The following is a 55,734-nucleotide window of genomic DNA, read 5'->3' as shown; positions in this document are numbered from 1 at the left end:
GCGATCCGGGTCGCCAGCCTGGCCAGGATGCGGTTGGCCAGGCCCACCACGGTCGTCTGCTCGTGCATGACCAGCGGGCGGCGGATCAGCTTGGCCGCCACGCCGATCGGCACCGCCACGTACCCGCCGGTGGACAGCACCACGTCGGGCAGGTAGCGGGCGGCGTGCCCCACCGCCTGGAACACCCCGACGGGGATGCGGAACACGTCGGCGATGTTGGTGCCGAGCTCCTTGAGGTTGGGACGGCGGCGCAGCTTGCCCGTGGTGATCGCCTTGAACGGGATGCCGTGCTCGGCCGTGATCCGGGCCTCCAGGCCGTTCTCCGTGCCCACCCACAGCACGTCGTGCGGCACCTGACGTCGCTGGACGGCCGACAGGGTCGTCAGGGCCGGATAGGTGTGACCGCCGGTGCCGCCGCCGGTGATCAGCAGTCGCAGGGTTCGTGACATGCGATCAGACTATGGCCGCGCGGCGGAAGCCCGTGTGCCCGGTCCGGCCGCCGGGCGTGTTCGACGCGCGCGCGGCAGCCCGGCGGCGGCCGGCCGGTTCCGCCCCGTTCGGCCGGGGCGGAGCCGGCTTCGCCGGAAAAGCCGCAGAACGGTAGCGTTTTCCCATGCGACTAGGCGTGCTGGACATCGGCTCGAACACCGTCCATTTACTCGTCGTCGACGCCCACCGGGGCGCGCGGCCCATGCCCGCCTACTCCCACAAGGAAGAGCTGCGCCTCACCCAGTACCTGGGTGCGGACAACAGGCTCGCGCCCGAGGGCATCGAACGGCTCGGCGCGTTCGTCGAGGAGGCGGTGCGCCTGGCCGAGGACAAGGGGGTGGAGGACCTGCTCGCCTTCGCCACCTCGGCCGTGCGCGAGTCGGCCAACGGCGAGCAGGTGCTCGCCGAGATCGACAAGCGCTGCGGCGTGCACATCGCGGTGCTGTCCGGGCGCGACGAGGCCCGGCTGACCTTCCTCGCGGTGCGGCGGTGGTTCGGGTGGTCGTCCGGGCGGCTGCTGGCCTTCGACATCGGCGGCGGCTCGCTGGAGATCGCCGCCGGGGTGGACGAGGAGCCCGACGTCGCGGTGTCGCTGCCGCTCGGCGCCGGGCGGCTGACGCGCGACTGGTTCACCGGCGACCCGCCGTCCGCCGAGGAGGTGCGCAAGCTGCGCAAGCACGTCCGTACGGAGATCGCCCGCACGGTCGGCGACGTGGCCAGGTACGGCGAGCCCGACCGCGCCGTGGCCACCTCCAAGACCTTCAAGCAGCTCGCCAGGATCGCCGGCGCGGCCGCCTCCAGCGAGGGCCCGTACGTCTCGCGCGCGCTCTCGCGGGCGGACATGGCGGCCTGGGCGGCCAGGCTGACCGGCATGAGCTCCGCCGAGCGGGCCGAGCTGTCCGGGGTGTCGGAGGGGCGGGCCGCGCAACTGGCGGCCGGGGCGCTGGTGGCCGACGCCGCCATGGACCTGTTCGAGGTCGAGCGACTGGAGGTGTGCCCGTGGGCGCTGCGCGAGGGCGTGATACTGCGCCGGCTCGACCTCCTGCCCGGACGGCTGGACCAGTCCACGGGGATTGCCGAGTAAGGCCGATCTATCCTAAAAAATTGGCATAATTCGCTGGTGAGCGGGCACTTTTCGCCCAATGTTGACAGTCCTCGGTACGATCGGCTCCCTGGTGATCGTCTTCGTCCTCATCGTCCTGGCCGTCCTGGTCATCGCGGTGGTCGCGGTGCTGGCGATGGGCGCGCTGGCCGGAACGATGGTGGACTGGCACACGTTGTGGCGGCGGCTGACCCGCCGAGGGGCACGGTTGCCGCTGAAACTCAGCGCCCCCGAGGCGCCCGCGCGGCTGCGGGCGAAGCTGAGCGGCGGCACGCCCCTGGTGAGCCGCCGTCTCCGGCTCGCGCCCGTGATCCGCGGGGGCGACCGGCGTCCCGACGTGAGCCGTCCCGGCCGGAGCGCCCGCGGGCGCAGGCCCTCCGGCCTCACCTCCACCGCCGTCTCCGGCAACGAACAGTGAGAAGGCCGGGCCGCCGCTGACGCGGCGGCCCGGCCCCCGGTGTGCGGGTCACCTGGCGATGAGATGCTGTCCAGCCGCCCCGGGGGCGAAGCGCAGCTTCTTCTCCAGGCAGACCATCGCCCCGTTCTCACGCACGTTGGTGAACCGGATGTCGTCGGCGAGCGCGCGCATGATCTGCAGACCCCGTCCGTGCTCGGCCCCCGGGCCGGGTTCGATCACCTTGTCCGGGTCGAAACCGCCCCCCGTGTCGATGACCTTGATGACGCACAGGTCGTCGCGCACGCAGGCGCTGACGGTGTAGTCGTCGCTGGGCGTGGCGTGCTTGATCACGTTCGCGCACGCCTCGGTCAGCATCAGCTCGATGTCGTCGCGAATCTGGGCCTCGACGCCGAGCGACCGCAGCGTGCCGTCCAGCATCTGCCTGATCAGCGGGACGCTCGCCGCATCCCTGGGCAGTCGGAGCGCTATCGTCGCCTCCACTGCGTCTCCTCCCGTCTGGATGCGTGCGAGCCTTCTGCCCCGGATCCGGCGCGCCAATCGTCCGTTCCGCCGTCAGAGGGCCACAGGGGCCGCTACTGCTCCACGAGCCGCAGCGCCACCTCCATGCACGCCTTGTCGATCTCCTCCTCGGTCAGCCCCTCGCCGGCCATCGACAGCCACTTGCCCGCGTGCAGCGCGAACAGCGCCAGCGAGCGGCTGATGCGCTCGGTGGGCGTGGCGCCGGCGTCGCTCATCTCGGCGGTGAGCTCCATCATCGTGTCGCGCATCTTGGCCAGCTGGGGATGGTTGCGCATCGCCGTCTGGTTGCTCTCCAGGAAGCGGGCGACGGCCAGATAGCGGGGCTGGCGCAGCCGTTCGGCGTAGCGCGCGAGCAGCTCGCGGCGGGTCTCGGGGGTCTTCGGCGCGTTCCTGGCCCACTCCAGCAGCTCCTGCAGCTCGGCCACCCGGAGGTCGACCAGGCTGCCGATGATGTCGTCCTTGGTCTTGAAGTGGTAGTACAGCGCGGCCTTGGTCACGCCCAGCTCTTCCGCGATCTCGCGGAGCGAGGTCGCCTCGTAACCCTGTTCCGTGAAGAGTTTCAGCGCGATCTCCTGGATCCGCGCCCGCGTGTCTTCCCGCACTTTGCACCTGTTTCGACTTGACGGTCGGCAAGTAAGTATCTAGCTTATTCTAAGCTTGCCGGTCGGCAAGTAAGCAAGATCAAATCTGGGGGTGTGCAGTGGCGGAGGCAGTCGGACGGCGCCGCGAGGTCATGGTCGTCCTGCCGGGCCTGATGCTGGCCATGGTGCTGGCCATGCTGGACAACATGATCGTGGGCACGGCCATGCCACGCATCGTGGGCGAGTTAGGGGGCCTGACCCATCTGTCGTGGGTGGTGACCGCCTACGTCCTGGGCGCGACCGTCTCGACCCCGATCTGGGGCAAGATCGGCGACCTGTACGGCCGCAAGAGCATCTTCATCACCTCGGTCGTCATCTTCATGATCGGCTCCGTGCTGTGCGGCATGGCCGGCTCCTCCATGCTCGGCGGCCCCGCCGACGGCATGACCGAGCTGATCGCCTTCCGCGCGATCCAGGGCCTCGGCGCCGGCGGCCTCATGGTCAACGTCATGGCCATCATCGGCGACCTGGTGCCGCCCCGCGAGCGCGGCCAGTACCAGGGCATCATGGCCGGCGTCATGTCGCTGGCGATGATCGCCGGCCCGCTGGTCGGCGGCTTCATCACCGACCACCTCGACTGGCGCTGGGCCTTCTACGTGAACCTGCCGGTCGGCGCGGTCGCGCTGGTCCTGCTCGCGCTCAACCTCCACCTGCCGCGGACGCACAACAAGGTGCGCATCGACTGGGCGGGCGCGGTCCTGCTGTCGGTCAGCATCACCGCGATGGTGCTCATCACCACCTGGGGCGGCAACGAGTACACCTGGGGCTCCTGGCAGATCCTCACCCTGATCGCGGTCGCCGTGGTCTTCCTGGCCGGATTCATCGTGGTCGAGCGCCGCGTGGCCGAGCCCATCATGCCGCTGCAGCTGTTCCGCAACCGCAACTTCACCCTGATCTCGGGCATCGGCTTCCTGCTCGGCTTCGCCATGTTCGGCGCGATCAACTTCCTGCCGCTGTTCCAGCAGACCGTCCAGGGCGCCACGGCCACGAACTCCGGCCTGCTGCTGCTGCCCATGATGGCCTCGGCCATGGTCGTGTCGCTGTTCGTCGGCAAGGCCATCACCAGCACCGGCAAGTACAAGATCTATCCGATCATCGGCGGCGTCGGCATGGCCGCCGGCATGTGGCTGCTGTCCACGATGGGGGTCGACACGGCCTCCTGGCAGACCGGCCTCTACATCGCCGTGCTCGGCCTCGGCATGGGCTTCCTCATGCAGACCACCATGCTCATCGCGCAGAACAGCGTCGAGCAGAAGGACCTCGGCGTCTCCAGCAGCGCCACCACGTTCTTCCGGTCGATCGGCGGCTCGTTCGGCGTCTCGCTGTTCGGCGCGATCTTCAACAACCACTACCTGTCGGAGCTGACCGGCCGCTTCGGCGCCCGGGCGGCCGAGCGCATGACCTCCGGCGGCGCCCGGATGGACCCCAAACAGCTCGAACGGGTCCCGCAGATGCGCACCGGGATCCTGGAGTCGCTGGCGATCTCGATCTCCGACGTGTTCTGGTGGGCCATCGCCTTCGCCGTCGTGGTGCCGCTGCTGGCGGCCTTCATCAAGGAGATCCCGCTGCGCGGCGGCGCGCCCGCGGAAGCGGCTCCGCAGGAGGCGGTCAGCCCGGCGGCAGGCTGAACAGCCGGTCGATCGCCGTCAGCTGGAACAGGCTGCGCAGATAGGGCGTCAGCGCCACCACCCGCACCACGGCGCCGGCGTCCGCGGCCCGCAGCTGGAGGCGGACGAGCCCGGCCAGGCCGGAGGAGTCGACGAAGGTCAGCCGGGACAGGTCGACGTCGATCGCGGTGCAGCCGGCGGGGACGGGGAATTCGCCCAGCCGGCTGACGGACTCGTAGTCGAGGTCGCCGCTGAGGGCGAGCGCGACGGTCGTCGCGTCGGGGGTGGCGACCTCGATGTGCAGCGGCTTCCTGTCGACCACCCGCCCAGCCTAGCCACCCCGGGAAAAATGGGAGGCGCCGGGGTGGGCGTAGTGTGCACAATCCTGTCCATGCACATCTTGCGCCGCCCCCGGGTCGACGACGCCGCGGCCATCCACGAGCTGGTCGCGGCCTACGACACCGAGGTCATCGGGTCGCCCGACATGACGCTCGACGACATCGCCGACGAGCTGGCCGAGCCGGGCTTCGACCTCGACAGGGACGGCTGGCTGGCCCACGACGAGACCGGCCGCCTGGCCGGTTGGGCCTGGGCCTGCCGGGTGGGCGACAGCGACCTGGTCAACATCGAGGTCATCACCCGCTCCGGCCTGGACGACCTGCGGCAGGAGCTGTGGCACACGGTCACCGCCCGCGCCCGCGAGCTCGGCGCCGAACGCGGCCACGACGGCGTCACCCTCGACATCGGCATCTACCGCGCCGACCAGGACAAGCAGTCCTACGCCAAGGAGCAGGGCTTCGAGCCCGGCACCAGCTTCCACCGCATGCGCGCCGACCACGCGTCCCCCGTCGAGGCGCCCACGCCGCCGCCCGGCCTCACCCTGCACACGGGCGAGGACGAGGAGACCCGCCGCGCCGCGCACGAGGTGCACCAGATCGGCTTCGCCGAGCACTTCGGCTTCGTCCCGGTCGACTACGACCACTGGTACGAGCGCCGCCAGGCCCAGAGCGTCACCGACTGGAGCCAGCTCACCCTGGCCAGGATCGACGGGGAGGCCGCCGGCGTGCTGATCGGCAGCAACCAGTTCGTCCCCGACGAAGACTGCGGCTACGTCGCCACGCTCGCCGTGCACCCGGGTTTCCGCGGCCGGGGCCTGGGCCGCTTCCTGCTCCGGCACGCCTTCGCCGCCGACGCCGCCAGAGGCCGCAAGGGCACGATCCTGCACGTGGACAGCAACAACACCACCCCCGCGCTGGGCCTGTACGAGTCGGCGGGCATGCGCCGCGTACTGGCCATCGACGTCTGGCGGCGCCGCCTCTGACGCCGTCCCGCCCTACCCGGTGGCGGGCCCGCCGCTAGACCCGGTGGCGGGCCAGGTGCTCCAGCACCGACTGGTTGGCCTCCCAGCCGTCGGGGAACTTCACCGGCACCCCGAGCTGCACCGGCTCGGCCGACGGGTGGGCGTCCAGCAGCTCGGCGATGCCCGCCCGCGCCACCATCACGCAGGCATGCCGGTGGCGCGAGGCCAGCACGCACAGCCGCCCCGACTCCAGGTGGAAGGCGGTGGCGTCGCGGCGGCCCGACAGCGGGTGCAGCACGATCGTCACGTCGTACTCGCGGCCCTGGAGGCGGTTGGCGGTGTCCACGGTGATCTCCGGCGGCAGCCCGGCGTTCCTGATCGCGGCCACCTGGTCGCGGTGGGCCGCGCCGACCGCGATCCGGTCGGCGGTCACCGGCCGCTCGCCCTGCTCCGAGGCGGCCACGGCCCCGCGCTGCAGCAGCCGCGCCGCCAGCAGCGCCACCGCCTGCACGGCCTCGCCGTCGGTACGCACGGTGTGCCGCTCGGGCAGCTCCAGCAGCGCCCACCCCGACCGGGCGGCCTCCTCCAGCGCGCGGTCGTGCACGGTGCCCATGCCGCCGGCGGTCAGCTCCAGCCGCCGGTCGCCCGCCGAGGTGCCCGACCGGAACCCGGTGAACGGGTAGAACGCCTTCGACACCACCGGCGCGGCCGAGGCCGGCAGCCGCCAGGACACCGGCAACCGGTGGACCGGCAGCTCCGGGTTGTGCCGCAGCAGCACCGCCACCGCGCTCTGCAGCGGGTCCCACGACAACCCCGACCAGCGGTCGCCGTCGACGATCGAGAACGGGTCGAGCTGTCCGGGGTCGCCGACGAACAGCGCCCGCTCGAACAGCCCCGCGATGCGCAACAGCTTGTCCGAGCGCATCTGGTACGCCTCGTCCACGATCGCCCACGGCCACACCCGGCCGGAGATCCACGCCCACTTGTCGGCCGTGGCGATGACGATGTCGGGGTCGCCGAGGTCCTGGATCCTGGTGCCGACGGTGACGCCGGGCAGCTCCAGCATGCGCGGGTGGGGCACGTACCCGCCGGCCGACAGCCGACCGACCTTCAGGTGCGGATGCTTGTCGGAGATGCGGGCCACCAGGTCGTCGACCTGCTCGTTCGTCTGGGCGACGATCATCAGCGGCTCGCCGGTGGCGGCGATGTGCGCGGCGGCGCGCACGACCAGCGTGGACTTCCCGGCGCCGGGCGGGGAGTCGACCACGACGCCGCGGTTCCTGGGCAGGTCGGCCAGGACGTTCGCGATCACCTGCTCCGGGCTCTCGCTCACGACCATTCCTCCTGGGCGTCCTCGTCGGCGGGGATGTACTCCTGCGGCGGCCCGCCGTGCGTCCACGGCGTGGCCTCGGCCTCGGGCAGCGCCGGCGAGCCCTGGAAGTCGTCGGTCAGCGAGGTGTAGCAGACCCGCTCGCCGATCTCCGGCACGGCGCCGGGGGCGGGAGTCTTCCCCCGGCCCATGCCCTTGGTGATCTTCAGGGTGATCAGCCCGCCGTGCGCCTCCACCAGCTCGGCGCCCTGGCCGCGGCGCTGCGGGGTGCCGAGCGAGGCGCCGGGCGGCAGGCGTACCGGGTCGTCGGTCTTGAGCACCACCAGCGGGCGCAGCTTGCGCGAACGGCCCTCGCCCTCGACGTTGTCGGGGACGGTCTCGACCACCTCGCCGGCGAACGCCTCGCCGGTCAGCCGGTACTCGGCCATCACCAGCGGGTCGTCGTAGGCGCGCTGCACGTCGTAGGCGGCCTGGGCACGTTCCATGCGGGCCAGCTTGGCCGCGGCGGCCACCGCGCCGTCGCGCCTGGCCTGCGGCGGCGCGCCCTCGGCGATGTGGGCGGCCATGGCGCTGAACGAGCCGCGGTCCTGCTCCCAGCGCTGCGCCACGCTCGCGCCCGGCTCCAGCCCGGCCAGCAGGTCGAGCGCCTGCCACATCAGCCGCCAGGTGGGTTCGAGCTGGGTGCGCAGCGCCTCGGCGACCCGTTCGGGCGACTCGCTCTCGATGGCCGGCGCGAGCACCTCGGCGTCGAAGCCGGGATCGGTCGCGGGCCCGGCGGGCGGCCAGATCAGCGGGTCCTCGGCGTCGTCGGAAGGCCCCTGGGTGATCCAGGACAGCAGCGCGGCCAGGTTGGCGTCCTCCAGCGCGCTCTGCCCGCTGGCCCAGTGGCGGCCCAGCTCCTCGGTCGCGGCCAGCGTCAGCGACGAGCCCGGGTAGGCGGCCCGCTCCGCGAAGTACGTCAGCCACCGCCCCAGCAGCGGCACCTCCGGCGGCACCGGGTAGGGCCCGTCGGGCCTGCGGAAGCGCGTGGAGCGGCCGAGCAGCCTGGCGAAGCCGACGCCCGCCTGGTTCGGCAGGACGAGCTGCGGCGCGTCGAGCGCCCGCTCGTAGGGGTCCGCGTTCTTGCGCTCCACCGTCTCGGTGTCGGCGGTGAACCCCTCGACGTACGGCAGCAGCACCCCGCCCAGCTCGGCGGCCCAGGCGAAGCGCAGGTCGCGGTTGCGCGGCTGGGTGACGACGAGCAGGCGCGGCCGGTCGCGGTCGGTGCCGAGCATGGCGGCCAGCGGCGCGGCGGCCTCGCCCGACAGCTTGAGCGGGATGAACACCATCGGCCGCGCGCCCACGTGGCAGTGGCGGACCGTGGCGACGGGCTGGGCGATGCCCTCCCGCAGGGCGCGCAGCCGGGCGAGCGAGGTGAGCAGGCTCAACTGAGGCACTCCCTGCGCAGGCGTTCGGCGTTGCGGAGCAGGCCGGCGATCTCCTCCTGGCCGTCGGCCGGGTCGCGCAGGCCGTCGGCCAGGCCCAGCGCCTCGGCCACCGAGGCGACCCCGCCCAGCTCGTCGCGCACCTGGCGGCCGAGCAGGTCGGAGGCGCCCTCCTGGCGGGCCTCGTCGCGGCAGAAGAAGCACAGGTCGCACGCGGACAGGCAGTCGGGCGCGTAGCGGGCGGTGGTCCTGCGCAGCGCGTCGGCCAGTTCGGCGACCGGGCGGGTGGGCCGGCCGTCCTCGCCGGGCCGCAGGTCGAAGCTGAGGTCGTCGGGCAGCGCCGCGAGCAGCCGGTCGAGGCCGGTCATCCGGGTGAGCTGGCGGCGCAGCACGGCGAGCTGCCTGCGCACGTCGACCAGGGTCGCCACCGGCCGGTTGGCGAAGTTCTCGGGACACACCAGCACCACGTCGTGGGAGACGGTGAGCGGGTCGTGCCCGAGCTCCGCCAGCATCGTGCGCAGCGCCAGCACGTAGACCGCGGCCTGGCGGGCGGCGGCGGCCACCGCGGCCGGCTCGGCCTGCCCGTCGACCACCGCGAACGACTTGATCTCCACCACGTGGAAGCGCCCGCCGAGCTGGAAGGCGACCACGTCGGGTTCGAGGAACGCGGTGTGGCCGGCGATCTCCAGGCTGAGCAGCGGGTGGTCGAACAGCGTGCCGGCGTCCTGGTCGCCGCGCGCCGCCCGGTCGAACAGGGCGCGGGTGTGGGTGTGGCGCAGGTGGGCGCCGACGTTCTCCACGTCGTGGTAGGCCACCTCGGCGACCGGCAGGTCCAGCACCTCGCGCAGCATGCGCAGCAACTCGGCGCAGCCGTCGGCCTTGACCAGCGCCTCGAACGCGTTCCCGCGGGTGATCGCGAACGGCGACTGGCCGAACGGCGCGGGGAAGCCCAGGTGGCGGGCGGCGGCGTCCTTGTCGACGCCGGCGCCGTCCATGAGGGCCCGGCGGGTGCAGCCGGGATTGGCGGCCAGGGCCGCGATCGCTCTGGCGTCGTGCGGCTTGGGCGGCGTCGTGCCGCGCAGCGCGTCGAGCCGGTGGGCCGGGCCGTCCTCGCGTCTCAAGCCGCTCACGTCGCTGTCTCCTCCTTGATCGTGCCCAGCGTAGCGGCGCCGAAGAGCCTGGCCACGTCACCGAGCTGGGATGTGGCGCGTCGTGCCAGCTCGGCGCGGTCGCGCGTGTCGCGTTCTGCGTGCACCGCCAGCTCGGCCCTGGCCGCCTCGGCGATCCGCCGGCGGTCGGGCGGGCCGAGGTCGGCGACCGTGGCGCCGGGCACGTTCCTGGCCATCCGCGCCAGTAAGCGCAGGGCCCCTTCGTCCGCGCAGTCGTGCGAGGCCACCGCGATGGCGCAGGTCAGGAAGTCGACGCGGGGGCTTAGCGGGCCGACCACCCGCCGCTCCAGCGGCCAGGTGCTGAGCGTCAGCAGGCCGCGGGCGGGGGAGAGGCGGTCGGTCAGCGCCGCGCACAGGTAGTACGGCCTGCCGTGCGGCGTGGACCGGAACGAGCGCTCCTCGTCGCGGCGCAGGCTGGTGAGCTGGGCGCTGCGGATGGTGCCGGCGAAGAACGCGCCGCTGACCGCCACCACCAGGCGCGGCTGCGCGGCGGCCCCGAGCAGCGCGAGCGCCTGGTGCACCTGCTCGCGGACGGTGACCAGCCGGGGCCCCTGCGCCTTGGCGGGCGGCTGCTCGCCGCTCACCAGGGCGTCCCAGGCGCGCTCGGCGGCGCGCAGCTCGGCGCGCAGGACGCGGGCCGTCGCGCCGTCCCTGACGCGCATGGCCTTGCGCACGCCGGCCCGGAGCCCGTCGATCCGCCGCTCCAGCTCGTCCAGCGGGTCACTCATGGCGCGAGGGTATCAACAGTTCCAGTATTTCCCAGTATTTACACCGAAATCTACTTTGTAAAGGGCCGGGCCAGGAACCACATGCGGTCCTCGGTGAGGAACCGCTCCAGCCGCAGCCCTTCGACGGCCAGGGCGGCGGCCAGGTCGTCGTCCGTCATGCGGCGCGAGGTGAACGACTGCGTCCAGACCCGGTCGCCGTGCTCGTAGCGCATGGTCGCCGCGAACACGCCGGGGGAGATCTCCTCGACCTCCGCCAGGGTGATCGTGACGTCGCCGTCCGTCCGGCCCGAGCCGGGCCGCCAGGTGTCGTGCCGCTCGGCCGTCATCCACTGGACGAGCACCGCCCCGCCCGGCTTGACGTGCCGCGCGCACGCCGCCAGGAAGGCCCGCCTGACCTCCTCGTCGACGACGTTGACGAGCTGGGAGGCCAGCGTGACGGTGTCGAAGCGCCGGTCGAGCCGCAGGTCCTGGAGCCGCGCGTGCACGGTCTCGGCTCCGCGCACGTGGGCCAGCATCTCGGTGGACTCGTCCACGGCCACGACCTGTAACCCGGCCTCGACGAGCGCGTGGGTGACCCTGCCGACGCCCGCGCCGAGCTCCAGGACGGACCCGCCCGGCGGGGTCTCCTGGATGACGACGTCGGCGTCGCGGCCGGGCTGGAGGAGGGTGTAGAAGTCCACAGGGGATCCGTCGGGGGTGATGGCGCCTGGGCCTGTGCCGGTGTTCTTCATGACCAAAAACCTAACCGCCGCGTGAGCCGTCCGTGAGCGGGGGACGATGGCCTCTGTGACCGGTGAGGTACGAGTTCTGATCGGCGTCGGCGTGGGTCTGGCCGCCGTTCCCCCCGTCTACTACCTGACCGAGGCGGGCGCCAGAGCGTTGCGGGCCGGACAGGCGGCCTTCGCCCCGGCCCCCGCCGGGCTGGGCTTACTGGCGGCGGCGGCCCTGATCGTCGCGGTGCTGGCCGCCTGGCCCGCCGCGGCGCTGGCCTGCGGGCTGCCGCTGGCCGTGGCGGGCGTGCTGTTCGCCCTCGACCTGCGGGCCGCGATCGGCCTGGCGGGCGCGCTGCCCGGCCTGTGGGAGCCGCCGTGGGCCGAGCCGCCCGGCACCCTCGCCGGGGCGACCGGCCTGTACGCCTACACCGGCGCGTTACTGGTCTTCTCGGCGCTGTTGCCGCGTCGTCTGCGATCTATCCTGAGCAGATGAGCAGACGGGACCCCGACCGGCGCAGGGCGCTGCTCGACGCCGCCGACCGGGCCATCCTGGCCGAGGGCCCCGAGGTGTCGATGGCGGCCATCGCCGCCGAGGCCGGCATCACCAAACCCGTCCTCTACCGCCACTTCGGCGACAAGAGCGGCCTGTACCAGGCGCTGGCCGACCGCCACGTGCGCACGGTGATCGCCCAGCTCCGCCCGCAGTTCGCCGGGCCCGGCACCGACCTGCGGGCCCGTGCCCGCGCCGCCATCGGCGTCTATCTCGACCTGATCTCGGCCAACCTCGACCTCTACCGCTTCCTGTTCCACCGGGCCAGCGCCGAGGACACCCGCATCCGCTCCCACATGACCTCGCTCGTGCGCGGCCTGGGCGAGGAGCTGGGCCGGGTGCTGGCCGACGAGCGGGTGGTGGCCGACCCGGTGCGGGCGCAGGTGCTCGGCCACGCGTTCGTCGGCATGGTGCAGACGACGGGCGACTGGTGGCTGGAGCATCCGGAGGTCGACCGCTCGCAGGTGGTGGAGGGGCTGGTCGACGTGATCGCGGCGGCCGTCGCCGGGGGTTGAGGGCCGGCGACGGGCGGCCTGGTCAGGTCAGCAGGCCGAGCAGGTCCCACTCGTTCTGGCAGGCGCGGCGGCCGAGGGCGGCCAGCTCCACCGAGGAGGCGCCGCCGCGCAGGTGCCGCATGGTCTGCATGACGCAGATGATCCCCCACTTCAGCACCCCGAACGTCTCCCACCAGCGCAGCGCGTCCAGATCGACGGGACGGCCGCCGGCCTCCTCGTAGGCGGCGGTCAGCTCGGCGTAGCCGCCGAACCCGCCCACGGGCAGCGGCGAGCCGAACCGCCACGCCTTGACGCACAGCCAGCCCAGGTCCTCCAGCGGGTCGCCGGCGTGGGCCAGCTCCCAGTCGAGCACGGCCCTGACGCCCTCCGGGCCGACGATCAGGTTGCCGTTGCGGAAGTCGCCGTGCACGACGCTCGCCGCGACGGCGGGCGGCCGGCCGGCTTCCAGCCTGCGCAGGGCCAGCTCGAACACCGGATGCGGCTCGCCGGTGAGATCGAGCACGTCACGCCAGCGGCGCAGCGGGTCGGCGGCCACGGGCGCGGCCACGGTCGCGGGCGCGGTCTCGATCGCGGTCTCGGGCCCGGTCCCGGCCGCGTGCCCGGTCGTGGGCTCGGTCGCGGGGTCGGTCGCGGGCAGGCACGACAGCGGCATGCGGTGGATGGCCGCCAGCGCCCGCCCGCACTGGGCGGCCAGCCTCGGCCTGGCCTCCCGGTACGCCTCGTCCCGCAGGATCCGGCGCGGGATCGTCTCGCCGGGAATCCGGCTCATCAGCACGTACGGCCCGGCGTACGGCCCGGCGGACGGCCCGGCGGGCGGCCCGGCGGGCGGTTCGGCCGGTGGGCGGGCGGGCGGGCCCGCAGCCGCCACCACGTGCGGCACGGGCACTCCGGCGCCGGCCGCCGCCCGCATCAGCCGCGCCTCTTGGGCCAGTCCCGTCCCCGCCTCCAGGGCGGCCCCCGGCCCGTCGAGCCGGAGCACCAGCTCGTGCCGGTCGCCGCCGGGGACGACCACGTCCAGGGCCCAGCTCTCCCTGGAGGCTCCGCCGGGCAGCCTGACCGCGTACGGGACGGTCGCGTCCGGGCCGTACACCTCGCCGACGATCGCCTCGACGCGGTTCATCGCGGGCCGAACTCCCAGGCGCCGCCGGCCGCGTACGCGCCCAGGAGGCGGCGGCCGACCGCGTCGATGTGCACCTCGTCGGGGCCGTCGTAGACGCGCGCGGCGCGGGCGTGCCGGTACATGCGCTCCAGCGGCGTGTCAGGGGTCAGGCCCGCCGCGCCGTACACCTGGACGGCCCGGTCGATGACGTTGTGCAGCATGCGCGCCCCCACCACCTTGATCGCGCCGATCTCGACGCGGGCCTGGGAGCCGGCGTCCACGGCCTCGGCGGCCTGCAGCGTGAGCAGGCGGGCGGCCTGGATCTCGGTGTAGGAGTCGAACACGTGCCGGCGCATGAGCTGCTTGGCCGCCAGCGGCTCGCCGAAGGCGGTGCGCGCGTGCAGCCGCCGGCACATCAGGTCGAAGGCCCGCTGCGCCTGCCCGAGCCAGCGCATGCAGTGGAAGATCCGGCCGGGCCCGAGACGCCGCTGGGCGATGACGAAGCCGTGCCCGCGCTCGCCCAGCAGGTTCGCGGCCGGCACCCGTACGTCGTCGTAGCGCACCTCGCAGTGCGCGCCGTCGAGGCCGAGCACCGGGGTCTCGCGCACGATCGTGTAGCCGGGCGTGTCCGTCGGCACGAGGATCATGGAGAAGGCCCGGTGGGGCGGCGCGTCCGGCTCGGTCCGGCACATCACGGTCGTGTACGCCGCCACCGACGCGCCCGTCGTGAACCACTTGTGCCCGTTGATCACCCATTCGTCGCCGTCGAGCACGGCGGAGGTGGTGAGCTGGGTGGGGTCGCTGCTGGAGACCGCCGGTTCGGTCATCGCGAAGCTGGGCGAGATGTCGCCGCGCACCAGCGGCTCCAGGTAGCGCTCGCGCTGCTCGGGGAGGCGTGCTCGTGCAGCATGAGCGAGTCCTGCAGCGTGAACGTGCCGAGGGCGAGCTGCCCGTACTCGCTGCGGCCCTGGACCTCGTTGACGTAGACGTAGTCGAGGAACGGCAGCCCGCCGCCGCCCAGCTCGCGCGGGTGGCCGAGGGCCCACAGGCCCTCCTTCCTGGCCTCGTCCCGCAGCCCGGCCATGGTGGCGGCGGCCCGCGGCCCGCCCTCGTGCAGCACCTCCTCGGCCGGTTCGACGCGCTCGGTCATGAACGCGCGCACGGCGTCGCGGATCGGCCGGACGTGCTCGGGTACGGCGAAGCTCATGGGGTGATCTCAACCGAAATCCGTTGCGCGGTCAACGGTCGGCGCGCCCGCGCAGCAGCAACGCTCGAAGTCGAACCGCTCGGCGCAGGCCCGCTCCCACAGACGGGCGGTGTCGCCGCCGGCGCGCGGGAAGACCAGCCGCGCGATCACCAGCGCGACCACCGCCCGCGCCCCGGCCAGGTAGAGCGCCGAGGCCGCGCTCTGGACGTGCGCGCCGGAGACGAACAGGTCGTCCACCAGCAGCACCCGCGCGCCGTCGACGCGGCCCAGCACCTGGAAGGCCCGCTCGTCCGAACGCCGCCGCGCGAGGTTCTCGGCCGCCTGCGCCGACCCGGCCATCAGCACGGGACGGTGGAGCCCCCGCAGGTCGCCGACCATGTCGACGATCCGCGGCATCGGGTGGAAGACCTCGATGGGCCGGTCGAGCCGGGTGCTGGGCAGCGTCGTGACCATCGTGAAGGGGCCGCCGGCCAGCCGGGTCAGGCAGGCGGAGTGGGCGCGGTGGAATCGGGCCACGGTGGCGGCCAGGAGGGGCACCCGCCGCACGCTGCCCGGCGGGTCCCTGCGGCGGGTCACGATCGCGTGCAGCTGGGCGCCGTCGCCGTCGCGCACGCACAGCGAGACGGGCACGACGTGCTCGGTGTGGCGGTACAGGCCCTGGGTGGTGACCCCGCAGGTGACGCAGAGCCCGGACGGCCCGCCGGCGCCGGTGTGGCAGATCCGGCAGACGCCGGGGCCGGCGGCCGGGACGTTGCGGAAGATCTGCAGGTACGCCTCGGTCACCGCGCGGGCGTCGCCCACGGTCAGAAGACGGTCGTCAGCCGGGTCACATCTACAAGATTGACCGCCTGGCGCGCCAGCTCGTCAATGCCCGCTACGACAGTGACTCCTCCCCGGTAGGCCAGCCGGGGCGTCCAGGGCAGGCCGGGCGCGGCGAAGACGTGCTTGCCCTGGGACAGCGCCATCGCCGCCCGCTCGCCGTCGCCGGCGCCGGTGGCGTAGAGCGCGGCGGCCAGACCGCTGGTCACGAGCCCGGTCACCGCCCGCGTCCGGGCCGTGGCGGCCGTGCCCGGCCAGAACGGCGACACCCCCACGACGTCCCCCGGCCCTCCGGCGAGCGGCCGCCCGCCGTCCGGGCCGACCACGATCGCGCGGCCGCCGGCCGCCACCGCCGCACCGGCGGTGCGCGGCCCGTCGCACACGACGGTCAGACCGGCCGCGGCCAGGGCACGGGCCGCGGCGCAGGCGCCGGGGGCGTCGCCGGTGACCGCCACCGACCGGTGGTCGCCGGCCCCCAGCCGCCCGCGCACCCACAGGAACGGCTGGAGGTTGTAGGCGTAGGCCAGGTTGCCCGGATAGTCGTCGTCGAGCACGGTCACCAGCGCGGCGGGGCAGGAGGCGATGAGCGCCTCGGCCCGGCCGAGGTCGCCCGGCCGCAGCCGCGCGACGACCCGCGCCGCGTGCGCCCTGTCGTGCTCGCCGAGCCCGCCGAGGTCGCCGCGGGCCAGCCGCAGCGCGCTGCCCCGGGCCTCGACGACCCGCGCGGTGTGGTGCCACGGCCCGGCGGTGGCCCTGGTCAGGGCGAGCACCGCGGCCTGCTCCTCGGTCACCGACATATCACCCACCGTCCGGTTGGAACGACCGTACGCGTGCCCACCGACAGAACGGGCTCCCCATCGTGCCGCCCGCGGCCGTCCGTACCGCGCAGACCCGCCGCGGCACGGGAAAGGGCCCGGCGGCCGCAGGACGTCCGCGGCCGCCGGGCCCTTCGGAGGGGACGTCAGGCCGCGTTCTCCTCGGCCTTGCGGGGCAGGACCTCCAGCTCGAACGCCCCCGACCTGACCGCCTCCAGGAAGCGCTGCCAGTCGCGGCGCGGGATCTCCAGGACCACGTCCGGGGAGGATTCGTGGATGAGCTCCACGTGGTCGTTGATGCGGCAGGCCTTGACGCGTACGTCGTCGTTCATGCTGCGCTCCCTCGGGTTGACTGCGGCTGAGCGGCCCGGTGAGCCGGGGGCCGGGAGCTGCGCCGGGCGACTTTCCCAGCCGTCCGGGCCGTCCGCGTGACCCCGGAGGGCCGGGCCGCTCGGGAAGCGTGCCATCGTCGCGCGGGGGCCCGCCAGCGCCGGTATGGGCGGTCCGGTAGAGACACGCCGATCGCGGGCGGAGGTCTGTCGTCCCGGGGGTGGAGAAAGGTCATCCACGGGCCGGGAGCCTTGACGGGAAGGGCGGCAATCCTTATGTCTGGGCTCAGGACAGGCCGTGCGCGGGCGTACGGCTCCGGAGCCGAGGTGACGGGAGTGCCGCCGATGGCGCAGCCCCATGACGTGCCCACCGCCGCGCAGCTCGTCGCGGCCGTCCGCGGGTTCCTGCGGGACGACGTGCTGCCCGCGGTCGAGGGGCGGGTGCGCTTCCACACGCGGGTGGCGATCAACGTGCTCGCCATGGTGGAGCGGGAGATCGAGCTGGGCCAGGACCAGGCCGCCGAGCACGCCGCGCGGCTGGCGGCGCTGGGCGTGGCCGACGACGCCGAGCTGGCCGCCGCCGTCCGCGCGGGCCGCTTCGACGGTGACGACGCGCTCACCGCCGCCCTGGTCCAGGCCGTCCGGGCCAAGCTGGAGGTGGCCGATCCCGGCTACCTCCAGCGGCCGTGAACGTCAGTGGGACCCGGCCAGGTCCAGGTCCTTGACGTCCGGGTCACCCTCGTCGGCGAAGTAGTCGCCGCGCCGGGTGGCGTCCGCGCCGTCGGCCACCTTGGCCGCCCGGAAGATCAGCGTGGCGACCGCGGCCACGACCAGGTTGACGATCAGCGCGAGGAAGCCCGCGTAGACGGTCATCTTGGTGTCCAGGCCCAGGTTCGACAGGCTGAAGGCCGAGCCGCCGAAGTGCTCCTTGCCCTTGGCCGGGTTGGGGATGAGGTAGAGCATCCACATGCCCGCCGCCAGGCCCGCGGCCCAGCCGGCCATCAGGCCGCCCTTGTGGAACCAGCGCGTGTACAGGCCGAGCGCCACCGACGGCAGCGTCTGCAGGATGATCACGCCGCCGATGAGCTGCAGGTCGATCGAGAACTGCGGGTCGAGCAGCAGGATGCACAGCACCGCGCCCACCTTGACCACCAGCGAGACGACCTTGGAGACGTTGGCCTCCTGGGCGTCGGTGGCCTGCTTGTTGATGTACTCGCGGTAGATGTTGCGGGTGAACAGGTTCGCCGCCGCGATCGACATGATCGCCGCCGGCACCAGCGCGCCGATGCCGATGGCCGCGAACGCCACGCCGGCGAACCAGTCGGGGAAGAGCTGGTCGAACAGGTTCGGCACGATCGTGTTCGGGTCGCCGTCGACCGGCTTGGTGCCGGCCGCGATGGCCATGAAGCCAAGCAGCGCGATCAGGCCGAGCACGAAGCTGTAGGCGGGCAGCGCCGACATGTTGCGCTTGATGACGTTGCGGTTCTTGGAGGCCAGCACGCCGGTGAGGCTGTGCGGGTAGAGGAACAGCGCCAGGGCCGAGCCGAAGGCCAGCGTGACGTACTGGAGCTGGTTGGCGCCGTTGAGCAGGATGCCGTCGCCCGGTGCGGGGGTCTTGTCGAACTTGGCCTGCGCCATGTCGAAGATGTTGCCCCAGCCGCCCAGCTTGGCCGGGATGTAGATGACCGCGGCCAGGATCACGATGTAGATCAGCGCGTCCTTGACGAAGGCGATCAGCGCGGGGGCGCGCAGGCCCGACTGGTAGGTGTAGGCCGCCAGGATCGCGAAGGCGATGATGATCGGCAGGTGCCCGGTGATGCCCATCGACTTCAGCACGGCCTCGATGCCGACGAGCTGGAGCGCGATGTACGGCATCGTGGCCACCAGGCCCGTGATGGCGATCAGCAGCGCCAGCGTCGGCGACCCGAAGCGGGCCCGGACGAAGTCGGCGGGCGTGACGAACCCGTGCACGTGCGAGACCGACCACATCCGCGCCAGCACCAGGAACACCAGCGGGTAGACCACCACGGTGTAGGGCAGCGCGTAGAAGCCGAGCGCGCCGGAGCTGAACACCAGCGCGGGCACGGCCACGAACGTGTAGGCGGTGTAGAGGTCGCCGCCGACCAGGAACCAGGTGACCCAGGAGCCGAAGCTGCGGCCGCCGAGGCCCCACTCGTTGAGGCTGGCCAGGTCGGTGGGCCGCCGCCAGCGGGCCGCCACGAAGCCCATGCCGCTGACCAGGATGAACAGCAGCCCGAAGACGACCAGCTCGGTCACGTGCCCGCTCATTTGGTCATCCTGTAGACGATCGTGGTGCAGCCGACGCCGACCACGATGAAGGCGAGCTGCAGCCAGTAGAACAGCGGGAAGCCGAGCAGGCGCGGCTCGTCGGAGTTGAACAGGAACGTCAGCAGCGGCAGCACGATCGGCACGACCAGCAGCCAGTTCCACGGGCTGCGGTCGGTACGCGGCGGCTGCCCGGATTCCCCGGTAGTCATCGGCCCTCCGATTGGGGGATCAGGAGCGGCGTGTTGACCGGCTCCTGACAATGTCGTCAATGGAGGGAGATTAGCTTTCCGGTGGTATTAAACCCAATGTCCGGAACATTACGGTTTGGCCTAAATGTCGAGATGAAATCTCAATATGTGAGACCAAAGCCACCCCTCGCCAACGGCACGTTAAGTCGCTCCCGCCCCGCACGGAACCGGGCGATCGGCGAATGGTCGGCTACTCGCGACGAACGGTCACTTCGTCGGCGATGTCGCGCGTCCCGTACCCCTCGGGAGCGGGCACCTCGGTGATCGGGTCGGGGCGGTCGTCGAACTCCAGCCGCAGCGCCCGCGCCATGGTGGCGTGCATCTCGTACAGGCAGACGATGTAGGTCAGCTCCAGGATCTGCTCGTCGGGCAGGTGGGCGCTCAGCACGGCGAACACCTCGTCATGCACCCGGCCGCCGTCGAGCACCAGGCCGTCGGTGTAGGCCAGCACCGCCCGCTCCAGCTCGCCGAACCGGTCGCTGACCTGCCAGGAGGCCACCGCCCGCACCTTCTCCTCGGGCACGCCGAGCGCCCTGAGCTGCTTGCAGTGCTGGGAGTAGACGAACTGGCTCTGCCGCGCCCAGCCCGCCCTGGTCTGCCCCAGCTCGCGCAGCACCGGGTCCAGCTGTGACTCCCGGTAGATCTGGAAGCCCTTGACGCAGTGCCGGAAGATCTTGGGGTCGAGGGCGAAGACCGTCCACCAGTCGCCCGGCGAGCCGGTCGCGGTCCCCGTGCCGTCGGGGGACAGCAGCCGGTCGTGGAAGAACCGGACGACGGGGTCGGTCACCTCCTCGCGCGGCACCCGGCGCAGGCGCGGCATCAGACGGTCCTCTCGGCGGCCGTCCTGGGCTCGTGCCGGACGTCGCCCGGCTGCCCGACCGGCCGCGTCCAGGCGGCGAACTCCACCAGGATCCCGTCGGGGTCCTTGAAATAGATGGACCGGACGAAGACGCCCTCGTGCATCGCGGCCGACACGCCGAACTCGCTGTCGTCGTGGTTGAGCAGCACGCCCACGTCGATGCCCTTGGCCACCAGCCGGTCGCGGTACTCCTCGATGCGCTCGGGCGGCACGTCGAAGGCGATGTGGTTCATCGAGCCGACCGCCGACAGCAGCTCGCCCCGGTCCGGCAGGTTCTTCGGCGCCGAGACCCCCGGCACGCCCTCGGGCGCGTCGGGGAACCAGAAGAAGGCCAGCGCGTTGCCGCCGCCGCAGTCGAAGAAGAAGTGCTGGCCCCAGCCCAGGGGCAGCTCGATCGTCTTGATCAGCGGCATGCCCAGCACGCCGGAGTAGAAGTCGACGGTCTGCTTCATGTCCGAGCAGACCAGGGCGATGTGGTTGACCCCGCGGAGCTCGAATTCGCTGTTCATAGTAATCAACTACTTATCACAGCGTTCTGCCGGAAAACATGACAGGAGGTGGCGGGTATCCGGGCCACGATCGTGCCCGTGATTGTTGTGGTGGCGGGCGCGACCCGCGGAACGGGACGAGGAATGGCGGTCGCCCTCGGGGCGGCCGGGGCGACGGTCTACTGCGCCGGACGGAGCACGCGCGAGCGCCGTTCGGAGATGAACCGTCCGGAGACGATCGAGGAGACCGCCGAGCTGGTGAGCGCGGCGGGCGGGACGGGCATCGCGGTCCCCGTCGACTTCCTGGACCCGGCGGCGGTGGCCGAACTGGCCGCCCGCGTCGAACGGGAACAGGGCCGGCTGGACGTGCTGGTCAACGACGTGTGGGGCGGCGACCACCTGTGGAAGTGGGAGACCCCCGTCTGGGAGCAGGACCTGGACGACGGGCTGCGCCTGCTCAGGCTGGCCGTCGACACCCACCTCATCAGCGCCCGCCACCTGCTGCCGCTGCTGATCCGGCACGAGGGCGGCCTGGTCGTGGAGGTCACCGACGGCACCTGGGAGTTCCACCGGACCCGCTACCGCGAGAACGTCTACTTCGACCTGGCCAAGCTGTCGGTCAACCGGCTGGCCTTCGCCTGGTCCCACGAGCTGCGCCCGTACGGCGGGACGGCGGTGGCCGTCACGCCCGGATTCCTGCGCTCGGAGGCGATGCTGGACGGCTTCGGCGTCACCGAGGAGAACTGGCGCGAGGCGAAGGCGGACAGCGCGTGGATGGTCTCCGAGACCCCCGCCTACGCCGGTCGCGGCGTGGCCGCCCTCGCCCAGGACCCCGACCGGCTCAGGTGGTCGGGGTCCTCGGTGACCAGCGGCGAGCTGGCCCAGGCGTACGGCGTCACCGACGTGGACGGCAGCCGGCCGCAGGTGTGGCGCTACATCGCCGAGGTCATGGAGAAGGGCGGCGACGGCGGCTGGGAGGACTACCGCTGACACCCGTCGCGGGGGACGGACGTCCTCAGCGCCGGTAGAGCCCGGCCATGCGGGCGGCGGCCTCGGCGACCTGGTCGCGCAGCTCCTGCGGCGCCAGCACCTCGGCCTCCGGGCCGAACCGCAGCACCTGGGTGAAGGCCACCCGCACCGACTCGACCGCCAGCCGCACGGTCCCGTCCGGCTGGAGCGAGGCCAGCGCGTCGTCCAGGGCGGCCGGGTCGGCGACGTAGCGCAGCATGCGCCGGCCGGCCGGGGTGAGCCGCAGCGTGATCACGTCCCTGAGCAGGGAACGGCTGAACTCGGCCGCCTGCCCGGCCCAGAACGCGGCCAGGTCGAAGTCCGCGTCCCGCTCGAAACGCGGCTCGCGCGCGCGGACGTCCCCCATGCGGTCCACCCGGAAGATCAGGAACCGTTCGCGCAGGCGGGCCACCAGGTACCAGGCGCCCGCCTTCAGCACCAGCCCGTACGGCTCCAGCTCCCGCGTGCGCTCCTTGTAGACCACCGTGACCGGCAGGTCGTTCCACACGGCCCTGGCCAGCGGGGCCAGGGCCGGGGGCGGCGGCGCGTCGGCGGCGTACCAGCCGGGCGCGTCCAGGTGGAAACGCTGCGCGGCCGTGGCGGGCGCGTCGCGCAGCGAGGGGGACAGCGCCGCGGCGGCCTTGAGCCGGGCCGTCGCGGCCACCTCCTGCAACCCCATCTCGCGCAGCGCCGCGGGCACCCCCGACAGGAACAGCGCCTCCGCCTCGGCCCGGTCCAGCCCGGTCAGCCGGGTGCGGTAGCCGTCCAGCAGCCGGTAGCCGCCGCCGCGCCCGCGGTCGGCGTAGACCGGCACGCCCGCCTCCGACAGCGCCAGCACGTCGCGATGCACCGTGCGCTCGGAGACCTCCAGCTCCCTGGCCAGCTCGGCCGCCGTCATCCCGCCCCTGGCCTGCAACAGCAGGACCAGCGACATCAGCCGCGCGGCGCGCACAGCGGCAGCACCACGGCCGAGGGGCGGGCGGGGGAGTGGAACACCTCGACGTCGGCGGGCACCATCGGGCCGCCGGGCGCGCCCACCGGCTCGCCGGTGCCCGGGTTGCGGGCGATCGTCGGGTATGCGCCGGCCGCCACGTGCACCCGGATCCGGTGGTCGCGGCGGAACCGGTGGCCGATCGGCCACAACTCCACCCGTACCCGGCGCACGCCGTCGCCGTTCCCGTCGCCGGTGGTGTGCGGGCCCAGCCGGCGCACCCCCTCGCACAGGTTGAGCGAGCGCCCGTCGGGGTGCACGTCGCAGACCCGGACCACGACGTCCACGTGCGGCGTGCTGGAGCGGACGTAGACGTCGGCGTGCACCGGGCCGATCATCTCCACGTCGTCCTCCAGCGCCGCGGAGCTGTAGACCAGCACGTCGCGCCGGGCCTCCAGGCGCCGCTGGTCACGCGGCCTGGAGTCGGCCAGCAGCACGGGCCCGCCGATCGCCGGCGTCGGGTGGGCGGGGTGGTAGCGGAACCGGTCGGACCCGTCCTCCGCCGGCTCCCGCGGGTCCAGCCCGCCGCCCGGCCGCAGGTGCCAGCGCTGCTCCCGCACGCCCGGCACCGGCCAGTCGGGGTAGTCGCGCCACTCGCCGGCCCCGGTGACGTAGAGCCGCACCGGGTCCGTCCGCAGGCCGGACGGGTCGTCCATGAGGTGGGCGCGGAACCAGGCCAGCGCCTCGGCCATCGAGGGCCGCCCGTGCCGGGAGTCGACGTGGTACCAGGGCCCGATCGTCAGGTACGGCCGCCGCCCGGCCGCCCGCATCGCCGCGTAGTCCTTGAGCTGCCAGGGCAGGAAGACGTCGTACCAGCCGCCGAGCATGGTGACCGCGGCCTCCACCTCGCCGACCTTGAGGGAGAAGTCGCGCTTGTGCCAGTACGGCACGGCCGGGTCGGCGTGGTGCGCCAGCAGGTCGCGGAAGAACCGCAGCGGCCGGCCCGCCGAGGCCACGTCCAGCTCGGCCACCGGCCGCCCCGACAACACGGCCCGGCGGGTCAGCCTGGGGGCGGTCAGCATCGCGGCCCCGCCGACGAAGCGGCGCGTCATGGTGTCGGTCAGCGTGGTCCAGCTCAGCGTCGACTCCAGCGCGAACGCGCCGCCCACGTACGCGGCGTCCCTGAACTGGGAGGCGGTGATCTGCGTGGCCATGGCCTTGAGCTCGGGCCCGGCCTCGGCGGCCACGGCCCACTGGGCATAGCCGAGGTAGGAGGGGCCGAACATGGCGAACGAGCCGCCGTACCAGGGCTGTTCGCGCAGCCAGGCGATGGTGGCCAGGCCGTCGTCGTGCTCGTCGCCGAGCGGGTCGAGGCTGCCGCCGGAGCCGAAGCCGCCCCGGCAGCTCTGGATCAGCACGTGGAAGCCGTTCCTGGCGAAGCCACGGCCGTACATCCAGCCGAACAGGCCACGCCGGCCGTACGGCGAACGGATCAGCACCGCCGGGGCCGGCCGCCCATGAGCGGGGGCGTAGTGGTCGGCCAGCAGCGTCACACCGTCGGGCATCGGGACGGGGATGTCCCGCCGGAGCCGCACGCGTCTCATGTCCTAACCAGTAACAGATGTGGCGGGACGGGTGGTAGCCGGGGGTTACGGTCGCGTAGGGAGAAAGGTCCTTGGCAAACTATCCGGTCATGGGACGAATCACTTCATATGTCGCCCTAGGGGACAGTTTCACCGAAGGACTTGAGGACCCGGCCGACCACGGGTTCCGCGGCTGGGCCGACCGGCTGGCCGAGCACATCGAGGCCGACCGCCTCCTGGCCGGGGAGCCCGGACTGCGGTACGCCAACCTGGCCGTCCGCGGCCGGCTGATCGACCAGATCGTGTCGGAGCAGGTGCCGAAGGCGGTCGCGCTCGGCGCCGACCTGGTCTCGCTGTGCGCCGGGGGCAACGACATCCTGCGGCCGGGCAGCGGACCGGCGTCCGTGGCAGAGCGGCTGGAGGAGGGCGTCAGGACGCTCACCGAGGCGGGCAGCCGGGTGCTCATGTTCACCGGCTTCGACCTGCGGCACGTGCCGGTGATGCGGCTGGCCCACTCCAAGATCGAGGTCTACAACCTGCACATCCACGACATAGCCCGCCGCTACGACGCGCTGCTGGTGGACCTGTGGCCGATGCCGGTCCTGCGCGACCCGCGCGCCTGGAACGCCGACCGCCTGCACCTCAGCCCCGACGGCCACCGCCGGGTGGCGCTGCGGGCCGCCGAGGTGCTCGGCGTGCCGGTGGACGAGGACTGGCGCGAGGCGTACCCGGTCAGGCGGCCGCCGGTCTGGACGGCCGCCCGCCGCGAGGACCTGCGCTGGGCCAGGACCTACCTCGGCCCGTGGATCGGCAGGCGCATCAACCGGCGCTCCTCGGGCGACGGGGTCGCGCCCAAGCGCCCCGACCTCGCCCCGCTGCCGACCGCCGGCCGCTGACCCCGGCTCCGACCTGGCCCCGACCCGGCCGCTTGGCCCGGGGTCCCGCCGCACCAGGGACGGCGGGACCCCGGGCGGTCAGGGCAGCGCCTTGTCCGGGCGCTCGGAGACGCGCACGCCGTTGACCAGCGTGGCCCCCTGCCGGGTGGCGAAGCGCACGTTGAGCTGACCGTCGGTCACCTTCACCGTGTACTGCCTGGCCACCGCCGTGTACGTGCCCGCCTCCAGCGCCAGGTCCAGCGCCGGGATCGCGAGCTGGCCCTCGACGAGCACGTCGAAGACCCGCTTGCCCATCTGGGTGCTCTTGACTTCGGCGAAGTCCAGCTCCACCGTGTACGTCCCGGCGGGCACGCCGTCGAACCGGTACTCCAGCATGCCCTCCCTGGCCGTCCGGAACAGCGCCTGGTCGGCGGTGCCCGCGATGGTCCTGGACGTGCTCGCCGTCTTCGTCGAGGTCGCCACGTAGCCGTACCCGCCCTGCGTCCAGCGGCGGTCGGGCGCCCAGGCGTCGCCGTCGGCGTCGGTCAGCGCCTTCGACCCGCCGGCGTCGACGGCCACCTGGAACTTGGGCACCACCACGGTCACCTTGATCTCGATGGCCGGCTGCCGCCCGCTGGCCGACTTGACGACCAGCTTGCCGGTACGCATCCCGCCGGGCGTCACCCCGGCGCCGGAGAGCGTCACCCGCAGCGTCACCTTCTGGCCCTTGGCCAGCTCGCCCGCCTGCGGCGTGACCGACGCCCAGTCGGCGTCACCGGTCACCGTGTAGGCGGTGGGGGAGCCCAGGTTCGTCAGCTCCAGCGTGCGCGTCCTGGTCGCCCCGGCGGGCAGCACCGCGGTCAGCTCGGCGGCCGAGGCGCTCACCCGGCCGGTGACCAGGGCGGTGTCGATCCTGGTCAGCGTGCCGGGCGTGACCGTGACCGGCTTGGTGAAGGTGCCGTAGTTCTCCTTGGCCACCACCACGTCGTGGTCGCCCGCCTGGACCTGCCCGAAGAACGACCCGTCCGCGCCGGTCGTGAACGACGCCGCGTCGCCCAGCTTCACCGAAGCCCCGGCCAGCGGCTCGCCGTCGTTGGCGTCGGTGACCACGCCGGTCACCAGGCCGTGCCGGCTCGCGGTGAACGTCACGCCGCGGCCGGTGGCCAGCGCGGCCTCCTCGTAGGAGTACAGCAGCGCGTCCGTGCCGGCCGCGTTCTCGATGCCGACCGTGGCGCTGGAGCCCTGGTCGCGCTCGCTCTCGACGTCCTTGTACCGGAAGGAGACCGAGCCGTCCTCGCCCAGCAGCGCCGCGAACGACACCCGCTCGCCGGTCTCGCTGTAGAAGGTGACGTTGCGCCACTCCACGACGTACTGGCGGTGCGGGGCCGTGCCCACCACGCCGGTGTAGACGCCGGACTCGGCGTCCACCTTCAGGTCGTCCCAGTACGGGTAGACCGCGTTGTTCGGCGTGCCCGTGCCCGGCAGGCGGCTGTTGCTGCCCGTGGTGACCCGGTCGGCGGCGAAGGTGACGAACCCGTTCGTGCTGATCCACGCCCTGGACTGCCCCGTGCCGTAGAACGGGACCGCGAACGGCAGCGTCACCTGCACGGCCTCGTCGTCGCCGGTCAGCGCCAGCTTCTCGGTCCCGGCGACGTACGGCTGCGCCGCCGCCCGGCAGGTGTAGCCGAAGCCGTCGCCGCGCAGCGGCAGCTCCACGTCCTTGACCGTGTCCCCGTCCACCGAGACCTGCGCGCTCGCGCCGCTGGAGCAGCGCGAGACCGGGGTGACCGTCAGCGTGTACGTCCCGCGCGGCAGCGTCATCGTGTACCTGCCGGAGGCGTCGGTGACGGCGCTCACCGGCGTGCCGCCGGCGGCCACGGTCGCGCCGGGCTCGGGCACGCCGGCCGTGCTGACCGTGCCCGACAACGTGCCGGACGGTTGCCGGGTGAGCGTCACGTCGCCGGTCGTGACCTGCTCGGCGGTCACCGTGGCCGTGGCGCTCCCGCGGTCGTAGCCGAACTTCTCCGCCGTCAGCGCGTACTCGCCGGGCAGCAGGCGCGGGATCGAGTACGTGCCGTCCTGGCCGGTGACGACCGCGCGGGCCAGCGGCCCGGTCACCTTGACCGCCACGCCCGGCACCGGCTCGCCCGCCGCCGTGACCGTGCCGCGCAGCTCGCCCAGCCCCTCGTCCGGCGCGGCCTGGACGGCGGCGTAGGCGTCCAGACGGCCCTCGCCCCAGACGTTGTTGTCGGCCGCGGTGCCGCCGCAGCTCGTGTCGGCCACGTCGATCGCCGTGCGGTCCAGCAGCGGCCGCGTCGCGGCCACGTCGCCCTGCAGCCGGGGCGCGGCCGACCAGATCAGCGCCACCGTGGCGGCCACGTGCGGCGAGGCCATCGAGGTGCCGGTGTAGGAGTCGTAGTCGTCGTCCGGGACGGAGGAGCGCACGTTCACCGCGGGGGCCGCGATGTTCGGCTTGATCTCGCCGTCCTGGCCCTCGCCCTTGCTCGACCTGCTGTACAGCACGTTGTTGACGTCGAAGCCGCCCGCGCTGTAGCTGATCGCGTACTGGCCGGGCGAGCCGCTGGTGCGGCAGGCCGGGCCCTCGTTGCCGTTGGCGAAGGCGGGGAAGATGCCGGCGGCCACCCACGCCTGGACGGTCTCGACGTACCAGGGGTCGAACCCGTTGCCGCCCCAGGAGTTGTTGACGATGTCCGGCGCGAGGTCGGGACGCGGGTTGCGGCCGTTCAGGTCGGTCGGGGCCAGCACCCACTGGCCGGCGGCCAGCAGCGAGGCGTCCGTGCAGGTGTTGACCTCGCAGCCCTTGGCGGCGATCCAGCGCACGCCGGGCGCCACGCCGATGCCGTTCGCGCCCGCCATCGTGCCCATGACGTGCGTGCCGTGGCCGTTGTTGTCGCACGGCGCCGCCGACGGGCAGATGCGCGCCGGGTCGAACCAGTTGTAGTCGTGGGTGTAGGAGCCGTCGGGGTTCCGGCCCCGGTAGCTCGCGGCCAGGTCCGGGTGGTCGTACTGGACGCCGGAGTCGATCGAGGCGACCACGATGCCCTCGCCCCGGTCGCCCAGCTCGCTCCACACCCGCGGGGCGCCGATCCGGTCGACGTTCCACTCGACCGCACCGGCCCTGGGCTCGGCCCGGCCGGTCACGGGCTTGGGCAGCGCCACGACGGTGACCGGGTCGATCCGGTCCACCTCGGGCAGCTCGCTGATCGCCGACGCCAGCTTGGCGTCCGCGGTCACCCGTACGGCGTCGACGATCCAGTACGAGGTGTAGTCGGCCTTCTGGGCGTCCAGCAGCTTGACCAGCCCGGCCTGCGAGGTCCTGGCCCGCTCGGTCTTGGCCTGGTAGACCAGCTGCGTCCTGGCCCGTTTGGTGGCGGCCCGGCGGGCGGCGCCGAGGTCGGCGGTGCCCTTCATCCGGACCCAGAAGGTGGCCTTGCCGTCCTTGTCCAGCTCGGCCTGGACGGTCTGGGAGATCTTGCCGGGATCGGGCGCCGCGTGCGCCGGGGCCTGGGGGACGGCCAGGGCGGCGGCGGTGACGATCCCGGTCAGGATCGCACGCCAGGTGAGGGTGTTGCGCACGTGCTCTCCTTCACGACGTTCACGACGGTGAGGAAGAGGTGATCTTTCCGCCTCTGTCGAGAAGGGTGAAGAGATCCTGTCGGGAAAGCAAGGGCGCTGATCCTAACAAGCTCGGATAAATCCCGAAATGTAATGTGGTCAGCTGAAATGTCGCCACATCGGCCAGGTGGCGGACCACGGCCGCACGGGATCCCGGCAGAGCCACACCGGCATGCCCTGCTCCTCGTTCCCGACGTCCACGCCGTTGTCCACGCGGGCCTTCTCCTCGCAGGAGCCGAACAGCGCGCGGGCCCGGCCGCCCGCGTTCACCAGGATCGCCACGGTCGCGTCGTCCGGCGGCGGGCCGTACTCCCAGAGCTGGTTGTGGCCGGAGTACACGTGGGTCAGGCCCGCCCGGTCGAGGGCGCCGTACTCGCCGTAGTTGCCCGTCACGACCACCGCGCGGGCCCGCTCGTCCGGCGGCAGCGCCCGCAGCACGCCGCCGACGGCGGCGGCGAAGCGCGGCCAGCCGACCGACTCGCGGGCCACCTCGTTGATCGCCGGCACCGGCGTGCCGGCCAGCGCGCCGACCGGCACGAGCGGCAGCGCGAGCACCGCGCAGGCCACCGCGTTGACCGCGAGGAACGCCCACGCCGCGCGCACCCGCCCGGCCCGCGCCCGCGACACGCTCACGCACCCGGCCGCGAACAGCGCCACGATCAACCCGGCGGTGTAGTCGAAACGGCCGCCGCTGACCAGCGTCAGCACCGCCGTCACCGGATAGGCCACCGCCAGCGCCCGCACCCGCCGGTCACGCCACAACCGGACGAACCCCAGCACCGCGACCACCGACACCACCGGCCCGAACAGCGTGAGCTGCATCGGCACGAACATCGCCCGCATCTCGGCGCCCTTGTCCGCGCTGAGCGCGGCGGCCATCGACAGCTGCGGCCAGCCGTGCGTGGCCTGGTAGACCAGGTTCGGCACGGCCAGCACGGCGGCCACCAGCGCGCCGCCCCACAGCCACGGGCTGCCCAGCGCCCGCCGCGGCCCGGCGATCAGCAGGCCCGCCGCCAGGCCCAGCACCAGCAGCGCGATGAGGTGCTTGTTGTAGGTGGCCAGCCCGATCACCGCGCCCGCCGCGAGCCACCAGCGCGGCTGCTCGCGCAGCAGCGCCCTGAGCGCGAACAGGATCGCCGCCGTCCACAGCGGCAGGTCGAAGCTGACCGTCAGCAGCGTGTGCGCCGCGATCAGCGTGTACGCCCCGGTCGCCGCCCCCACGGCGGCCATCGTCTGGGCGAGCCGGTCGCCGCCCAGCTCCCGCGCCACCAGTGCCACCAGCACGACCACGGCCGCCGCGGCCAGCGCGGGGAACACCCGCAGCGCCGTCACCGTGTCGCCGAACAGTCCGAGCGCCGCCTTGCCCAGCATCGGCGTCAGCGGCGGCTGGTCGACGTACCCCCAGGCCGGGTGGCCGGCCAGGACCCGGAAGTACAACTCGTCGCGGTGGTAGCCGTACCAGGGGCTCAGTGCGAGGGCCACGCCGGCGGTCAGGACCGCGGTCACCGTCACCGGACGCCACGCCCAGGGCCGTTCCATGGACGTCGAGGCTAGATCCTTTCCCCGCCGTTTGTCACTGCCGGAGCGGGTGTCGCGTTGCGCGATCTTGGTCCGGCGGTTAACCTGGGAGGCATGCGAAATCGCCCTCAGATCCAGTGGTGGCGCCGCTCCTAGGCGGCGCGTTTTCGCATTCCTCTCAAAGGACGGCCGCCCCGGATGGCGGCCTTTCTCGTGTCCGCCCCCGGGGCCTCATGATGTGATGTGGTAAGGGGCAGCAAGTGGAGAGCAGCGGATATACCACCGCCGGGGGCGTCGGCGTCGAGCGCGAGGCACGCGACGTGTCCGAAGAGGCGCTCGAAGAGATCGTGACCGCGCTCGGCGAGCGGCGCGGCGGCGCCTTCTCGTCGGGCATGGACTACCCGGGCCGCTACAGCCGATGGGCCTTCGGCTACGTCGACCCCTGCCTGGAGCTGGTCGCCAAGGGGCGGGTCATCTCGGCGACCGCGCTCAACGAGCGCGGCAGGGTCGTGCTGCCCGCCGTGGCCTCCTGCCTGCTCGCCGCGGGCAAGCCGGTCAGCGAGCCGACGCCCGACCGCGTCGAGGTGCACGTCCCGGAGTCCGAGGACCTGCTGCCGGAGGAGATGCGCAGCCGCCGGCCCACCGTGTTCACCGCGATCCGCGAGGTCATCGCCGCCTTCGCGGGCGACGACCCCCACCTCGGCCTCTACGGCTCCTTCGGCTACGACCTGGCCTTCCAGTTCGAGCCGATCCGGCAGGAGCTGGCCCGTCCCGACGACCAGCGCGACCTGGTGCTCCACCTGCCCGACCGCATCGTCGTCATCGACCGCCAGCGCGAGACCAGCGTCGAGTACCGCTACGAGTTCACCGTCGACGGCGCCACCACCCGCGGCCTGGAGCGCACCGGCTCCTCCGTGCCGCAGGTCGTCCCCGGCGAGCTGCCGAAGGACCCCGTGCGCGGCGAGTACGCCAAGGTCGTGGCCGCCGCCAAGGAGCGGTTCAAGCGCGGCGACCTGTTCGAGGTCGTGCCCGGCCAGGTCTTCCACGCCGTCTGCACCGACCCGTCGGCCTTCTACCGCGGCCTGCGCAACAGCAACCCGGCGCCGTACGAGTTCATCATCAGTCTCGGCGACGGCGAGCACCTCGTGGGCGCCTCGCCCGAGATGTACGTCCGGGTCAACGGCGACCGCGTCGAGACCTGCCCCATCTCCGGCACCATCGCCCGCGGCAGCAACCCGGTCGAGGACGCCGAGGCCATCCGCACCCTCCTGAGCAGCGTCAAGGAGGAGTCGGAGCTGACCATGTGCACCGACGTCGACCGCAACGACAAGTCGCGCATCTGCGTCCCCGGCACGGTCAAGGTCATCGGCCGCCGCCAGATCGAGCTCTACTCGCGCCTGATCCACACCGTCGACCACATCGAGGGCCGCCTGCGTCCCGAGTTCGACGCCCTCGACGCCTTCCTCACCCACATGTGGGCCGTCACCGTCACCGGCGCCCCCAAGACGTGGGCCATGCAGTTCATCGAGGACCACGAGGCCACCACCCGCCGCTGGTACGGCGGCGCGATCGGCTTCATCGGCTTCGACGGCTCCATGAACACCGGCCTGACCCTGCGCACCGCCCAGATCAAGAACGGCGTGGCCACCGTCCGGGCCGGGGCGACCCTGCTGTTCGACTCCGACCCCGAGGCCGAGGAGCGCGAGACCGAGCTCAAGGCCAGCGCCCTGCTCGGCGCCCTGGCCGCGGTCAACCAGCCCGACGCCGTCCCGCCCGCCGTGGTCAGGGAGCAGCCGGGGGCCGGCATGAAGGTGCTGCTCGTCGACCACGAGGACTCCTTCGTCAACACGCTGGCCGACTACTTCCGCCAGGAGGGGGCCGACGTGGTGACGCTGCGCCACGGCTTCCCGGCCCACACCATCGACGACGTCGCGCCCGACCTGGTCGTGCTCTCGCCCGGCCCCGGCTGGCCGTCCGACTTCGGCATGGCGGCGCTCATCGACGAGATCTACGCCCGCGACCTGCCCGTCTTCGGCGTGTGCCTGGGTCTGCAGGCCATGGTCGAGCACGCCGGCGGCTCGCTGGAGCTGCTCGGCTACCCCGAGCACGGCAAGCGCGGCCAGGTCGGCCGGCTCGGCGACAGCGCGCTGCTGGAGGGGCTGCCCGAGGAGTTCACCGCGGCCCGCTACCACTCGCTGCACGCCAAGCGGTCCGGCGTGGTCGGCTTCACCCCGACCGCGCTCACGCCCGACGGCAACGTCATGGCCATCGAGGACGTCGAGCGGCGGCGCTTCGCCGTGCAGTTCCACCCCGAGTCGATCCTCACCCAGGAGGGCGGCGCGGGCGCGAAGATCATCGCGAACGTGCTGCGCCTCACCCGGCGCTGACCCGGGCCGGTTCGTCTGGGAAGGGGCAGGGTGTTCCTGTCGTAGGGCAAAACGTCCGCGGGGGCGTGCGGGGCTCCCCTAGAGTCTCCGCATGCTCCCCGTAGCCCTGCCCGACACGGTGCGTGACGCGCTGCTCGCCCCGCTCGTCGACCACCACTGTCACGGGGTTCGCCGGGACGACCTGACCCGGGCCCAGTTCGAGCCGCTGATCAACGCCGGCGGCGCCCCGGCCCCGCCCGGCACCACGCATTTCGACTCGCCGTTCGGCATGAGCCTGCGCCGCTGGTGCGCCCCGCTGCTCGACCTCGATCCGCACGCGCCGCCGGCCGTCTACCTCGCCCGGCGGGCCGAGCTGGGCGCCGTCGAGGTCAACCGGCGCCTGCTGGCCGGGGCGGGGGTGGTGGCGTTCCTGGTGGACACCGGGGACGAGGACATCGACCTGCTGTCGGCGGCCGAGATGGGCCGCCACGGCGGAGCCGCCGCCGACGAGATCGTCCGGATCGAGCAGATCGAGCAGGACGTCGCCGAGTCGGCGCAGATCGCCGTCGACTACCTCGACGGCCTGGCCGACGAGCTGTCGGCCAGGGCCGCCAGGGCGGTCGGGCTCAAGACGGTGATCGCGGGCCGCTGCGGGCTCGACTTCGACCCGGCCAGGCCGAGCACCGGCTCGGTCATCGCCGCCGCCAACCGCCGCCTGGCCGACCCCAAACGGCCGCTGACCGACCCGGTGCTGCTGCGCCACCTGCTGTGGAGCGCGATCGACGTGGCCCGCGAGCGGGGGCTGCCAGTGCAGTTCCAGGCCGGGTTCGGCGGGCGCGGCCCCGACCTGCACCGTACGGACCCGGCCAGGCTCAGCGCCCTCATGGACGCGCTGCAGCCCCTCGGCGTGCCGGTCATCCTGCTCCACTGCTACCCCTACCACCGCACCGCCGCCTACCTGGCGGGCGTCTACCCGCACGTCTACGTCGACGTCGGCCCGGCCCTGCCGCACACCGCCGCCGCCTCGGCCCGCGTCATGGACGAGCTGCTGGAGCTGGCGCCGTTCCACAAGCAGTTGTTCAGCTCCGGCTGCCGGGGGGTGGCCGAGACCGGCTACCTCGGCGCCCTGTACCACCGCCAGGCGCTGGGCGCGGCCCTGCTGGCCAGGCTGGAGGCGGGGGAGTGGAGCCCGGCCGACGCGGCCAGGATCGCCCACATGATCGGCTCGGGCAACGCCCGCCGGGTGTACCGCCTCTGACCCGCACGCCGCCGGCGCCGCCCGATGGCGGTGCCGGTGGTCGCGCCGGGCGCGCGTTTACGGTGGCGCCGGTGCGCCGACGGTGGCGGCGGTGCGCGTTGTCGCCGTAACGGAATGCCATTAATTCACGACATTTCCTTCACTAATCGGAAATTTACATTTCCGGTAATCAAATTGTGATTTGTCTCTTTGTCAATATTGCTGTGATGATCGTGGACGCCAGAACCCCTACGCCACACCTGGAGGTGTCGTGTCCTGGCGTCCCTTCGTCCTCACGGCCGCAGCCCTGTCACTCGCGCTGGCCGTTCCCGGTGTCGCGGCGGCCGACGACCCGCCGCAGCCGCAGGTGGAGTCCCGGGCCGGCACCCGGGCCCCCGCCGAGGTGAGCGGGCTGGCCGAGCCCGCCGCCGCGGCGGACCCCGTCGCCGCGGCCAAGGCCCACCTGGCCGACCCGCGTTACCACCTCGACCCCGCCGACCTGGTACCGCTGCGCACGGTCGTGAACGGCCAGGACGAGACCGTCAGGTTCGCCCAGCGCTATCGGAACCTGCCCGTCTTCGGCGCCCAGTACCTGGTGCGCTTCCGCAAGGACGGCGCAGGCCGCGAGGTGACCGGCGCCGGTGGTCGCTTCCTCACCGAGCTCGACGTGAACACCACGCCCACGGTCACCCCCGCGCTGGCGGCCCGGCTGGCCCGCGCCCGGCTCGTCCGGGACGACCAGATCCGCGCCACGGTCAAGGCCACGCCCGGCGAGCTCGTCGTGCTGCCGCGCGGCAAGGGCGTGCTGGCCTGGCACGTCACCCTGGCCGGCGCCGACGCGGTCAGGAAGCGGCCCGTCCTGCTGGACGCCTACGTGGACGCCCACTCCGGCCGGCCGCTGTTCGCCCTGGACCGGCTGCGCATGGAGGGCCCGGCGACCGGCAGCGGGCAGACCGCGCACGGCAAGACCGTCCCGCTCAACGTCTACCAGCGGGCCGACGGCGCGTACGAGCTGCGCGACCGCGCCCGCCCGATGTGGAACGGCACCACCGGCGAGATCCTCACCTACGACGCCGCCGGCGCCGACGTGCAGCAGTTCCTCGAGCCCGGCGTGCCGGCGGGCACCGAGCTCGGCAAGTCGCCCACGCCCGCCTTCGGCCCCGAGCACACCGAGAGCGGCGCCGTGGACGCCCAGTGGGGCGCGGGCAAGGTCTACGAGTACTACAAGGGGCTCGGCCGCGACGGGCTCGACGGCAAGGGCGGCACGATGTACTCGGTCGTCAACGTCACCTACTACGGCAGCCCGTTCGAGAACGCCTTCTGGGACGGCACCAAGATGGTCTACGGCGGCGGCGGCGCCGACCTGCACTCCTTCGCCGCCAGCCTCGACGTCGTCGGCCACGAGATGACCCACGGCGTCATCACCCACAGCGCCGACCTGGTCTACCAGGGCCAGTCGGGCGCGATGAACGAGGGCCTGGCCGACTACTTCGGCAACGCGATCCAGACCGGCGCGCTCGGCATCCCGATGAGCGACCCCGACGCCAGCCTGCTCGGCGAGGACCTGTGCAAGAGCCGGCCGCCCGCCCAGTGCGCCACCCGCGACCTCGACGACGACCGCAACGCCGCCAAGGACTACCTCGGCGTCACCGCCGCCCTCGACTCCGGCGGCGTGCACCTCAACTCCACGATCTTCTCCGGCGCCCTGTGGGACGTCAGGGAGAAGCTCGGCGCCGGCTTCGACAAGGTCGTCTACAAGGCGCTGACGGAGTACATGACCCCGCTCGACGACTTCGCCGACGGCCGCCGCGCCGTCGAGTCGGCCGCCCGCGCCGCCCGGCTGTCCTCGCGCGACCGGCTGGCGATCACGCTGGCCTTCGAGCGGCACGGCATCAGGCCCGGCTGGGAGCGGCTGATCCGCACCGACAGCCGCGTCGTCCTGGACGGCCTCACCGACGCCATCGACCCGCCCGCCCTGGCCGGCGACCGGTACGCGGTCACCGACAGCACCCCCGACGCGAACGGTCCCACCGTCATCCGGACCGGACGCGTGAGCGGCGGCCCCGCGACCACCGTGTCCGACGACGGGCGCTGGGACTGGACGCCCGCCACCGACGGCAGGCGCGCGGTGTGGGTCTCCCTCGACGCCGAGGCGGGCCGCCTCCAGGTCCGCTCCCGGCCGCTCGACGCCTCGGCGCCGTCCACCGTGCTGCACGAGACCACCGGCTACGTCTACGCCGTCGCCGTCTCGGGCGACGCCGTGGCCTGGTCCGGCGAGGACCCCGCGACCGGTGAGGTCGAGCTGTGGCTCAAGCGCGGGAACGCCGCGCCGGTCAACCTGACCGCCGACAAGGGCGTGGCCGGGTACATGCCCTCGGTCACCGGCGGCCGGCTCGTCTACGTCCGGGTGAGTTTCGTCTCCGGCGCCGGTCACAGCACGCCCGTCGTGCACGACCTGGCCACCGGCAAGGAGGTCGTGCTGCCCGAGGTGCCGCCGGCCGGCGCGATCCCGTCGATGTCGATCCAGCCGGCGCTGACCGCCGGGCACGTCGTCTGGCTCTACGACGCCGACCGCGACGGCCGGATGGGCGTCATGCGGGCCGCGCTGGACGGCACCGGCCAGACGCCGGTCGTGCCGGACGGGCCGCAGGCGCCGTACGCCACCTGGCTCGACGCGAGCGAGTCGCGGGTGACGGTCGGCGTGCAGCCGGACGGGACCACGCTGGAGAACGCGAACCTGACCAAGATCTACCAGGTTCCGGTCGCCGGCGGGGCCCTTGAGCGCTACTCCTGCAACCGCGGGGAGCAGGCGCTGTTCGCCGCCGGCGCGGCGGGCCGCGTCCTGTGGGTGGACGGGACCGCCGGCGACACCGACCTCGTGACCCGCGACAGGCCCGCGCACCGCTGCTGACCTGCCAAGGGCGTCCGCCCGGCGCCCGCCGTACCCTCCGGAGGGGGACGGCGGGCGCCGAGTCGCGCGCAGCCCCGCGAGCTGGTTTGCTTGAGCCCGTCACAAACCACAGAACCCGAGCGGGGGGCTCCCTTATGCGCAGTGTCGAACCCGAGGTCTTCATCGTCGCCCGTCCTGAGCTTGACTACGACGAGCTCGCCCGTTACCTGGGCGAGGTCGGCGGCGAGAGCTGGCTGGAGCGGCTCGACCGCGGCGACCTCGACGCCCAGAACCTCGCCGAGTTCGCCGGCCGCCTCTGCTACCGCTCCTTCGAGCCGGGCCTCAACCCCAACGTGGTGCGCATCAGGGAGAACCAGGACGACTACCTGCGCAACATCCTGGCCAGCGCGCACGGCTCGGTCCTCGAGCACGTCAGCTTCAGCTTCGTGCTGCACAACGTCAGCCGCGTCCTGACGCACGAGCTGGTGCGCCACCGGCCCGGCGTGGCCATCTCCCAGGAGTCGCTGCGCTTCGTCCGGCTCGACGAGCTGCCGTTCTGGTTCCCCGAGTGGGCCCAGCAGGACCCCGAGCTGATGAAGCGGGCCACGGCCGTGCTGGAGCAGCTGGAGCAGTTCCAGCTCTGGATGGCCGGGCACTTCGGGCTCGACGAGGAGGGCGTGCCGTTCTCGGAGAAGAAGCACCGCACGTCGTTCATGCGCAGGTTCGCCCCCGAGGGCCTGGCCACCGGCCTGGTCTGGACGGCCAACGTGCGCACGCTGCGGCACACGATCGAGGCCCGCACCGCCGTCGGCGCGGAGGAGGAGATCCGCCTGCTGTTCCAGCGCATCGGCGAGCTCATGCGCAAGGAGGCGCCCGCCCTGTTCGGCGACTACGTCGTCGAGGACGGGGCCTGGGTACCGGGCTGGCGCAAGGTCTGAGGCGTCAGGCGAGCGCGGGCAGCACGTAGACCTCGGCGCCCGGTGGCAGGGCGCAGTCGAGGTCGCCGAGCCCGCGGGCGTTCTCCCCGCACACGATCATGCTGATGTGCCGGCGGATGCGGCCGTAGTCGTCGCGCAGCCGCTCCTCCAGCAGCGGATGGGTGCGCCGCAGCATGTCGAGCGCCGAGCCGAGCGTGGGCGGGGAGTCGCGGTCGGCGCCGACCGCGAACACCTTGACCTCGGTGCGCCCGCTCACCCACCGCCGCAGCGAGCTGGGCAGCACGAACACGACCATCGTCACGGGCTTGGTGAATGACCTGGCCATCGGTCAGAGCACCGCCGCGCGCACGCTCAGCACGTCGGGCAGGTGGCGGGCGACCTGCGACCAGCTCTCGCCGTCGTCGCGGGAGCAGTGGACCTCGCCGTCGCGGGTGCCGAAGAACAGCCCGGCGGGGGAGGCGGTCATCGCGTCGCGCAGCACGGTGGCGTGCACCGGCCCCTCGGGCAGGCCCTCGCCCAGCTCCTGCCACGTCGCGCCGGCGTCCTGGCTGCGGCAGACCCGGTAGCGGTGGCCGACCGGGGTGCGGTCGACGTCGGCCGTCAGCGGCAGCACGAAGATCGTGTCGGGACGGGTGGGGTGGACCACGATGGGGAAGCCGAAGTCGGAGGGCAGCGCGGAGCCGATGTCGTGCCAGCTGCCGCCGAAGTCGTCGCTGCGGTAGACGCCGAAGTGGTGCTGCAGGTAGAGCCGGTCGGGACGGGCGGGGTCGAGGCAGACCTTGTGCACGCACTGCCCGAACTCGGGATACTGCTGCCCTTCGGGCAGGAACGGCGCCCGGATGCCCTGGTTGGCGGCCTCCCACGACATGCCGCCGTCGCGGGTGCGGTAGAAGCCGGCCGCCGAGACCGCGATGCCCATGACCTCGGGGTCGGTGGGGTGGGGGACGATCGTGTGCAGGCACAGCCCGCCGCCGCCCGGCTGCCAGCGCGGCCGGTGGGGATGGTCCCACAGGCCCTCGACCAGCCGGTAGGTGACGCCGTTGTCCTCCGAGCGGAACAGCGCGGCCGGCTCCACGCCGGCCCACACCACGCCCGGCTCCGACGGCGAGGGCGTGAGCTGCCACACCCGGGCCAGCGTCGCGTCGGTCTTGTCGGGGAAGGCGATGGGCGGTTGGGGCGCCTCGCCCCAGGACTCGCCGAGATCATCGGAGTACATCACGGACGGACCGAAATGGCCGTACTCGATGCCGGCCAGCAAGCGGGGGGTGCCTCCCCGGGTGTCGATGGCCACCGAGGGCACCGCGACCGTGGAGAACCGGATCGGCTCGATCTCGAACGGGCCGCCGCCCGCCGAACGGGCGAGGAACAGGCCCTTGCGGGTGCCGATCGCGAGGACTGCGTCACTCATAGCATCGCTCCCATGTTCGCTTCCCGCCATCGTGCCACGCGGGCGGCGGCGGTGCCGAGGACTGGGAGATTTGCCGCACGCCGTCCGCACCCCGGCCGCACGGCCGCCCGTGGACGGCCCGGACGGGACCGCCATTACCCGGCAGGTAATCGTGATGCTTCCCTCTCCCCGCTAGATTTCCTGACATGGGAGCACTAGCGATACAAGAAGAGACGTTTGGTGATTTGTTGCGTTCGTGGCGGCAGCGGCGGCGGGTGAGCCAGCTCGACCTGGCCATCGAGGCCGACGTCTCCTCCCGGCACGTCAGCTTCCTGGAGACCGGCCGCGCCCGGCCCAGCCGCGAGATGGTGATGCGGCTGGCCGAGGAGCTCGACGTGCCGCTGCGCCACCGCAACCGGCTGCTGGTCGCCGCCGGGTTCGCGCCGGTCTTCCCCGAGCGCGAGGTGCGCGCCCCGGAGATGGCCGTCGTCCGCCAGGCGCTGGACAAGATCCTGGCCGGGCACGAGCCGTACCCGGCGCTGGTCGTGGACGCGGCGTGGAACCTGGTGGCGGCCAACTCGGCGGCCGCCATGTTCATGGCCGGCGTGCCCGCCGAGCTGCTGGCCGAGCCGGTCAATGTGATGCGGCTGTCGCTGCACCCCGACGCGATGGGCGGCAGGCTGCTGAACCTGGCCGAGGTCCGCGCCTACCTGCTGCACCAGCTCCGCAGGCAGGCCGAGGCGTCGGCCGACGGCCGCCTGGCCGAGCTGCACGACGAGCTGGCCGCCTACACCTACCCCGGCGTCAACCTGAACGTGGCCCACGTGCCGGGACCGGGCGACATCCTGCTGCCGCTGCGCATCGCCGACGGCGACCGCGTGTTGTCGATGTTCACCACCATCGCCACCTTCGGCACGCCGATGGACGTGACCGTCTCGGAGCTGGCCATCGAGACGTTCTGGCCGGCCGACGAGGAGACCGCCGCGGCCTTCCGCCGCGACCCGGCGGCCTCCTGACGTCCACCGGGGACGTTCACCGGGGACGTTCACCTGGGCCGGCGTCCTAGCGTTCCCCGGGGACGACGTCGCGGTGGATGCGCGACAGCGGCACGCCGTCGGCCTGCAGGCGGCGCACGGTGCCGTCCACCATGCCGCTCGGGCCGCAGACGTACACGTCGTGCTCGCACCAGGAGTGGAAGCGCCCGGTCACCTCGGGCAGGTGGCCGCGCATCCCGGCGTAGGACGGGTCGCCGGAGACCACCGGCAGCACCTGCAGCCAGGGGAAGGACGCCTGCATCGCCAGCAGGTCGGGCAGGTCGTACAGCTCGTCCGCGGTGCGCGCGCCGTGCAGCAGGTGGATCCGCGGCCGGCGGCCCGAGGCGATGACGTGCTCGACGATCGCCTTCAGCGGGGCCAGCCCCGTGCCGCCGGCCACGCACAGCAGGTCGCGGGCGCTGTGCTCGCGCGGCGTCATCGTGCCCATCGGCGGGCCGAGCATGACCGTGTCGCCGATCCTGGTGTGCCTGGTCAGGGCCGTGGACACCCAGCCGCCCGGCACCGAGCGCACGTGCAGCCTGACCGTGTCGTCCGGGCGCGGCGCGTTGGCGATGGAGAACGCACGCCACACCCGTGGCCAGCGCGCGGTCTGGACGGTGACGTACTGGCCCGCCGTGTACGGCAGCCGCCGCGCGGGCCGCAGCGTGACCACCGCGATGTCGGGACGGCGCAGCTCGTGGTCGACGACCTCGGCCGGCCACCAGGCCGGCGAGACGCCCGCCTGCGACTCGGCCGACTCGATCATCATGTTGGCCGCCGCCGTGTACGCCGACACCCACGCCGCCTCGATCTCGTCGTTCCACACCTCGGCGGCGAAGCGCCGGATCGTGGCCAGCAGGGCGGTGCCGACGGCCGTGTAGTGCTCGGCGAGCACCCCGTACTTGCGATGGTCCCTGCCGAGCTGGCCGAGGTAGGCGGCCAGGCCGTCAGGGCTGTCCAGGCTCCACACGATCCGGGTCAGCGCGCCGAACAGCCGGTCGCGCTGGACGTCCATCGCGGGCGGGAACATGCCCCGCAGGTGCGGGCTCGCGGCGAACAGCCGCCCGTAGAAGTACGCGGTCGCCTTGTCGGCCACGGGCTCGACGAGTGAGAAGCTCTCCTTCACCAGTCGCGGATTCAACGACATGAACTCAACCCCACCCCATTGGACCGGAAAATCGATTCCGGCCGCGTCGGCCACCTCCTGACGGCTCCGGGTCGTGAACGCGCTGCGTGCCCCGGCACATCCGGCGCGCTCGGAAATGAGTCTTACACCACCTCTGATGCGTCACAACCGATTCACCCCAATTGCGATATGGGGTTTTCCGGCGGAGAAAACGAATGAAAGTGATTTTCGTCTTTTGGTTTCCGGTGTTTCCCGCGGGGCGGCTGAGGCGTAGCATCCCGCCATGGCAGTCCTCCACCCCGGGCGGGTGGCCTGGGAAGGCGCGCGCACCTTCGTGTCGGCCGCGACCACGGACGCCTGCCGGTGGCCCGGCCGCCGGCTCGGGACCACGTACCGGTGCCGGCCCGGCGAGACCCGGCCGACCACCGGGACGGCCTCCCGCCTGCCCTGACCCGCCCCAGGAGATCCGCATGTCCCGACCGCTCATCGGCATCACCGCCTACCTGGAGGCCGCCCGCTGGGGCGACTGGGTGCGCGAGGCCGTGCTGTCACCGCCGTCCTACGCCAAGGCGATCGAGCGGGCCGGCGGCGCGCCGGTGCTGCTGCCGCCGCTCGACCCCCACGTCGCCGGCGACCACGTCGGCGGCCTGTCCGGCGTCCTGCTGGCCGGCGGCGTCGGTCTCGGCGCCGCGGCCTACGGCGGCGAGCACGACGAGCGCGCGCCCGAGCCGCAGGCCCACCGCGACCGGTACGAGCTGGCCCTGGCCAGGGCCGCCGTCCGGGCCGGCCTGCCGATCCTGGCGATCGCCCGCGGCCTGCACGTCCTCAACGTCGCCCAGGGCGGCACGCTGATCCCGTGGCTGCCCGAGGTGCTCGGCCACGAGCGGCACGGCGAGCCGGGCGCGGTGCACGACATCCAGGTGAGCGTGTCGAGCAGGCTCGGCAAGGCCGTCGGCGACCACGTCGAGGCGGTCGCGCCGCACCACCAGTCCGTGCGCCGCCTGGGCAGCGGCCTGCTCGCGGTGGCCTGGGCCGACGACCAGATCGTCGAGGGCGTCGAGCTCCAGGGCCACCGGTTCTGCGTCGGCGTCCAGTGGCATCCGGAACGCGGCGGGGACAATCGGCTCTTCGATGCGTTCGTCGAGGCGGCCCGCTAGGCTGCGCTCATGCCGCTGCACCCCCAGGCGCGGGACTACGTCGCCCTCTACCCGTCGGATCTCAACGCCGACCTGGCCACGCTCGACCTGGCCACGATCCAGGAGATGCGCGCGCACGACGGCTTCGCGGCCCAGCGGGGGCCGCTGACCAAACTCCCGTTCGTCCGCGACGAGGTCGCCGGCGACGTGCCGATCCGCATCTACCGCGCCGACCCCGGCGACGGCCTGCTGCCCGTCGTGGTCTACTTCCATGGCGGCGGCTGGGTCTTCGGCAGCGTCAGGCGCAACGACGCGCTTGGCCGCGACCTGGCCCTGCGCACCGGCGCCGTGGTCGTCTCGGCCGACTACCGGCTGGCCCCGGAACACCCCTTCCCGGCCGCCGCCGACGACGCCTGGACCGTCGTGCGCGACGTCTTCGCCAGGCCCGCCTTCTACCAGAGCAACGGCAGCGTGGCCGTCGTCGGCGACAGCGCGGGCGGCAACCTGGCCGCCGTCGCCGCCTGGCGGGCCGCCGGGTCCGGCATCCGGCTGGCCCACCAGGCGCTGGTCTACCCGGTGCTCGACACCGCCATGGACACCCCCAGCTACCACGCCTACGCCAAGGGCTTCGGGCTCGACGCCGCCGAGATGGCCTGGTTCGCCGAGCGTTACGCGCCCGGCGCCGACCCCGCCGACCCGCTGCTGAGCCCGCTGCGCATCGCCGACCTGACCGGCCTGCCGCCGGCCACCGTCCTCACCGCCGAGTGCGACGTGCTCAGGGACGAGGGCGAACACTACGCCCGCCGCCTGGCCGACGCAGGCGTGCCGGTGGAGGCGCGCAGGTTCGACGGCGCGATCCACGGCTTCTTCGGCCTGCCCGGCCTGTTCGACCAGGCGGCCGAGGCCAGGCAGTACATCGCCGACCGCCTGCGGGAGCACCTGTGACCTACACCAAGCTCAAGCTCGACACCCCGGCCGAGGGGGTGCTACGGGTCACGATCAGCGAGCCCGGCAGGCTCAACGCCGTCGACATGACCGGCCACCGCGAGCTGAGCGAGATCTGGCGCGAGGCCGACCGCGACGACTCCGTCCGGGCGATCGTGGTCAGGGGCGAGGGCACGGCGTTCTCGGCCGGCGGCGACCTGTCGATGATCGAGGAGATGACCCGTGACCACGCCACCCGGATGCGGGTGTTCGCCGAGGCCCGCGGCATCGTCTACAACGTGCTCAACTGCTCCAAGCCGATCGTCTCGGCCGTCCAGGGCCCGGCCGTGGGCGCCGGGCTCGCGGTGGCGCTGCTGGCCGACATCTCGGTCGCCGGCCGCACCGCGCGCATCATCGACGGCCACACCCGGCTCGGCGTCGCCGCCGGCGACCACGCCGCGATCATCTGGCCGCTGCTGTGCGGCCTGGCCAAGGCCAAGTACCACCTGCTGCTGTGCGAGCCCGTCACCGGCGAGCAGGCCGAGCGCATGGGCCTGGTCAGCCTGTGCGTCGACGACGACCAGGTGCACGACAAGGCGATGGAGATCGCGGTCCGGCTCGCCCAGGGCTCCCAGGAGGCGATCCGGCTGACCAAGTACTCGCTCAACAACTGGCTGCGCCTGGCCGGCCCGTCCTTCGACGCCTCGCTGGCGATGGAGTTCCTCGGCTTCACCGGCCCCGACGTGGTCGAGGGCGTGCGCGCGGTGCGCGAGAAGCGGCCCCCGCTTTCGGTTGAGCCGGGCGCGTGTGCTTGTCCAGGCCCGGGGTAGGCGCACCCTCATGACGGACAACGATGTGGTCGACCTGCTGGTGCGCCAGCACGAGCAGATCAAGAGCCAGTTCACGGAGGTCGAGAACGCTGCCCCCGAGGACAAAGCAGCGGCTTTCCAGAAGCTGGTGCGCCTGCTGGCCGTCCACGAGACAGCAGAGGAGGAGATCGTCCACCCGTACGCGCGCCGCCATGTCGACAACGGTGACGACCTGGTGGACGAGCGACTGGCCGAGGAGAACGCGGCCAAGGACATGCTCACCCTGATGGAGCGGGCGGGCGTCGACGACCCGCAGTTCGCGGCCAACCTGGCCACGCTGCGCAAGGCCGTCGTCGAGCACGCCGAGGCCGAGGAACGCGAGGAGTTCCCCAGACTGAGGCAGGCCGCCGGCGACAAGGAGCTGCACGCGATGGCGATCGGGGTCAAGGCCGCCGAGGCGATCGCGCCCACGCATCCGCACGCCGGCGTCGAGACCGCGCCGAAGAACCTGCTGGCGGGCCCGCCCGCCGCGATCATGGACAGGGCCCGTGACGTGATCCGCAAGGCGACGGGCAGGGCCTGAGGGCCGTCAGAAACTCCGGGGCAACCCGAGCACCTGTGTCGCGAGGTAGTTGAGCAGAAGCTCCTCGGTCACGGGTGCCACCCTTCCGATACGGGCGTCGGCCAGCAACCTGGCCACCGGGTACTCCAGCGAGTACGCCATACCGCCGTGCGTCTGGAACGCGGCGTCGGCCGCCTCCCACGCGGCCTGGGAGGCGGTCAGCTTGGCGATGTTGGCCTCGGTGCCGCACGGCAGCTGCCGGTCGAAGGACCAGGCCGCCTTGTAGAGCATCAGCCGCGCCAGCTCGATCTTGGCCTTGACCTGCGCCAGCGGGAACGCGATGGCCTGGTTGGCGCCGATCGGGCGGCCGAACACCTCGCGCTCCTTGGCGTAGCCGACCGCCACCCGCAGCGCCACCTCGGCGCCGCCCAGCGCGGAGGCGGCCAGCAGCACCCGCTCGGGGTTGAGGATGTCCCACAGCACGGCCGCGCCGCCGTCCACCTCGCCGACCACACTGGTGGCGGGCACCCGCAGGTCGTCGACGAACACCATGTTGGACGGCGTGGTGTTCGCGCCCATCTTGGGGATCGGCCGGAAGGACAGCTGCCCGGCGGCGACCGCCTCGGGCACGTTCACCAGGAACACGGTCAGCCCGTGGGTGCGCGGCCTGGCCTCGGCCGCCGGGACCGTCCTGGTCACCAGCAGCATCCAGGTGGCGCGCTGCACGCCGGTGATCCAGATCTTCTGGCCGTTGAGCACGTAGTCGCCGCCGTCGCGGCGGGCCGAGGTGGTGATCGCCAGCGAGTTGGAGCCGGCGTCCGGCTCGGTCAGGGCGAAGCACGTCTCGACCTCGCCCGTGGCCAGCCTGGGCAGCAGCTCGGCCCGCTGCTCGGCGGTGCCGTGCCGGGCCAGGGTGAGCGCGCCGAAGCCGGGGGTGAGCACGTACGTGAAGGCCGAGCCGCCCGCCGCGCCCGAGCTCGCCAGCGTCTCGGTGGCCACGGCCAGCTCCAGCAGCCCCTGCCCGCCCCCGCCGTACTCCTCCGGCACGGCCAGGCCCAGCCAGCCGCCCTTGGCCAGGTCGGCCCAGACCTCCTCCGGCCAGCGCTTGTCGCTCTCGCACCGCTGCCAGTAGTCGAGGTCGTAGCGGGCGCAGATCTCGGCGACGCCGCGCTGGACGGCCTGGGCGCTCTCGGGAAGGGTGAAATCCATCACGCCATCGTAGAATCTCGTTCTGTTCAGGGTCGAGGTCTGCGGGCGTGGAAGACGAACGCCGGCGGCGTGTTGCGCCACACCGTACGTCCGGGCACGACCTCCTCGAACCGCTCGGCCAGCAGCGCCCGGAACCGCCGGGCCGAGCTGAGCGGGATGGCGTGGATGTAGGAGAAGGTGGTGAAGGCCGCGCCGGGGCTCATCACCTGCGTCACCGCGTCCAGCAGCTCGTGCTGCAGCCCCGTGGGGAAGGCCGCCCACGGCAGGCCGCTCACCACGACGTCGGCGTGGCTCAGCCCGCGCCCGGCCAGCAGCTCGCCCAGGCGCGCCGCGTCCGCGTGCGCCACGTCCACGGCGGGGAACCGCGCGGCGAGCAGCACCGCGAGCCGCTCGTTCACCTCGACGGCCAGGTGGTGGCCGCGCCCGGCCAGCCGCTGCTGGATCTCCGCCGTGAACGGGCCCGTGCCCGGCCCGAGCTCCACCACGGTCGGCTCGCCGCGCTCCGGGACCGGCGCGCAGACGGCCGCGGCCAGCCGGCGCGAACTCGGGGCGACGGCGCCGATCACGGCGGGGGCGCGCAGGAACTGGCCGAGGAACATTGCGGTGTCGTTGGACATGGCCCCGAACGTATCGGGAAGATCACCCTCTGCGCTCCCTCCTCTGGACGAACCTGCGGCCAGTAGGAGGAGACGGGGTCCTCCGCGCGGAGGATCAGGTATCGGTCGAGGGTGGATAGCGTGAGCCCATGCGTTGGCGTGGTGTGCCGCTCGATGTCCTGCTCGCGGCATCTGGCGTGGGGCTGGACCTGTTGACGACGGCCCACGCGGGCGACACCGCGTACCTGCCGGCGTCGATGAACATCCCCATGGCCCTTCTGGTGGGCCTGCCCATGGGGTTCGTCCGGCGGCGGCCGCTGGTCGTCACCCTCTACCTGGCCGCCTTCCTCGTGCTCAGCGACCAGCTCGGCTCCTACACCTCCAACACCGCGCAGATCCTCATCTGCGTCGCGCTCGGCGTGGTCGGCTTCCGCGTCCCGGGGCGGGCCGCCCTGGTCGGCGTGGGCGCCACCGTGCTGGCCACGGCGGTCAACATCGCCGACCCCGGCATCGCGATGACCGGCAACACCTGGATGTACTCGGTGCTGCTGCCCGTCTTCCCCACCGTCCTGGGGGCCTACCTGCGCAGCTCGGCCGAGCGGCTGGAGGAGCGCGACGTCACGCCGGACGCGCTGCTGGCCGCCGGCGGCGTGGCCATCACCGTGCTCAGCACCTGGACCTCCTGGCACAGCGGCGCGCTGCCGGTGTGGGTGATCGGCCTGCTCGCCGTGGTCGGCGGGCTGTCGCTCGGCGTCGCCCGGCGCCTGCCCGGCCTGGTCCTGCTGCTGCAGGGCGTGCTGCTGATCGCCGCCGACACCTACCTCAACGACTCCGTCAACACCTGCCTGATCCTCACGCTCATCGCGATCGGCGTGTTCTCCATGCGCGTCGCCTCCTGGGCCTGGACGGGGGCCGCGTACCTCACCGGCTGCCTGCTGGCCGCCATCGCCGTCGTCGGCGACGGCACCGAGATCACCCCGCTCCGCGTCGGCGTGCTGATGACGCTGGTGGCCACGCCCATCGCGATCGGCCGCTACCTCGGCATGCGCCGGGCCGCCGCCGCCGCCGAACGCCTGCGCGCCGAGGAGTCGGCCCGGCTCGCGGTCGCCCAGGTACGCGCCGACCAGCTCGCCGAGCGCGAGCGCATCGCCCGCGACGTGCACGACATCGTGGCCCACCACGTCGGCGCCATGGTGCTGCGCGCCAGCGCCGCCCGCTACACCGCGCCCGACGGGCCGGTCGCCGACGCGCTGTCCGACATCCGCGAGACCGGCCACCAGGTGCTGCAGGACCTGCGCGACCTGCTCGACCTGCTGCGCGACCCCGACCGCGGCCCCGACCTGCTGGCCAACCCGGCCGACGTGGTCCGCGAGTCCGCCGAACGCATGGCCGCCGCCGGCCTCGTCGTCCACCTCGACCTCGACCCGGCCAGCGACCGCGCCCCGCTCATCGCCCGCGCCTCCGCCGCGCGCATCGTCCAGGAAGGCCTCACCAACGTGCTCAAACACGCCGGACCCGGCACCCGGGTCCGCGTCACCGTGGCCCCCGCAGAGGAAGGGTTGTCCATCGAGATCCGCAACGGCCGCCCGCCCACCGTCATCGAGCGCCTGCCCTCCTCCGGCCGCGGCCTGGCCGGCATGCGCGAGCGGGTGCGCGCCCTCGGGGGCACCCTCAGCGCCGGCCCCGACGGCGACGGCGGCTGGCTGCTGCTGGCCAGCCTGCCCGCCAGGAGCGCCGCATGATCCGCGTGCTGGTGGCCGACGACCAGGCGCTGGTCCGCGCGGGCGTGCGCATGTTGCTGCAGGCCGCGGGGGACATGGAGGTCGTGGGCGAGGCCGAGGACGGCGCCGAGGCCGTCCGCCTGGCCGAACGCCACGTGCCCGACGTCATCCTCATGGACCTGCGCATGCCCCGCGTCGACGGCCTGGAGGCGACCAGGCGGGTGCTGGCGGCCCGCCCCGGAGCCCGCGTGGTCGTGCTCACCACGTTCGCCGAGGACGCCGACGTGCACGCCGCCCTGCGCGCCGGCGCCGTCGGCTTCCTGGTCAAGGACGACGAGCCGGAACGCATGGTCGACGCCGTGCGCAGGGCCGCCGCGGGGGAGCAGCTGCTGGCCCCCTCGGTGCTGCGCCGGGTCGTGGAACGGTTCCTGGCCGCCGAGGAGCAGGCCGCCACGCCGCCGCCGTCCGGGCTGACCGAGCGCGAGCTGGAGGTGCTGGCCCTGGTCGGCACCGGCCTGTCCAACGCCGAGATCGCCGAGGAGCTGCACGTCGGCGTCACCACCGTCAAGACGCACATCGCCGCCGCCATGGACAAGCTCGGCCTGCGCAACCGCATCCAGGCCGCCGTGGTCGCCCACCGCTCCGGTCTCGTGGACGCCGCCTTCCGCCCGGTCCGTCCGCCACGTGGGGGATCGGGAGGTCATCCCGCAGGCTGACGACCGTATGCGGCCGTCCTCGACACGATATGGGTCCTTCGTTCGCAGAAAGGATCCACATCATGGGGGAGACACAGGTCATGCCGCGTCCCGGCACGACGCGGCAGGTGTCGGCGGGGCTGCTCTACAGCCTGCGCGTCGCCATCATCGCCCAGGCCGCCGCGCTGCTCGTGGCCGCCTCGTTCGCCGGGCAGGCCGTCTCGGCGGGCGGCGGGCCGGTGGCCGAGACGCACGTCATGGCGGGCATGGTCGTCCACCTGGTGGCGCTCGTGCAGATCGTGCTGGCGATCCTGGTCTGGCGGCCCGGCCGCGGCGCCGGCTGGCCGGCGTGGGCCAGCGTCGCGCTGTTCGTCGTCGGCGGCCTCCAGCACGTCACCTGGCTCTGGCTGGGCGCCCACCTGCCCAACGGGGTGCTGCTGTTCGGCCTCATCGGCGCGCTGCTGATCTGGTCGTGGTCGCCGTCGGCGTCGCGGCGCCGCTAAGGTCAGAGATGTGTATGTGAAGATCTGCGGGTTGAGCGAGCCCGAGCACGTCGAGGCCGCCGTCGAGGCAGGTGCCGACGCCATCGGGTTCGTGCTCACCCGGAGCCCGCGCAGGGTCACGCCCGAGCGGGCGGCCGAGCTGGCCGCGCCGATCCCGCCCCACGTGCTCACCGTGGGCGTCTTCCGGGGCGAGACCCCCGAGGAGGTCAGGGCCGCCGCGCTGGCCTCGGGCGTGCGCGCCGTGCAGCTGCACGGCCACCACCCCCACGCCGACTTCACCGCGCTGAAAGACCTCGGCCGGCCGCTCGTGCGGGCCGTCGACGCCGCCGCCGACCTGCGGTGCGGCGCCTACGACGAAGACCTGCTCATCGTCGACGCCCCGCGTCCCGGCTCGGGGGAGCCCTGGGACTGGGCGGCGGTGCGCGGCCGCCCGTCCGGCCGGTGGATGCTGGCCGGCGGGCTCGACCCGGCCAACGTGGCCGAGGCCGTCGAGGCCGCCGGCCCGTGGGGGGTCGACGTGTCCAGCGGCGTCGAGACCGCGCCGGGCGTCAAGGACTCCGCCCTGATCAGGGCCTTCCTGCGAGCCGCGCGCGGTGGCTGACGAGCTGGCCCGGGCCCTTTCCTTCGTGCACGCCTTCGCCCGCCGCAAGGCGCCCGTCGTGGCGCCGGTCCCCGGCGGGTTCGCGGTGCTCGACGAGCGCTACCCGATGTCGCACGACGACAACAAGCTCGTCGTCTGGAGCGGCGGCCCGGGGCCGGTGCTCGCGGCGGCCGAGGAACGGCTCGCCGGGCTCGGTCACCGGCTGGTGTGCGTCGACGACGACCGGCTGGGCCAGGAGTTCCGGCCCGCCTTCGCCGCCGCCGGCTACGGCCACGAGACGAACGTCGTCATGGCCTTCCGCGGCGCCCGCCCCTCAGCGGCCGCCGCCACCGAGCGGCTCACGCTGGAGGAGCTGCTGCCCGTGCTGCGCGAGGAGTGGCGCGCCTCGCTGCCGCAGGCGTCGCAGGGCGTGGTCGACGGGCTCGCCGCCCGCGCCGCGGCCCGCGCGTCCGGCGCGGACCGGGTCGAGTTCCACGCCGTACGCGCCCCCGGCGGACAGATCGCCGCCCACGCCGACCTCTACGTGCACGAAGGCGTCGCCCAGATCGAGAACGTCTACACCCTGGAGCGCCACCGCGGCCAGGGCTTCGCCCGCGCCCTGCTGACCGCGCTGCTGGCCGCCACGGCCGGCAGCGAGCTGACGTTCCTGGTCGCCGACGCCGCCGACTGGCCGCGCGAGTTCTACGCCCGCCTCGGCTTCGAGCCGGTGGGCCACACCCACGCCTTCCTGCGCACCTGACCGCCCCGAGGAGCCGGTGGCGCTCAGGCGCCCAGCCACCGGGCCAGGGCCACCGCGGCGGGGCCCAGCAGGGCCAGCACGGCTCCCGACAACGCGTGCACCACCGTGTAGGCCAGCAGCGGCGTCCCGTTCCCCGACATGCCGCGCACCCCGCCGAGGACGGTCGTCAGGCCGTGCTGCCCGGTCACCGCGCCCAGCACCAGCGGCGGCGGCAACATCATCAGCTTGGCCCCCATGGCCAGCGAGATCACCACCGGCACGGCGGCCGTGGCGACCGCGCCCAGGGTAACCTGCCAGGCGTGCCGCCCCACCAGCTCCACCGCCGCCGGCCCGGCCGACAGCCCGAGCGCCGCCACGAACACGCCGAGCGCCACCTCGCCCACCACCCGGGCGGCGCTCGCGTCGTACTGCCCGAAGCCGGCCCGTCCCGCCCGTGCCCGGCCGAACACCAGCCCGGCCGCCAGGCACCCGAGCGACGCCGTCAGGCCGCCCGCCAGGCCCGCCACCAGTCCCGCCACGAGCCCGGCGGCCAGGTAGACGACGTCGGCCCGCCGCCCGGCGTCCGCCCGCGCCCCGAGCCAGGACGCCGCCCGGTCCACGTCCCGCTTCATCCCGGTCACCCGCACCACGTCACCGGCGCACAGCTCCGTCCCGGGCCTGACCGGCAACCGGCACCCCACCCGCGTCACCTCGCACACGTGCAGGTCCTGCACCCCCTGGCCGGGCAGCCCGGCGCGCAGGTCGCGCACGGTCGCCGGCGGCCGGCCCCCGAGCATGACGTCGGCCACCTCCAGGTCCAGGTCGAGCTCCCGCCCGCCGGGCACCTCGGGCCCGACCACCGCGGCGGCGTTGACGACGTCCTGCCGCACGCCGACCACCACGACCTCGTCGTCCCGCTGCAGCAGCGTGCCGGGGCCGAACGGGATCGGCCGGCCGTTCCTGCGCAGCCGCTCCACCGAGACCCGGGTGCCCATCGCGATCTCCGCCTGCCCGACCGTCCTGCCTTCGCCGGTGGTGACCTGGTGGGCCCGGCCCAGCACGGCCGGCGGCGGCGTCTCCTCCGCGCCGTCCAGCCGCCGCCACAGCGCCGCGGCCTCCTCCCCGGGGTCGAACCGGAGCGCCGCGGGCGCGGCCCTGACGGTCAGCAGCGCGATGGTGACCAGGGCGAGGAGATAGGACAGGACGTACGCGGGCCCGAGCGCCTGTTGCGCGATCCCGGCGGCCTGCAGGGCGTCGGCCGCCGTGCCCAGGGCCACCGGCCCGGCCGCCGCCCCGGCGACCAGCCCGGCCGTGGTGCCCGGGTCCAGCCCGAGCGCGTCCGCCACCAGCGCCGCGACCGCCAGCGCCCCGACGACCTCGACGACCGTGAACCACAGGTACCGCAGGTTGCGCCCGGAGAACGCGGCGAAGAAGGCGGGCCCGAGGGTGTAGCCGAGGGTGAAGGCGAAGATCGAGAAGGCGATCACGCGCACCTGCTGGTGGACCTCGACGCCGCCGGTCAGCAGCCCGACGGCGAGGGCGGCGGCCAGCGTCCCGGCCGCGCCGCCGAGGGCCACCCCGCGGAACCTCAGCCTGCCCAGGGCGAACCCGAGGGCCAGGCAGAGGAACAAGGCGATCTCCGGCGCGTCCCGCAGCACGCCGGACTCCCAGGGCCACATCCGATCCCCCCAAGGCAGGCAGGCAGGCAGCGCGGGGGGATCGATCATCCAGCCTTTTCCCGCCCCCACATGCCGCGAAACGCCACCAACCCCCATCGGCCCCGCGTCCAGCCGGGGGAGTGCGAGCGGGGAATGGTCGCTGGTGGGGCGTCTGTGCCGGAGTTCCACGCAGTAGGGTCTCTGCGTGAGCGAAACTTCCGCCGAGGACCGGATCTGGACGGTTCCCAACCTGCTGAGCTTCCTGCGCCTGCTCGGCGTGCCCGTGTTCCTCTGGTTGGTTCTGGGGCCCAGGGCGGACGGGTGGGCCATCGCCATCCTCATCGTGGCCGGGTTCACCGACTGGCTCGACGGCAAGATCGCTCGCGCGTTCAACCAGACCAGCAAGCTCGGCCGGGTGATCGACCCGGCCGCCGACAAGCTGTACGTCTTCGCCACGATCCTGGCGCTGCTGCTGCGCGAGGTCATCCCGTGGTGGCTGGTGGCCGTCATCGTGGCGCGGGAGCTCTTCGTCGCCTGTTCGTTCCCCGTACTTCGCAAACACGGATATAAGGCACTTCAGGTGCATTTCCTGGGCAAGGCCGCCATGTTCAACCTCATGTACGCCTTCCCGCTGCTCTTCCTCGCCTCCCACACCGGGTGGTATGCCGATATAGCGCGAATTGCTGGGTGGGCCTTCGCGATCTGGGGCACGGGCCTGTATTGGTGGGCAGGGATCCTGTATGTGGTGCAGGTGCGCCAACTCGTAACCGCGACCACGAAGGAGTGATCGGGTGAAGGCGGTCGTCATGGCGGGCGGGGAGGGGACTCGGCTGCGTCCGATGACCGCCAACCAGCCCAAACCTCTGCTCCCGGTGGCCAACCGCCCGATCATGGAACACGTCCTGCGCCTGCTCAAACGGCACGGCATCACCGAGACGGTCGTCACCCTGCAGTTCCTGGCCGCCCTCGTGCGCAACTACTTCGGCGACGGCGACGAGCTGGGCATGAACCTCCAGTACGCCACCGAGGACCTGCCGCTCGGCACCGCGGGCAGCGTCAAGAACGCCGCCGCCCGCCTGCGCGACGACCGCTTCCTGGTCATCTCCGGCGACGCCCTCACGGATATCGACTTATCCGACATGATCCGTTTTCATCGCGAAAATTCGGCTCTTGTCACCATCGGTCTGAAACGCGTTCCCAACCCGCTCGAATTCGGGATCATCATCCTCGACGAGAGCGGACGCGTTCAGCGCTTCCTGGAGAAGCCCACCTGGGGCCAGGTCTTCTCCGACACCGTCAACACCGGCATCTACGTCATGGAACCCGAGATACTCGACGCCGTGGCCGACGGCGAACCGGTCGACTGGTCCTCAGACGTCTTCCCCGCCCTCCTGGAACGCGGCGCCCCCATCTACGGCTACGTCGCCGCCGGCTACTGGGAGGACGTCGGCACCCACGCCAGCTACCTCAAGGCCCAGGCCGACGCGCTGTCCGGCCGGGTTCGCCTCGACATCGGCGGCTTCGAGCTCTCCCCGGGCGTCTGGGTGGCCGACTCGGCCACGGTCGACCCCGACGCCGTCCTGAAGGGCCCGCTGCTGATCGGCGACTACGCCAAGGTGGAGGCGGGCGCCGAACTGCGCGAGTACACGGTGCTCGGCAACAACGCGGTCGTGCGCGAGGGCGCCTTCCTGCACCGCGCGGTCGTCCACGACAACGTCTACCTCGGTCCCGGCGCCCACCTGCGCGGCTGCGTGATCGGCAAGAGCACCGACGTCATGGGCGGCGCCCGCGTCGAGGAGAATGCCGTCATCGGCGACGAATGCGTCATCGAGGCCGAGGCGTACGTCTCCAGCGGCGTCAAGGTCTACCCGTTCAAGACCATCGAGGCCGGCGCGGTCGTCAACACCAGCGTCATCTGGGAGTCGCGCGGACAGCGCAACCTGTTCGGCCCGCGCGGGGTCAGCGGCCTGGTCAACGTCGAGATCACCGCCGAGCTGTGCGTCCGCCTGGCCGGCGCGTACGCCACCACCCTGCGCAAGGGCGCCTACGTCGTCACCTCCCGCGACTGCTCCCTGGCCGCCAGGGCGCTCAAGCGGGCCGTCATCGGCGCCCTGACCGCCGCCGCGATCAACGTCCTGGACCTGGAGGCGGCGCCGCTGCCCGTGGCCCGCTTCCACACCGCCCGCGAGTCGGCCGCCGGCGGCATCGCCCTGCGCACCACGCCCGGCGACCCGCAGAGCGTCGACATCGTCATCATGGACGACCGCGGCGCCGACCTGCCCCCGGCCGCCCAGCGCAAGCTGGAGCGCGTCTTCTCCCGCCAGGAGTACCGGCGCGCCTTCCCCGGCGAGATCGCCGAGCTGCACTACCCGGCCAGGGCCGTCGAGGGCTACACGCACGAGCTGATGCGGGCCATCGGCGTCACCGGCGTCAAGGACATGAAGGTCGTGGTCGACTGCGCCGGCGGCACCTCCTCCCTGGTGATGCCCACGCTGCTCAGCCGCGCCGGCGTCGAGGTGCTCACCGTCAACGCCCGGCTGGACGACGTCTCGCCCACCGAGACGCTGGCCGAGCGCCGCCGCGACCTGCAACGCCTGTCGGAGCTGGTCAGCTCCTCGCGGGCGGCGTTCGGCGTGCGCTTCGACCCGGTCGGCGAACGCATCGCGCTGGTGGACGAGACCGGCCAGCTCATCAGCGAGGAACGCGCCCTGCTGGTCGTGCTGGACCTGGTGGCGGCCGAGCGCCGGGGCGGCCGGGTGGCCCTGCCGGTCACCACCACGCGGGTCGCCGAGCAGGTCTGCCGCTTCCACGGCGTGCAGGTGCAGTGGACCTCGACCGCGCTCGACGCCCTGACCTCCGCCGCCCAGGGCCCCGACATGATCTTCGCGGCCGACGGGCGCGGCGGGTTCGTCGTGCCGGAGTTCAGCCCGGCCATCGACGGCCTGGCCGCGTTCATGCGCCTGCTGGGGCTGGTGGCCCGCACCCGGCTGTCGCTCAGCCAGATCGACGCCAGGATCCCCGAGGTCAAGCTGCTGCGACGGAGCGTACCGACCCAGTGGGCGGCCAAGGGCGCGGTCATGCGCTCGGTCATCGAGGCCGCCGAGGCCGAGCCCGACGGCTGGCGCGTGGACACCACCGACGGCGTGCGGGTCGCCCGCGACGACGGGTCGTGGGTGCTGATCCTGCCCGCCGCCGCCGAGCCGGTCACCGACCTGTGGGCCGAGGCCCCCGACATGGACGGCGCACAGGCGCTGCTCGAACGGTGGGCCCGCGTGGTCGAGCGGGCAGCCGTCTGATCACGTAGAGTAGCGGAAAAGCCGTCGCCCGAGATGTGCGCGCGGAGTGCCGCAAGATCGTAATGTAGAAACGCGCGGCGGCATGGACCACGGGGTGGGGGCGGCGGTAACTTTGTCAG

55 protein-coding genes (1 of these 55 only partly in view) are annotated in these 55,734 nt (G+C 73.0%); 26 read left to right on the top strand and 29 right to left on the bottom strand.

Annotated elements, in window-relative coordinates; genetic code table 11:
• Positions 1-449: the start of a UDP-N-acetylglucosamine--N-acetylmuramyl-(pentapeptide) pyrophosphoryl-undecaprenol N-acetylglucosamine transferase gene (locus ACNF49_RS33505; RefSeq protein WP_482940058.1), read on the bottom strand. 793 nt of this gene lie to the left of the window's left edge; 449 of the gene's 1,242 nt are visible here — the first part of the coding sequence; its start codon is at positions 447-449; its stop codon lies beyond the left edge, outside the window.
• 164 nt (positions 450-613) lie between these two features.
• Here ACNF49_RS33505 and ACNF49_RS33500 point away from each other — a divergent pair, with 164 nt between their 5' ends.
• Together ACNF49_RS33500 and ACNF49_RS33495 are read left to right on the top strand one after the other, a co-directional pair.
• Entirely contained in the window at positions 614-1,573 is a 960-nt protein-coding gene (locus ACNF49_RS33500; RefSeq protein WP_357987114.1) for a Ppx/GppA family phosphatase, read from the top strand.
• A gap of 58 nt (positions 1,574-1,631) precedes the next feature.
• On the top strand, positions 1,632-2,009 hold the full coding sequence (locus tag ACNF49_RS33495) for a hypothetical protein (protein ID WP_357987111.1): 378 nt from the start codon (positions 1,632-1,634) through the stop codon (positions 2,007-2,009).
• A 48-nt stretch (positions 2,010-2,057) separates the two neighbouring features.
• Here ACNF49_RS33495 and ACNF49_RS33490 read toward each other — a convergent pair whose 3' ends face one another.
• Positions 2,058-2,489 carry an ATP-binding protein gene (locus ACNF49_RS33490; RefSeq protein ID WP_357975469.1) on the bottom strand — a complete coding sequence of 144 codons (432 nt, stop codon included), beginning with the start codon at positions 2,487-2,489 and terminating at the stop codon, positions 2,058-2,060.
• 92 nt (positions 2,490-2,581) lie between these two features.
• On the bottom strand, positions 2,582-3,130 hold the full coding sequence (locus ACNF49_RS33485) for a TetR/AcrR family transcriptional regulator (protein WP_357975472.1): 549 nt from the start codon (positions 3,128-3,130) through the stop codon (positions 2,582-2,584).
• A gap of 98 nt (positions 3,131-3,228) precedes the next feature.
• Between ACNF49_RS33485 and ACNF49_RS33480 the strand changes: the two genes are divergently transcribed.
• Complete coding sequence (locus tag ACNF49_RS33480) at positions 3,229-4,797, top strand: MDR family MFS transporter (RefSeq protein ID WP_482940056.1); 1,569 nt, start codon at positions 3,229-3,231, stop codon at positions 4,795-4,797.
• Here ACNF49_RS33480 and ACNF49_RS33475 read toward each other — a convergent pair.
• Positions 4,778-5,098 carry an STAS domain-containing protein gene (locus tag ACNF49_RS33475; protein ID WP_357975478.1) on the bottom strand — a complete coding sequence of 107 codons (321 nt, stop codon included), beginning with the start codon at positions 5,096-5,098 and terminating at the stop codon, positions 4,778-4,780. The genes ACNF49_RS33480 and ACNF49_RS33475 overlap by 20 nt on opposite strands.
• Positions 5,099-5,167: 69 nt before the next feature.
• On the opposite strand from ACNF49_RS33475, the gene ACNF49_RS33470 reads away from it, so the two are divergent.
• Positions 5,168-6,097 (top strand): GNAT family N-acetyltransferase, encoded by a 930-nt coding sequence (locus ACNF49_RS33470; RefSeq protein ID WP_482940055.1) that lies wholly within the window; start codon positions 5,168-5,170, stop codon positions 6,095-6,097.
• 34 nt (positions 6,098-6,131) lie between these two features.
• Here ACNF49_RS33470 and ACNF49_RS33465 read toward each other — a convergent pair whose 3' ends face one another.
• The 5 genes from ACNF49_RS33465 to ACNF49_RS33445 are packed head-to-tail and all read right to left on the bottom strand — an operon-like array spanning position 6,132 to position 11,458.
• Positions 6,132-7,415, bottom strand: coding sequence for an AAA family ATPase (locus ACNF49_RS33465; RefSeq protein ID WP_357975484.1), 1,284 nt, complete (start codon positions 7,413-7,415; stop codon positions 6,132-6,134).
• Positions 7,406-8,842 (bottom strand): hypothetical protein, encoded by a 1,437-nt coding sequence (locus tag ACNF49_RS33460; protein WP_482940054.1) that lies wholly within the window; start codon positions 8,840-8,842, stop codon positions 7,406-7,408. Before ACNF49_RS33460 ends, ACNF49_RS33465 begins: the two co-directional genes overlap by 10 nt.
• Positions 8,830-9,960, bottom strand: coding sequence for a hypothetical protein (locus ACNF49_RS33455; protein ID WP_357975489.1), 1,131 nt, complete (start codon positions 9,958-9,960; stop codon positions 8,830-8,832). Before ACNF49_RS33455 ends, ACNF49_RS33460 begins: the two co-directional genes overlap by 13 nt.
• On the bottom strand, positions 9,957-10,727 hold the full coding sequence (locus ACNF49_RS33450) for a hypothetical protein (RefSeq protein ID WP_482940053.1): 771 nt from the start codon (positions 10,725-10,727) through the stop codon (positions 9,957-9,959). The genes ACNF49_RS33455 and ACNF49_RS33450 overlap by 4 nt, the downstream gene beginning before the upstream one ends.
• A gap of 50 nt (positions 10,728-10,777) precedes the next feature.
• A complete protein-coding gene (locus tag ACNF49_RS33445; RefSeq protein WP_357975495.1) occupies positions 10,778-11,458 on the bottom strand; it encodes a class I SAM-dependent methyltransferase in 681 nt (226 codons plus the stop codon).
• A gap of 55 nt (positions 11,459-11,513) precedes the next feature.
• On the opposite strand from ACNF49_RS33445, the gene ACNF49_RS33440 reads away from it, so the two are divergent.
• A complete protein-coding gene (locus ACNF49_RS33440) occupies positions 11,514-11,933 on the top strand; it encodes a hypothetical protein (protein WP_357975498.1) in 420 nt (139 codons plus the stop codon).
• A complete protein-coding gene (locus tag ACNF49_RS33435) occupies positions 11,930-12,505 on the top strand; it encodes a TetR/AcrR family transcriptional regulator (protein ID WP_357975501.1) in 576 nt (191 codons plus the stop codon). The genes ACNF49_RS33440 and ACNF49_RS33435 overlap by 4 nt, the downstream gene beginning before the upstream one ends.
• Before the next feature lie 22 nt (positions 12,506-12,527).
• Here the strand turns inward: ACNF49_RS33435 and ACNF49_RS33430 are convergent, their stop codons facing one another.
• The 6 genes from ACNF49_RS33430 to ACNF49_RS33405 form a co-directional block, all read right to left on the bottom strand.
• Complete coding sequence (locus ACNF49_RS33430) at positions 12,528-13,625, bottom strand: phosphotransferase family protein (protein WP_482940052.1); 1,098 nt, start codon at positions 13,623-13,625, stop codon at positions 12,528-12,530.
• Positions 13,622-14,461 (bottom strand): acyl-CoA dehydrogenase family protein, encoded by an 840-nt coding sequence (locus ACNF49_RS33425; RefSeq protein WP_482940051.1) that lies wholly within the window; start codon positions 14,459-14,461, stop codon positions 13,622-13,624. Before ACNF49_RS33425 ends, ACNF49_RS33430 begins: the two co-directional genes overlap by 4 nt.
• Positions 14,428-14,811, bottom strand: a complete 384-nt coding sequence (locus ACNF49_RS33420) for an acyl-CoA dehydrogenase family protein (RefSeq protein ID WP_482940050.1) — start codon at positions 14,809-14,811, stop codon at positions 14,428-14,430. Before ACNF49_RS33420 ends, ACNF49_RS33425 begins: the two co-directional genes overlap by 34 nt.
• 9 nt (positions 14,812-14,820) lie before the next feature.
• Positions 14,821-15,612 (bottom strand): hypothetical protein, encoded by a 792-nt coding sequence (locus tag ACNF49_RS33415; protein ID WP_482940049.1) that lies wholly within the window; start codon positions 15,610-15,612, stop codon positions 14,821-14,823.
• A gap of 2 nt (positions 15,613-15,614) precedes the next feature.
• Entirely contained in the window at positions 15,615-16,427 is an 813-nt protein-coding gene (locus ACNF49_RS33410; protein WP_482940048.1) for a hypothetical protein, read from the bottom strand.
• A gap of 164 nt (positions 16,428-16,591) precedes the next feature.
• Positions 16,592-16,777 (bottom strand): hypothetical protein, encoded by a 186-nt coding sequence (locus tag ACNF49_RS33405; RefSeq protein ID WP_357975516.1) that lies wholly within the window; start codon positions 16,775-16,777, stop codon positions 16,592-16,594.
• 342 nt (positions 16,778-17,119) lie between these two features.
• Between ACNF49_RS33405 and ACNF49_RS33400 the strand changes: the two genes are divergently transcribed.
• Positions 17,120-17,464 carry a DUF6285 domain-containing protein gene (locus ACNF49_RS33400; protein WP_352350901.1) on the top strand — a complete coding sequence of 115 codons (345 nt, stop codon included), beginning with the start codon at positions 17,120-17,122 and terminating at the stop codon, positions 17,462-17,464.
• A 3-nt stretch (positions 17,465-17,467) separates the two neighbouring features.
• On the opposite strand, the gene mctP is transcribed toward ACNF49_RS33400, so the two are convergent.
• The 4 genes from mctP to ACNF49_RS33380 form a co-directional block, all read right to left on the bottom strand.
• The gene (mctP, locus tag ACNF49_RS33395) at positions 17,468-19,063 is read right to left on the bottom strand and encodes a monocarboxylate uptake permease MctP (RefSeq protein WP_357975522.1); all 1,596 of its coding nucleotides are present in this window, start codon (positions 19,061-19,063) and stop codon (positions 17,468-17,470) included.
• Positions 19,060-19,272 carry a DUF3311 domain-containing protein gene (locus tag ACNF49_RS33390; RefSeq protein ID WP_352329975.1) on the bottom strand — a complete coding sequence of 71 codons (213 nt, stop codon included), beginning with the start codon at positions 19,270-19,272 and terminating at the stop codon, positions 19,060-19,062. Before ACNF49_RS33390 ends, mctP begins: the two co-directional genes overlap by 4 nt.
• Before the next feature lie 229 nt (positions 19,273-19,501).
• Entirely contained in the window at positions 19,502-20,131 is a 630-nt protein-coding gene (locus tag ACNF49_RS33385) for a carboxymuconolactone decarboxylase family protein (protein ID WP_482940047.1), read from the bottom strand.
• On the bottom strand, positions 20,131-20,679 hold the full coding sequence (locus ACNF49_RS33380; RefSeq protein WP_482940046.1) for a VOC family protein: 549 nt from the start codon (positions 20,677-20,679) through the stop codon (positions 20,131-20,133). Before ACNF49_RS33380 ends, ACNF49_RS33385 begins: the two co-directional genes overlap by 1 nt.
• Positions 20,680-20,757: 78 nt before the next feature.
• On the opposite strand from ACNF49_RS33380, the gene ACNF49_RS33375 reads away from it, so the two are divergent.
• Entirely contained in the window at positions 20,758-21,648 is an 891-nt protein-coding gene (locus ACNF49_RS33375) for an SDR family oxidoreductase (RefSeq protein WP_482940045.1), read from the top strand.
• Positions 21,649-21,673: 25 nt separating this feature from the next.
• Here ACNF49_RS33375 and ACNF49_RS33370 read toward each other — a convergent pair whose 3' ends face one another.
• Both ACNF49_RS33370 and ACNF49_RS33365 read right to left on the bottom strand, forming a co-directional pair.
• Entirely contained in the window at positions 21,674-22,618 is a 945-nt protein-coding gene (locus ACNF49_RS33370) for a helix-turn-helix transcriptional regulator (RefSeq protein WP_357975534.1), read from the bottom strand.
• On the bottom strand, positions 22,600-24,201 hold the full coding sequence (locus ACNF49_RS33365) for a CocE/NonD family hydrolase (protein WP_482940044.1): 1,602 nt from the start codon (positions 24,199-24,201) through the stop codon (positions 22,600-22,602). Before ACNF49_RS33365 ends, ACNF49_RS33370 begins: the two co-directional genes overlap by 19 nt.
• An 89-nt stretch (positions 24,202-24,290) precedes the next feature.
• Here ACNF49_RS33365 and ACNF49_RS33360 point away from each other — a divergent pair, with 89 nt between their 5' ends.
• Positions 24,291-25,076, top strand: coding sequence for an SGNH/GDSL hydrolase family protein (locus ACNF49_RS33360; protein WP_482940043.1), 786 nt, complete (start codon positions 24,291-24,293; stop codon positions 25,074-25,076).
• Positions 25,077-25,154: 78 nt separating this feature from the next.
• Here ACNF49_RS33360 and ACNF49_RS33355 read toward each other — a convergent pair whose 3' ends face one another.
• Both ACNF49_RS33355 and ACNF49_RS33350 read right to left on the bottom strand, forming a co-directional pair.
• Complete coding sequence (locus tag ACNF49_RS33355) at positions 25,155-28,652, bottom strand: S8 family serine peptidase (RefSeq protein WP_482940042.1); 3,498 nt, start codon at positions 28,650-28,652, stop codon at positions 25,155-25,157.
• A gap of 138 nt (positions 28,653-28,790) precedes the next feature.
• Positions 28,791-30,230, bottom strand: a complete 1,440-nt coding sequence (locus ACNF49_RS33350; RefSeq protein ID WP_482940041.1) for a glycosyltransferase family 39 protein — start codon at positions 30,228-30,230, stop codon at positions 28,791-28,793.
• Between the two features lie 239 nt (positions 30,231-30,469).
• Between ACNF49_RS33350 and ACNF49_RS33345 the strand changes: the two genes are divergently transcribed.
• The 4 genes from ACNF49_RS33345 to thyX all read left to right on the top strand — a co-directional run bounded on the left by ACNF49_RS33345 (position 30,470) and on the right by thyX (position 37,640).
• Positions 30,470-32,596, top strand: a complete 2,127-nt coding sequence (locus tag ACNF49_RS33345; protein WP_357975549.1) for an anthranilate synthase component I — start codon at positions 30,470-30,472, stop codon at positions 32,594-32,596.
• Between the two features lie 91 nt (positions 32,597-32,687).
• On the top strand, positions 32,688-33,833 hold the full coding sequence (locus tag ACNF49_RS33340; protein ID WP_482940040.1) for an amidohydrolase family protein: 1,146 nt from the start codon (positions 32,688-32,690) through the stop codon (positions 33,831-33,833).
• A gap of 250 nt (positions 33,834-34,083) precedes the next feature.
• The gene (locus tag ACNF49_RS33335; protein ID WP_482940039.1) at positions 34,084-36,723 is read left to right on the top strand and encodes a M4 family metallopeptidase; all 2,640 of its coding nucleotides are present in this window, start codon (positions 34,084-34,086) and stop codon (positions 36,721-36,723) included.
• A gap of 134 nt (positions 36,724-36,857) precedes the next feature.
• Entirely contained in the window at positions 36,858-37,640 is a 783-nt protein-coding gene (gene thyX, locus ACNF49_RS33330) for an FAD-dependent thymidylate synthase (RefSeq protein ID WP_352350875.1), read from the top strand.
• 4 nt (positions 37,641-37,644) lie between these two features.
• Here thyX and ACNF49_RS33325 read toward each other — a convergent pair whose 3' ends face one another.
• Positions 37,645-37,965 (bottom strand): ubiquitin family protein, encoded by a 321-nt coding sequence (locus ACNF49_RS33325; RefSeq protein WP_357975558.1) that lies wholly within the window; start codon positions 37,963-37,965, stop codon positions 37,645-37,647.
• A 3-nt stretch (positions 37,966-37,968) separates the two neighbouring features.
• Positions 37,969-39,048, bottom strand: a complete 1,080-nt coding sequence (locus ACNF49_RS33320) for a WD40/YVTN/BNR-like repeat-containing protein (RefSeq protein ID WP_357975561.1) — start codon at positions 39,046-39,048, stop codon at positions 37,969-37,971.
• A gap of 224 nt (positions 39,049-39,272) precedes the next feature.
• Between ACNF49_RS33320 and ACNF49_RS33315 the strand changes: the two genes are divergently transcribed.
• Positions 39,273-40,043, top strand: coding sequence for a helix-turn-helix domain-containing protein (locus ACNF49_RS33315; RefSeq protein WP_358009331.1), 771 nt, complete (start codon positions 39,273-39,275; stop codon positions 40,041-40,043).
• A gap of 46 nt (positions 40,044-40,089) precedes the next feature.
• Here the strand turns inward: ACNF49_RS33315 and ACNF49_RS33310 are convergent, their stop codons facing one another.
• Complete coding sequence (locus ACNF49_RS33310) at positions 40,090-41,208, bottom strand: globin domain-containing protein (RefSeq protein ID WP_357975567.1); 1,119 nt, start codon at positions 41,206-41,208, stop codon at positions 40,090-40,092.
• Between the two features lie 262 nt (positions 41,209-41,470).
• Between ACNF49_RS33310 and ACNF49_RS33305 the strand changes: the two genes are divergently transcribed.
• Genes ACNF49_RS33305 through ACNF49_RS33285 form a run of 5 tightly spaced genes read left to right on the top strand, consistent with a single transcriptional unit; the run spans position 41,471 to position 44,639 of the window.
• On the top strand, positions 41,471-41,638 hold the full coding sequence (locus ACNF49_RS33305) for a hypothetical protein (protein ID WP_357975570.1): 168 nt from the start codon (positions 41,471-41,473) through the stop codon (positions 41,636-41,638).
• Between the two features lie 19 nt (positions 41,639-41,657).
• On the top strand, positions 41,658-42,344 hold the full coding sequence (locus ACNF49_RS33300) for a gamma-glutamyl-gamma-aminobutyrate hydrolase family protein (protein WP_357975573.1): 687 nt from the start codon (positions 41,658-41,660) through the stop codon (positions 42,342-42,344).
• A 9-nt stretch (positions 42,345-42,353) separates the two neighbouring features.
• Positions 42,354-43,268, top strand: a complete 915-nt coding sequence (locus tag ACNF49_RS33295; protein WP_357975576.1) for an alpha/beta hydrolase — start codon at positions 42,354-42,356, stop codon at positions 43,266-43,268.
• On the top strand, positions 43,265-44,077 hold the full coding sequence (locus ACNF49_RS33290) for an enoyl-CoA hydratase/isomerase family protein (protein WP_482940038.1): 813 nt from the start codon (positions 43,265-43,267) through the stop codon (positions 44,075-44,077). Before ACNF49_RS33295 ends, ACNF49_RS33290 begins: the two co-directional genes overlap by 4 nt.
• Before the next feature lie 10 nt (positions 44,078-44,087).
• The gene (locus tag ACNF49_RS33285; protein WP_357975582.1) at positions 44,088-44,639 is read left to right on the top strand and encodes a hemerythrin domain-containing protein; all 552 of its coding nucleotides are present in this window, start codon (positions 44,088-44,090) and stop codon (positions 44,637-44,639) included.
• 6 nt (positions 44,640-44,645) lie between these two features.
• Here ACNF49_RS33285 and ACNF49_RS33280 read toward each other — a convergent pair whose 3' ends face one another.
• Both ACNF49_RS33280 and ACNF49_RS33275 read right to left on the bottom strand, forming a co-directional pair.
• A complete protein-coding gene (locus ACNF49_RS33280) occupies positions 44,646-45,827 on the bottom strand; it encodes an acyl-CoA dehydrogenase family protein (protein ID WP_357975585.1) in 1,182 nt (393 codons plus the stop codon).
• A gap of 26 nt (positions 45,828-45,853) precedes the next feature.
• On the bottom strand, positions 45,854-46,444 hold the full coding sequence (locus ACNF49_RS33275; RefSeq protein WP_357975588.1) for a class I SAM-dependent methyltransferase: 591 nt from the start codon (positions 46,442-46,444) through the stop codon (positions 45,854-45,856).
• Between the two features lie 128 nt (positions 46,445-46,572).
• On the opposite strand from ACNF49_RS33275, the gene ACNF49_RS33270 reads away from it, so the two are divergent.
• The 5 genes from ACNF49_RS33270 to ACNF49_RS33250 all read left to right on the top strand — a co-directional run bounded on the left by ACNF49_RS33270 (position 46,573) and on the right by ACNF49_RS33250 (position 50,682).
• Positions 46,573-48,165, top strand: coding sequence for a sensor histidine kinase (locus tag ACNF49_RS33270; protein WP_357975591.1), 1,593 nt, complete (start codon positions 46,573-46,575; stop codon positions 48,163-48,165).
• Positions 48,162-48,860 (top strand): response regulator, encoded by a 699-nt coding sequence (locus tag ACNF49_RS33265; protein WP_357975594.1) that lies wholly within the window; start codon positions 48,162-48,164, stop codon positions 48,858-48,860. Before ACNF49_RS33270 ends, ACNF49_RS33265 begins: the two co-directional genes overlap by 4 nt.
• A gap of 62 nt (positions 48,861-48,922) precedes the next feature.
• On the top strand, positions 48,923-49,342 hold the full coding sequence (locus tag ACNF49_RS33260; protein ID WP_482940037.1) for a hypothetical protein: 420 nt from the start codon (positions 48,923-48,925) through the stop codon (positions 49,340-49,342).
• A 10-nt stretch (positions 49,343-49,352) separates the two neighbouring features.
• The gene (locus ACNF49_RS33255; RefSeq protein WP_357975599.1) at positions 49,353-49,943 is read left to right on the top strand and encodes a phosphoribosylanthranilate isomerase; all 591 of its coding nucleotides are present in this window, start codon (positions 49,353-49,355) and stop codon (positions 49,941-49,943) included.
• The gene (locus ACNF49_RS33250; RefSeq protein ID WP_482940036.1) at positions 49,936-50,682 is read left to right on the top strand and encodes a GNAT family N-acetyltransferase; all 747 of its coding nucleotides are present in this window, start codon (positions 49,936-49,938) and stop codon (positions 50,680-50,682) included. Before ACNF49_RS33255 ends, ACNF49_RS33250 begins: the two co-directional genes overlap by 8 nt.
• A 23-nt stretch (positions 50,683-50,705) precedes the next feature.
• Here the strand turns inward: ACNF49_RS33250 and ACNF49_RS33245 are convergent, their stop codons facing one another.
• Positions 50,706-52,340: an aspartate-alanine antiporter-like transporter gene (locus ACNF49_RS33245; protein ID WP_482940035.1), complete on the bottom strand. Its 1,635-nt coding sequence runs from the start codon at positions 52,338-52,340 to the stop codon at positions 50,706-50,708.
• A 184-nt stretch (positions 52,341-52,524) separates the two neighbouring features.
• Between ACNF49_RS33245 and clsA the strand changes: the two genes are divergently transcribed.
• The gene (gene clsA / locus ACNF49_RS33240) at positions 52,525-53,106 is read left to right on the top strand and encodes a cardiolipin synthase ClsA (RefSeq protein WP_352350843.1); all 582 of its coding nucleotides are present in this window, start codon (positions 52,525-52,527) and stop codon (positions 53,104-53,106) included.
• Positions 53,107-53,110: 4 nt separating this feature from the next.
• On the top strand, positions 53,111-55,615 hold the full coding sequence (locus ACNF49_RS33235; RefSeq protein WP_357975607.1) for a sugar phosphate nucleotidyltransferase: 2,505 nt from the start codon (positions 53,111-53,113) through the stop codon (positions 55,613-55,615).
• Positions 55,616-55,734 lie beyond the last annotated feature (119 nt).

It is taken from the genome of Actinomadura sp. ATCC 39365, from assembly GCF_054392275.1.
Note: the sequence above shows the minus strand (reverse complement) of the source record. Positions and strands in the feature narration are given on the sequence as shown.

Coding starts and splice junctions, on each gene's coding strand:
- ACNF49_RS33430 (WP_482940052.1), bottom strand. CDS start 13,625: ATGAACCGCGTCGAGGCGATCGTCGGCGAGGTGTACGGCCCGGACGCG.
- ACNF49_RS33265 (WP_357975594.1), top strand. CDS start 48,162: ATGATCCGCGTGCTGGTGGCCGACGACCAGGCGCTGGTCCGCGCGGGC.
- ACNF49_RS33295 (WP_357975576.1), top strand. CDS start 42,354: ATGCCGCTGCACCCCCAGGCGCGGGACTACGTCGCCCTCTACCCGTCG.
- ACNF49_RS33310 (WP_357975567.1), bottom strand. CDS start 41,208: ATGTCGTTGAATCCGCGACTGGTGAAGGAGAGCTTCTCACTCGTCGAG.
- ACNF49_RS33445 (WP_357975495.1), bottom strand. CDS start 11,458: ATGAAGAACACCGGCACAGGCCCAGGCGCCATCACCCCCGACGGATCC.
- ACNF49_RS33390 (WP_352329975.1), bottom strand. CDS start 19,272: ATGACTACCGGGGAATCCGGGCAGCCGCCGCGTACCGACCGCAGCCCG.
- ACNF49_RS33245 (WP_482940035.1), bottom strand. CDS start 52,340: ATGTGGCCCTGGGAGTCCGGCGTGCTGCGGGACGCGCCGGAGATCGCC.
- ACNF49_RS33280 (WP_357975585.1), bottom strand. CDS start 45,827: ATGGATTTCACCCTTCCCGAGAGCGCCCAGGCCGTCCAGCGCGGCGTC.
- ACNF49_RS33385 (WP_482940047.1), bottom strand. CDS start 20,131: ATGCCGCGCCTGCGCCGGGTGCCGCGCGAGGAGGTGACCGACCCCGTC.
- ACNF49_RS33380 (WP_482940046.1), bottom strand. CDS start 20,679: ATGAACAGCGAATTCGAGCTCCGCGGGGTCAACCACATCGCCCTGGTC.
- ACNF49_RS33260 (WP_482940037.1), top strand. CDS start 48,923: ATGGGGGAGACACAGGTCATGCCGCGTCCCGGCACGACGCGGCAGGTG.
- ACNF49_RS33360 (WP_482940043.1), top strand. CDS start 24,291: ATGGGACGAATCACTTCATATGTCGCCCTAGGGGACAGTTTCACCGAA.
- ACNF49_RS33500 (WP_357987114.1), top strand. CDS start 614: ATGCGACTAGGCGTGCTGGACATCGGCTCGAACACCGTCCATTTACTC.
- ACNF49_RS33495 (WP_357987111.1), top strand. CDS start 1,632: ATGTTGACAGTCCTCGGTACGATCGGCTCCCTGGTGATCGTCTTCGTC.
- ACNF49_RS33270 (WP_357975591.1), top strand. CDS start 46,573: ATGCGTTGGCGTGGTGTGCCGCTCGATGTCCTGCTCGCGGCATCTGGC.
- mctP (WP_357975522.1), bottom strand. CDS start 19,063: ATGAGCGGGCACGTGACCGAGCTGGTCGTCTTCGGGCTGCTGTTCATC.
- ACNF49_RS33300 (WP_357975573.1), top strand. CDS start 41,658: ATGTCCCGACCGCTCATCGGCATCACCGCCTACCTGGAGGCCGCCCGC.
- ACNF49_RS33400 (WP_352350901.1), top strand. CDS start 17,120: ATGGCGCAGCCCCATGACGTGCCCACCGCCGCGCAGCTCGTCGCGGCC.
- ACNF49_RS33435 (WP_357975501.1), top strand. CDS start 11,930: ATGAGCAGACGGGACCCCGACCGGCGCAGGGCGCTGCTCGACGCCGCC.
- thyX (WP_352350875.1), top strand. CDS start 36,858: ATGCGCAGTGTCGAACCCGAGGTCTTCATCGTCGCCCGTCCTGAGCTT.
- ACNF49_RS33340 (WP_482940040.1), top strand. CDS start 32,688: ATGCTCCCCGTAGCCCTGCCCGACACGGTGCGTGACGCGCTGCTCGCC.
- ACNF49_RS33450 (WP_482940053.1), bottom strand. CDS start 10,727: ATGAGTGACCCGCTGGACGAGCTGGAGCGGCGGATCGACGGGCTCCGG.
- ACNF49_RS33405 (WP_357975516.1), bottom strand. CDS start 16,777: ATGAACGACGACGTACGCGTCAAGGCCTGCCGCATCAACGACCACGTG.
- ACNF49_RS33350 (WP_482940041.1), bottom strand. CDS start 30,230: ATGGAACGGCCCTGGGCGTGGCGTCCGGTGACGGTGACCGCGGTCCTG.
- ACNF49_RS33365 (WP_482940044.1), bottom strand. CDS start 24,201: ATGAGACGCGTGCGGCTCCGGCGGGACATCCCCGTCCCGATGCCCGAC.
- ACNF49_RS33410 (WP_482940048.1), bottom strand. CDS start 16,427: ATGTCGGTGACCGAGGAGCAGGCCGCGGTGCTCGCCCTGACCAGGGCC.
- ACNF49_RS33470 (WP_482940055.1), top strand. CDS start 5,168: ATGCACATCTTGCGCCGCCCCCGGGTCGACGACGCCGCGGCCATCCAC.
- ACNF49_RS33275 (WP_357975588.1), bottom strand. CDS start 46,444: ATGTCCAACGACACCGCAATGTTCCTCGGCCAGTTCCTGCGCGCCCCC.
- ACNF49_RS33465 (WP_357975484.1), bottom strand. CDS start 7,415: ATGGTCGTGAGCGAGAGCCCGGAGCAGGTGATCGCGAACGTCCTGGCC.
- ACNF49_RS33420 (WP_482940050.1), bottom strand. CDS start 14,811: ATGAGCTTCGCCGTACCCGAGCACGTCCGGCCGATCCGCGACGCCGTG.
- ACNF49_RS33325 (WP_357975558.1), bottom strand. CDS start 37,965: ATGGCCAGGTCATTCACCAAGCCCGTGACGATGGTCGTGTTCGTGCTG.
- ACNF49_RS33305 (WP_357975570.1), top strand. CDS start 41,471: ATGGCAGTCCTCCACCCCGGGCGGGTGGCCTGGGAAGGCGCGCGCACC.
- ACNF49_RS33320 (WP_357975561.1), bottom strand. CDS start 39,048: ATGAGTGACGCAGTCCTCGCGATCGGCACCCGCAAGGGCCTGTTCCTC.
- ACNF49_RS33285 (WP_357975582.1), top strand. CDS start 44,088: ATGACGGACAACGATGTGGTCGACCTGCTGGTGCGCCAGCACGAGCAG.